The organism is Psychrobacter arcticus 273-4 (assembly GCF_000012305.1).
Lineage (GTDB): Bacteria > Pseudomonadota > Gammaproteobacteria > Pseudomonadales > Moraxellaceae > Psychrobacter > Psychrobacter arcticus.
The window spans coordinates 2018499-2076169 of record NC_007204.1 but is presented as its reverse complement, the minus strand read 5'-3'; the positions used below and the strand labels follow the sequence as shown (position 1 = coordinate 2076169).

The following is a 57671-nucleotide window of genomic DNA, read 5'->3' as shown; positions in this document are numbered from 1 at the left end:
TGCTGCGACCATGTCTGTTGCATGGAGTGTAGGCGTACGCTACCTACAAGGCAATTATCTAGAAGTGCCGAGTAACACCATCAAAGTCTCTAATGAGAGTTAAGCCTTACTTTATATTCATAAACACTATATAAGTACTATGCGTTTATTGTCTACATACGGCTATCGATGTCTATCAACCTTTGCATTATAGGATGGTTGATGTAGACTCATACACATCAATACCTCTCAATTAAAGATGACAACATGTCTATGGTCAATAAATATCAACTGGGCGCTATGCTTGCCGCCGCTTTGCTGCTAAGTGCTTGTGAGAAAACACCCCCTGATTATCGCGCTCCTGTCACGCTACCGCTTTATACTGAAGGCGATGCCGATAATGGTGCACTCATATATCAAGATGCTTGTGGTCAGTGCCATCAGTTAAACCCTGGTCTCAATAAAAAAGGCCCGCAGCTGATGAATATTTATGGCGCGCCGGCAGCTGAACTTGCAGATTATACTTATAGTGAAGGACTAAAAGCGTCAGGTTGGGTTTGGGATGCTCAAACGCTTGATACTTATATTACCGATGCTGAAAAAGCCATGCCAGACTCAAAAATGCTGTCAGATCCGATGCCAGATGCTGAAGAGCGTGCTGATGTGATTGCCTATTTGTCTACCCTTCGCGCAGCTGCCCCGATCGTTGAAGATGATAAATAACGCTTACCTGGTACCTCTTATTTGCCTTATAAATTAAGCCCATAATCGCCCATAACGCAGCCACTAATATGCCTCTCTCATCTAGACATCAGTCGATACCAGAAACGCGCACTCAAACGGTGCCTAGTGCTGCTGACTATAGCGATAACCAGCAAAAAATCGCTCAGTTAATGGCACAATTAAATCAAATCGTACTGGATAAATCGCAGGTAGTTAAGCTTGCGCTTAGCGGCATTTTAGCAGGCGGGCATTTATTACTACAAGACTTGCCGGGTATGGGTAAGACTACCTTGGCGCAAGGGCTAGCACAACTGTTAGGGTTAGGCTTTAGCCGTGTGCAGTTCACCAATGATATGCTGCCTGCTGATATATTGGGCATGAGTATCTACGATCAAAATAAGCTGCAATTTGAGTTTCGAGCAGGTCCTATCTTTACTCAGCTGCTGCTCGCTGATGAGATCAATCGCTCAAGTCCCAAAACCCAGAGCGCTTTACTTGAAGCGATGGAGGAGCGGCAGGTAACACAAGATGGGCAAACCTATCCCTTACCCGAGCCATTTTTTGTCATAGCAACTCAAAACCCTTTGCAGCAAGCGGGTGTTTACCCACTTCCTGAGTCTCAGCTAGATCGATTCTTATTATGCTTGTCGCTCGGTTATCCATCACCGGCAGCAGAACGGGCGTTGTTAAAAGGTCAAGATCGCCGCGAGCTGTTAAAAGGTTTGGATACGGTGCTTGATACAGAAGCTGTTTTATTGGCGCAGCAAGGGGTTAAGAAGGTGTATATCGCCGATGTGGTATTGGACTATCTTCAGCGTCTGGTCGCAAAGACGCGGGCAAGCCAAGAGTATCATGGTCTATCGCCGCGCGGTGTGTTGTCGCTACAGCGCGCCGCGCAGGCTTATGCCTATGTATCGGGACATATGGAGGTCACACCTGAAGATATTCAAGCGGTATTTGCTGCAGTCACCGACCATCGTCTTGGTCAGCGTTTTATGCCAGCCCATGTGACCGGCGGACAAGCTACCGCAACCATTTCTCAACGTATTTTGGCAGAAGTGGCGGTTATTGTTTAAATAGTTACTCAACATATCGTGATCAAAATTTTTCGCCGAATATCGATAATATTATCAATTTTATGGTAACGATAAGGTAGCCATGAGCCTTTTGCCAAAAGCCTTCACCTCAGCAGCCAATCGATGGTTCGCCGCGCGTGCACCTACCAGTGATAGCGCTGTACTCAATCTACGTAATGTCTATATATTTTTTAGCCGTGAAGGTATGCTGTTTGCTGTGCTGCTGGTCATCACCTTTATTGCTGGTATCAACTATGGTAATAACTTGGTACTGGGCTTGTGCTTTTATCTGATTAGCGTTTGGTTGATCAGCTTTCATGTGACCTTTGCTCATATTTCAGGCTTGAAGATACGTCTATTAGAAGTGACCATGGCAGAAGCAGGCGCGCCTACTTGGGTTACTTTACAACTACAGAGTGACAGTCGCCAACCTAGACGCCAGTTATTATTTAGCTTTGATCCAGTTGATAAAAAGACTGACAGGAAAACTGATAAGAAAACTGATAAGAAAACTGATAAGAAAATTAAGCATAATGCCGAGAGTCAGCATTCAGTGCTTGTTACACGGCTAAAAGGTGAACAGATTATTCGTTTACCTGTGCAAACGCACGTACGTGGACCGCTTAAATTACCAAGATTGACCATAACAACCGTTTACCCTTTGGGTATCATGCGGGCATGGTCTTATGTGTATTTTGCCCGTAAGGCTTGGGTCTATCCAAAACCTGAAGCATTCGATTGGCAAGCTCAGTATGCAATCGCAAGTCAAGAAAATTTACCTATAGGCGGGCAGTATCGGCAAGGTCAAGATGACTTTGAGCGGCTAGATAGCTATATCGAAGGAGAGTCATTGGCACGGGTGTCTTGGGGACATGTAGCGCGCGGTCAAGGTATGTTGACCAAGCACTTTGCCGATCCTGTCGGTCATGAGCAAACGTTGAATTATGCCGATATGCCAGCTGCGCACCATGAACAGAAGCTGGCACAACTGGCTCATGGGGCCCTCACGTTAGGACAATTGGGCGTGCCGTTTAATATGTGCTTACCAAATGAGGCATCGTCTGATGTTTCCTCTGCGACAATGATGGGCGAGGGTGACAGCTTTGCGCAAGCTTGCTTGCTAAGGTTGGCAAAAGCGCCATGAACAACTCTAAACGATCTACCTCAAATGACATTGAAAATGTATCAGTCGATTTTTATGCGAAAAACTCTATACAGTCAGCCAGTTTTGAGCAGTTGGCAATAGGTCAAAGCATCCGCTCTAATATTGAACGGGATAATGCTAAAAAATGGTATCGCAATCTCTTAGCACTACCAGCCTATTACTGGGTACTAATTGCCCAAGTCGTCATTATATTACCTCATGCGGCACACTTACCATTGTGGTTAATGGGCTTTGCCGTGGTCAGCATTATTGCGCAACTGCCACGTATCAAAGCACGATTTAAAAAACTAAACCATTTAAAACGTGTCTATCAAGGCATGCAAATGCTTGGCTTCTTATTAGGGCTGGCGGGTTTGTGGTTAACTTACAATACAGCATTTGGGCTTGATATGGGCGTGGCATTTTTAGTGCTATGCCTTATTAGTAAACTGTGGGAGTTGTATCAGCGCCGTGATGCTTACGTGGCCCTAAATTTATCGTTATTTGTGTTGGCAGCGTTGTTTTTGATGGACCAAGGTATTGTCACTACCTTGGAGGTAATCATCGGGGCAGTCATTGTATTATTGGCATTTATCGCGCTAAACGATGATGGTAATAGTCACGGTGATGGTCGTCTGCGTACCTTAGGTGTATTGGGCATTGGAGCATTGCCATTATTGGTGGTGCTGTTTTTATTCTTTCCGCGCTTGCCGCCGCTATGGTCAGTACAGTTGTCAGGTCAGCAAGCGACCACGGGCGTCTCTGATAGCATGTCACCGGGTGATTTCGCTAATTTGGGTCAGTCAACCGAACTGGCATTTCGCGTAGAGTTTACAGACGATAGACCCCCGCAGCAGGAGTTGTATTGGCGCGGCTTGGTATTTAGCGACTTTGATGGTGTTACTTGGCGTCCAAGCCCTCAGCAGCGAGTATGGCAGCCTACGTTGCCCATACCTACTTGGATTGAAAACGCATTTTCGACTGTCCCTGATGCGGTGAAAGCTACCCCCAATAACTATCAGATTATCTTGGAACCTACTCAGCAGAACTGGCTATTTGGACTCGATTATCCATTTACCCAGCAGCAAGATGTCAGTATCACATCGGACTTTACCTTATTAAAAGACCAGCCTGTCACGCAGCAGCTGCGCTACGATGTGGCACAGTTTGCGCAGATGCAGATTGATCCTATTCTCACTGATGAAGCGCGACGTCTGAATCTTGATCTGCCCAAAAATGGCAATCCACAAGCACGAGCATTGGCTAAGCAGTTATATGCTCAGTCAGGGTCAGATCCTGTACGCTATATGGCGGCTATTGAGCGCTGGATTCATCAGACAGAATTTCGTTATACGCTATCGCCGCCACGACTCAATGCCAACCGTATTGATGAGTTTTTATTTGAGACCAAAGCGGGATTCTGTGAGCATTATTCTTCAAGCTTTACCTTTATGATGCGAGCTGCTGGTATTCCTGCGCGAGTAGTGGCAGGCTATCAAGGTGGCGAGCCCAGCCGCAATGGTAATGTTTGGGAAGTGCGGCAGATGGACGCGCATGCTTGGACTGAAGTATGGCTTGAGGGGCAAGGCTGGGTGCGTGTAGATCCGACTGCGTTTGTAGCACCTGAGCGCGTCAATCAAGGCATGAATATGCTGACGCAGGCACAAGGAGCGACTATGTTTGGGGAGGGCGCTGGCGCACAAATCAGCTATCAGCAGTATCAAATGCTACAAACCTTGCGCCGTTTGTCTGACCAAGCCAGTTACTATTGGCAAAAAGACGTCGTTGGCTATGATCAAGACAAGCAAGCTGACTCTCTATTAAAGTGGTTTAATATCCGCTCAATGATGCAGCAAATAATCTGGTTGGCAGCGATCGCTGTCATTATTATGGCTGTTTTAGTGCTTATTATTTGGCAACACCGTCGCAAACGCTGGCACCCAGCAGATCTGCCGCTTATTCATTTATCAAAGCGTCTTAGCAAAAATAATAAAGCGCTGGCTCGTAATGAAAGCGAAGGGCAACTGGCTTGGCTTGGGCGCTTGGCAACGGCAGTTGATACAAATGATCGTATAAAACCTGAAACAAACACTGGGGCAAATACTCAAAGTAGTAGTCCTAGTCAGTTGGTAGACAGCTATGATTTAACAGCGGTTCAAATAAAAATCGAGCAGATTAAACAAGATTATCGCCAACTGCGTTATGGGCGTTTGAGCACAATAGATATGAGTGATAATGAGTGTCAGCAAGTGCTAAAGCAGCTGAAAAAAAATGCAAGGGAATTATTAAGCCTATACTGATTACCCTTTATACACGTACTAGAGTAAAAATGCTTAAAAGATGAATGATACTGTGTTCATCCACCTTTTTTATTGATATTTTGTGGAATTTTACTTGGCAACTGCCGCTCTACTGACACCATCAAGGGCTTTTGAAATATTATTAATGACGGTATCACAGCCTTTGATATTATGACGTGTCTTTAAGTATTCAGGATCGTTGTATGACAGCCAGACCTTTTTATCCGCGTCTTCACTAATAAGAATTTTTTGTGGTAAATCGATAGCGACGCTTTGCTCGCATTGCATCAAGGGCGTACCCGCTTTGGGATTGCCAAACATGATGACTTGCGTTGGTCTTAGCGCTAGACTGACGCCCTGTGCATTTTTCTGATGATCGACTCGGGCAAATACTTTCATACCTTTGCTTTCAATAATCGATGCCAGCTTATCAGCGGTATCATTGACCGAATGAGGGCTTTGCAAGGTGACTAGTCCCTTGTTAGTATTCATAGAAGACGTTGTATTTGCAGTCAAAGCGTTGTCATCAGAGGAGTTTAAAGTAGTGCCAACACTTGCGCAAGATGAGATAGCAAGAGCTAAAGCGGTAATAGAAACGATTTTTATCATAAGTTCACCTGTCAGTTATTAGTAAGTGTTGGCACTATCAAATACTTATTGTGCGGAATAAAAACCATCATTACAACAGGCTTTAAGGCATTTTACGCCAAATGCTCTGCCAGATAGTCTACCAATAGTCTGATTTTTGGTGATAAATGACGATTGTGCGGGTAGATGGCCCAAATCCCTTCTTCTTGCTCTCTATATTCATCCAATACTGTCATCAGACGTCCTGTTACGAGGTGTTTTTGCACATAGTAATCCGGCAGTTGTACGATACCAAGCCCCTTTAGCGCCGCATCGACTAAGCTATAACCACTGTTATAACGTATCTTGCCGCTCACGCGTATATTGCGCTCCGTATCTTCTTCTTTAAAATGCCAATAATCCAATGTACCCAGTAAGCAGCTGTATTGACTGAGTTCATCCAAGGTTTTTGGGCGGCCATATTTCTTAAAATAAGTGGGCGCTGCACAGACGAAATTGGTACGGTGGCTGAGTTTTTTTGCCATCATTGTAGAGTCGCTCAGCTTGCCGATACGTATTGCCAAGTCATAACCACCTTCAATCAAATCAATCTTTTGATTGCTCAAAAAAGCCGTCACTTCGATATCACTATATTGCACCATAAAATCATTCACCAGTGGCAATAGCTGCTGCTCTCCATAGGTCACAGGAGCTGTGAGATTGATTCGACCTTGCGGTTTGGACTGCAAATTACTGACCGCTTGCTCTGCGGCATCTAATCCATCAAGGATGCTGCGGCAATGCTGATAAAACACGCGGCCTTCTTCTGTCAATGATACTTTACGCGTGGTTCGGTATAGCAGCTTGGTATTGAGCCGTTCCTCCAATGCAGTGACCTGTCGGCTAACTTGTGCCGTCGAAATTGCAAGCTTTGCCGCCGCTTTAGTAAAACTCTCAAGTTCTGCTACGTAGACAAACTCACTGATACCATCCCACTTCATGATTATTACCACTGTGTAAAAGATATTTGTAAATATGCTATATTATCATTAGCAGGAAAGTATTATAAAATAATCATAATATTAAAATTCAACCTATTAAAAAGTGAGACTTTTATGTCAGATAAATTTATTAAATCCAAAGCCGCCATTGCATGGGGTCCAAATCAGCCATTATCGATTGAAGAAGTAGACGTGATGCTGCCACGTAAAGGCGAAGTATTGGTAAAAATCATTGCCAGTGGCGTCTGTCATACCGATGCATTTACCTTATCTGGTGAAGACCCAGAAGGCGTATTCCCAGCAATTTTAGGTCATGAAGGCGGCGGTATCGTTGAGCAAATCGGCGAAGGCGTGACCAGCGTCCAAGTTGGCGATCATGTCATTCCTTTATATACTGCAGAATGTGGCGAATGTAAATTCTGTACTTCAGGTAAAACCAACCTATGCTCAGCGGTGCGTGAGACTCAAGGTAAAGGTTTGATGCCAGATGGCACCACCCGTTTTTATAAAGACGGTCAGCCCATTTATCATTACATGGGTTGTTCAACTTTCTCTGAATATACCGTCTTACCAGAGATCTCTTTAGCCAAAGTCAGTAAAGAAGCGCCGTTAGAAAAAGTTTGCTTGCTTGGTTGTGGCGTGACCACCGGTATGGGCGCGGTCATGAATACGGCTAAGGTTGAAGAAGGCGCTACCGTTGCTGTTTTTGGTCTTGGTGGTATTGGCTTAGCGGCCGTTATCGGTGCAAAAATGGCAAAAGCCAGCCGTATTATCGGCGTTGATATCAATGAAGATAAATTTGAGTTGGCCAAAAAATTAGGCGCGACTGATTGCATCAATTCTAAAGACTATGACAAGCCTATCCAAGAGGTCATCGTTGAGATGACTGATGGCGGCGTAGACTATTCGTTTGAATGTATCGGTAACGTCGATGTCATGCGCTCAGCGCTTGAATGCTGCCATAAAGGCTGGGGCGAGTCGGTCATCATCGGTGTTGCTGGTGCAGGCAAAGAAATCTCAACCCGTCCATTCCAGCTAGTGACCGGTCGAGTCTGGAAAGGCTCAGCATTTGGCGGCGTCAAAGGCCGTACGGAACTGCCAGGTTACGTCGAACGTTATCTAGAGGGTGAGATTCCATTAAATGACTTTATTACTCATACGATGCCATTAGAAAACATCAATGAAGCGTTTGACTTGATGCATAAGGGTGAGAGTATTCGTACGGTTATTCATTTCGATATGTAATCCAGCATGATTGAGCTTTCGCTTTTGACATAAAAAATGCGGCATCTATAATGAACTGACCCCCATAAGTTGGACACAACTTATGGGGGTCAGTTCATTATAGTTTGTGCTTCTTTATCATGATTTAGAGACATAAATAGTTGGATTCTAATCCCACCAGTTTTTATACCAAAGAGCGTATAGCAGCGACATCAATTCCACTTCTACGCTTCCACTTCTGCGCTTACCATGCTATCTTTTGCGGTTATGCGATAAAGCACCGATGTAAATCAGCATGATTTCAATTTCTATCTTAAGGAACTTATATGAGTATCAGTCAGGCAATCGAAAAAATCGAAGCACGTTATGCCCATCAACCTGAGTTTATTCAGGCAGTAAAAGAAGTTGCAATTACGATTGCGCCACTATATGACTCTCATCCAGAATATGATACTTTTAAAGTCTTTGAGCGCCTTGTTGAGCCTGATCGTGTGATAGCGTTTCGTATCAATTGGGAAAACGATAAAGGTGAAGTGCAGGTAAATCGCGGCTGGCGTGTCCAGTTCAGTAATGCTTTAGGTCCTTATAAAGGTGGTATTAGATTTCACCCAACCGTCAACCAATCGGTTTTGAAATTCTTAGGTTTTGAGCAAATCTTTAAAAATGCTTTGACGGGCTTACCGATGGGCGGCGCTAAAGGTGGTTCTGACTTTGATCCAAAGGGCAAGTCAGACAATGAAATCCGTCGCTTTTGCTACGCCTTTATGCGTGAGCTGCATCCATATATCAACAAAGATACGGATGTACCAGCGGGTGATATCGGCGTTGGCGGACGCGAAATCAGCTATATGTTTGCCATGTATAAGAATCTAACTCGCGAATATGGCGGTGTATTGACTGGTAAAGGTGTGGGTTTTGGCGGTAGTTTGATGCGTACAGAAGCGACTGGCTATGGCGCAGTTTACTTCTTAGAAAATATGCTCACCGCTCAAAACGAACACATCGCCGGTAAAAGAGTACTGATTTCAGGTGCAGGTAACGTCTCTCTACATGCCGCTGAAAAAGTTCATATGCTGGGCGGCGTCGTCGTTACCGTATCTGACTCACAAGGTACCTTGTATGATGAAAAAGGTCTAAATCAAGAAAAGATCAACTGGCTAAAAGAGCAGAAAGCAAAAAGCCAACCATTAGCAGATTACGTTGCTGTCTATGGTGGTGAGTGGTTCGCTGGACAAAAGCCCTGGCATATCAAAGGCGATATCGCCATCCCATCAGCCACGCAAAACGAAGTGAATGAAGGCGACGCCAAGTTGATGGTTGAGAACGGCATTAAGTATGTGGTTGAAGGTGCTAATATGCCATTGACTGCAGAAGCAATTGATCATATCCGCTTGCACCGTGTGCACTATGCTCCAGGTAAAGCTGCGAATGCGGGCGGTGTGGCAGTATCTGGTCTTGAGATGTCGCAGAACTCAGTGCGTCAGTACAAGAGCTTTGAACAAATCGATGCACGTTTAAAATGTATTATGAAAAATATTCATGATAGCGCTGCTGAAGCCTCAGGAAAGTATCATCAAACTGATAAAGGCTACATTGACTATATGACTGGTGCCAATATCGTTGGCTTTGAGCGTGTTGCTGACGCCTTGGTTGCTTATGGTATCTTGAACTAAGAGTGATTTCGCCTTTAACGTTTTATAGACCGTACTAAAAAATATCGCTTGCAACTGTATAATATAGTCGAGATGACTAAAGTTAGTTGTATGTAGAAAATACGCGGCTCAAGTTGTTAACGTCATGAGTTTTGCTTCATAAACCAAAAAGCCCCAATCATTAATTGATTGGGGCTTTTTACTATCCAAAAAATCGTTGTAACGTTTAGCGCCATTTACCTTAAACCATAATATCTTGAATAGGATTAAGACCCATCTGATATAGTTGAAATACTTTAAAGTCGCTACAGTATTGCTGGTGTAAATTTTTTGCAGCCTCTGTCTGCGTAGGCACAGCAAGCAAGAAAAATTTGCACCAGCAGTACGTGTTGTATCGATATTACTTTTCACCGACTATAGCTTGCAAAAGGCTGACTTTTCATTCAACAGTCAGCTTTTTTATTACCCCATCAATTATCCATGGTTTTTATGGTTACACCTGCAGTAAAAAATTCGTCAATAAACGCTTAGCACCTTCGGTCGCAAATGACTCTGGGTGAAACTGCACGCCTTGAATGGGATAATCTTTGTGCTGCAGGCCCATAATCTCATCACCTGCTAGTGCCGACTGCGTCAAGCTTAGCTCAGCATGGTCATCATTGGCGACGATTGCGGTGACGGTTAAACAATCCGGTAGGGTATCTGCTTGTACCATCAATGAGTGATAGCGCATGATTTCTAGCTCTTGTGGCAAGCCTTGATAGACACCTGCACCATCATGGCGAATGGATGAAACCTTGCCATGCATTGGTACACTGGCACGTATCACATCACCGCCAAATATATAGGCGATGCCCTGCATGCCTAAGCAAACGCCCAATAGTGGTGTCGTTTTGCCCATGACTTTGATGACTTCGGCACAAATACCAAAGTAAGCAGGATCATCAGGTGCACCAGGACCCGGCGAGATGATAATTCGGTTAAGATTCATCGCTTGTACGTCTGCTAAGGTGATTTCATCATTTCGTTTAACGATGACATTTGCTGGTTTATCACTGTCCAGCGTCTGCAAAATCTCACCGATATACTGGTAAAGGTTAAAGGTAAATGAGTCGTAATTGTCGATAATTAAAACATTCATGGGTAGCCAACTCTTTGATAAAGTATAGGTGGTTATTGAGGCATAAAGCTGTCTAGCACCACTTTCATAGCAGAAAGCTTACGCTGAATTTCTAGATATTCATCAGCAGGATTGGAGTCGTAAACATTGCCGCCACAAGTCTGTGCATAGGCAGATTCGCCATTAATAAATAAGCTGCGAATAGGAATGGCAAAGATACAATCACCGTTAAAGTTAAATGACCCTAATGCACCGCCATAAGCACCACGACCATCTGGTTCAAGCTCATTAATAACTTTGATCGCTTCAACCTTTGGTGCGCCTGACAAGGTGCCAGCAGGGAAGTTGCTGGCAAGCGCGCTAAACATATCTTCATCAGGGTGCAAAATACCAACGATTTCAGAAGAGATATGCTGTACGTGTGAGAAGCGTTTTATATCCATTAAATTGCGCACCTTTACGGTACCAAATCGTGCAACGCGCCCAATATCATTGCGATGCAGATCGACCAGCATGTTGTGCTCGGCAATCTCTTTTGCATCATTCAGTAAGGCCCGGGCAAGCTGACGGTCTTCGGCGACATCGATGCCGCGCTTGGCTGTACCGGCGAGTGGATAGGTCTCCATCTCGCCTTGACGTAGGCGAAACAGCAATTCAGGTGAGGCACCAATGATGCACTGCTGGGTGAACTTCATAAAGTACATGTGCGGTGATGGATTGACCGCACGCAGCTTTTCATAAATCGGCATCTTGTCGCCTGCAATACGATATTTGGATTTAAAGCCAACCTCACACTGAAAGATACGCCCGGAGATGATGTCTTCTTTGACTTGCATGACGACTTTAGCATGCTCCTCTTTACTCATGCCATCACCCAAAAACTCAACGGTGGGTGGCTTGTGGCTTGAAATTGGTGCATCAAGTAAGGCTTTGATTTGCTCAATACGATTGTCTTGTTGAGCGGTTGGGTAATAAAAGTAGAAAATTTCACCAGTCATCTTATCGAACGTCAAGCCATCTAGATATACACCAAATTTAAAAGGCTCAAAATCATCGCTGGGCTTAGCATTGACACTTGGCTCAAAGAAATTGACACTGTCATAGCCCAAGTAGCCAACCAAACCGCCACTTTGCTCACGGGCAATGACGTGCTGCGGAGTAATGGTACGTAGCAGCTGATACGGGTTGTCGGTCTGATAGTGTTTGGTTCCAGCGGTTTTGTTATCGGTAATGGCAAGCGTCGTACGATCGATAGCAGTGACAGTCATGATAGGGTCAAAGCCAATAGCATGATGACGTGACATATGGCTGTCTTCACCCAAGGATTCGAGCAAATAACAGGTCTCAAAAACATGCTCAATACGTTTGAATAACGCGAAAAAATCAATATCTTGCGTGAGCTTTATCCGCTGTGGCTTGCTGGGAATATCAATAAGTGCAGGTTGATCATGTTGGGGTACAGGAGAAGTCATAATGAGTTCCAAAGTAATTCAAATAGGTATTGGCTAAAATAAATGCAAATAGCGTTGATTGATTTATTAAGCCTCTTGTCTGTGGGTTGCTAGCAGCGCACTGACATCGTGAATTTGCATGGCTTTGGCACCGCGAGAGACGGTCGCAATACCTACGCCTAACTGTTCAGAGATTTCACGTTGGGTGACGCCGCGCTCTAATAAATCAAAAATACGAATACGATTGGCAATTTCAAATTGCTCTTTATCTGTTAACAGTGCGCTTAGTAGCATGTCAATATCGACGCTGTCATCACAACTGGCTAAATGATTTGATAAACTGCGATAAGGGTCAGTACTCATAATATTCAATCTTCATAAAAAAGGATAGATTAACAGTCATCTTGTTTCAGTATTCTAGTACAGTAGTACATAAAAAACAAGTAAAGTGATTAATTTTTTAGCAATGTTTGATTGAAGGTCTGTTTTTATAACATTCAATTCGGTATAAAAATAAAAAATCAGCTAATCGCAATGAGCTGGCTCTGACATTAAAAAATTTTGAGGGATACAAATGTATCATTTGAGAGATATAAACTTATAAAGCGGAGACGTTATCGTTTGATTACATGACTCAGAGAAAAACTCAGAGAAAAACTCAGAGAAAAACTCAGGGGAAAACTCATGTGAAAGTAGTATCGGTTGAGTCGTAATTGATTTAATATTAACCATTCCGCTTAAACCTGACTATTTGGTCAATTAATTTATGCAAAATATTTTTATTTTTTATCATAAAAATCAGCGTATTCATTCACAGTTTATCTTAAAGTCACGCTAGAATATGGTTATTTATTGACATTAACGTCTAACGGCTCATCCTATGACTCAAAGTGCTAAAACAAATACCCCATCTGCCTCTGAGGGCGTGGTTCATCGCAATCAGCAAGATATTCGTGCTCAAAATCAAGCGGTGATTTTGACTGCCGCTGAAGAAGAGTTTGTGCTACAAAGCTATCGCGGTGCCACGATGCAGGGTATTGCTGATCGAGCAGGGCTACCAAAAGCCAATGTACATTACTACTTTAAGAATAAGAAAAATCTGTACGAAATGGTCTTGCGCACCATTATTCAAGAGTGGAATGATGGCTTGGTGACGATGACGGTAGATAGCGATCCCAAAACAGTTATCGAAAAATTTGTCCGCACCAAATTGCATCAAGCGTTTGCGCACCCAAACCGCCATAAGCTATTCGCGTTAGAGGTCATCGGCGGTGCCCCGCATTTACATGATTTTATGTCGACTGCGATGAAAGATTGGGCACTGGATAAAACACAAGTCATGAAAACATGGCACGAGCAAGGCAAAATCGCCATTGCTGACCCCTTACAGCTATTGATTTTGATTTGGGCAACCACGCAGCGCTATGCAGAGTTTGAAACAGAAATCGTCGGTTTGATGCAAAAGAGCGCGTATGATGAGACAGACGAGGCACGCGCCGCTGACTTCTTAATACCTTTTATACTACGGGGTTGCGGACTCGAGTAGTTGTAGATTCGAACAACAGCTATAGTTGAAATACTTTAAAGTCGCTGCAGTATTGCTGGTGTAAATTTTTTGCAGCCTCTGTCTGCGTAGGCACAGCAAGCAAGAAAAATTTGCACCAGTAGTACGTGTTGTATCGATATTACTTTTCACCGACTATATAACTCAATTGCTTGACGCATTAAGGCAATAGATCGATGTTGATAATGACACAGCCTGTGACGATAGGCTCATCAAGGATTTAAGTTTAGTGATGAACTGACTAAGGCTGAAACCCCGGATACCATTAGCGCCATACTGACAAGGTAGGGAATAGCTCACCTAGACCCACAGCACCGCCAATAATCAATGAGGGGGTCATAACAAACCCGTATATTTATCTAAATTTAACTTAAAAAATTAACGAACATCACTGAAATATTATAAATTTACTATTGGTAATAATTATCGTTTGTATTATTATCACCACCATTCTATGACGGTTAAATGCTAGAGTATTATGAGTTCAATGGATTTAGAGAGGCCACCACTTAAATCAATCTTGATAGCTATACTAGTAGTGGTAGGGCTTCACGTGCTCACGGCAGTGGCATTGGTGGCAATGAAACCGTCTGCGCCCAAAATCGCGCCGCCAAAACAGACGCCGCCTATAGAAATAGAGCTGGTGTCATTACCTGCTGCGTTACCGAAAGAAATAGTCAAGGTTGCTAAACCTGTTAAAAAAGAAGCCGCTAAGGTCGCGATAGAGAAAACAGCACCAGTGCCAAAGCAGCAGGCTATAGCAAAACCAAAACCGTTCGCAGAGATGTCAAAACAACAAGTGGTACAGGAAAAGAAACCTGTTATTGCACCGGTAGTTAAAAAAGAAAAGACAACCTCGATTACTCAAGAAAAGCCGCCACAAAAACAGATTCAGCAAGAAGAGCCACATCCCGCTATTGATAAGGCCATATCTGAGCAGCGCGCTAATAAGCCACAAGCCAACGATCAGCAAGCTGAACAACGTCGTATCGTAGCAGCGCAAGCGGAAAAAGCGGCGCAAGAAGCACAGATGCAACAGGCGCAGGCTAAAGAGGCGCAAAGAGTAGCAAATGCTAAAGCCGCTCGAGATGCCCAAGCTAAAGCGAGTGCCGAAGCGGCAAATGACGCGGCTCAAAAAGCAGTAAGAGCGGCTAAGCAAGTAGAAGGGGCCATCAAAGCAGCTACTGGAAGTAATGATCCTGTTAACTTTACCGCCAGCTCGGCAAATTGGGTATCAGCTCCGAACTTCAGTTTCCCTGAGCGTGTCGCACGACGAGCAAATTCGGGTGATACGCTCAACGTAGTGTTGGTGCTGAGAGTCAATAAACAAGGGGGTATTGATAGTGTGCGTATCGCTCAATCTTCTGGAATTGCAGCATTAGATAAAGAAGCACAGCGACAAGTCCGTTCTGGAAAATTCAAACCCTTTATGAAAAATGGCGCGCCCGTAGTCGGTAATGTCACGTTACCTGTTACTTATATCGTGCCATAAAGAAGCTGCTACACGCTGCAAGATATTCGCTTTAGCCTTTTATTAAGACTAAGATCGTCACATATAATAAATTGGCAAGTCATGCAATAACACAAGGAGTCTGACATGGACTTTACAAATTACTGGCAATATAGCGATGCGGTGACTAGAACCTTGTTCTTTTTACTGCTCGCTTTATCTATCGTTTCTTGGGTCACGGGCATCATCCGTGTACTACAAAGCCGAAAATTGGTGACTACTGTTGCCGATGATTTGAGCCAGCAGCTGCAGGCAAAGCGCTCAGATTTAAGCGTAGCAGATGCCGCGACGCGGCGCCTGATTACTGAGCAAACCTTACTAAAGCACATTGGTCGTTACCGTTTTTCCAGCGAGCGTGGTTTACCTATCCTGGGTACGACGGCGGCGATTGCGCCATTTATTGGTCTGTTTGGGACAGTATGGGGTATTTTTCATGCCCTGCATAATATTGGTATGAGCGGACAAGCGGGACTTGGGCAGGTAGCGGGACCGGTAGGTGAGGCACTTATCATGACCGGTTTAGGAATAGCCGTGGCGATTCCAGCGGTGGTGTTCTATAACCTTGCGGTACGTATTAATCGCAGCGTCATGTACCATGCCAATGATCGCGCCCATGACTTGCTGGCGCAATCTGCTGAGCTATCAGCTACACAACAACCATCAATTTGAGAATATTATGGCATTTCAATTGGGTGATGATGATAGTCAAAGCATGAATGAGATGAACCTCATTCCGCTGATTGATATCATGCTGGTATTGATGATTATCTTTTTGCTGACGGCTAGCGTACTGAATCCAGCGGTGCCATTAGATTTGCCAAAGACCAGTGCGACGTTAAATGAAATCCCGCCCGAGGCGATTCAAATCAGTATTGACAAAGACGCAGGCATATTTTGGGACAGCGACCCTATTACTATGGAGGAGCTAGCAGTACGTTTGCAGCAGCAAAGTGCCACTGGTAAAGACCCTTCTGTACAGCTACGTGCGGATAAAGACAGTAAATATGATACGGTCGCCCAAGTGTTGGCGGCGGCTAGTCAAGCGGGGTTAAGCAAAATAGCCTTTGTTAATGAATAATGGTTAATAAGATTATTCATAATAAACCTGCGCGCGTTTGAAATTATGGTTTATCATAGCACCTTTTTATATGCACGACTTTTTGTATCTTGTTATTGGATGAGTTGTTTTCTGTACTAAGTATTTGATATACCACTATAAATATCAGCCGCTTTGTAGGTGAGCCGTTTGCTTGTCTCATGATAATATAGAATCTACCAAACGGTAATTTATGTACATGCTATCTATTTTGCTTGGTTTTTGAGGGCTTACATGCATTATAAATACAGTTATCAATGTCAGTCATATATATAAATAAACGCTGTTATGAGCGAATTCATTAGCTAAAAGGTCAGATTGTCATGGGTATGTGGATTGTTATTATCATTGTACTATTCGTATTAGGGAGTATGATGGCGCTCAAGCCGAGCGGTATCGATCAGCGTTTAGATAAGCTGCGTATGACCGCGCGTCGATTGCAGCTCAATCCAAAGCTAGTAGCTTGTCCTGACTGGATAAAGGGCAAAGACAACGAGTATGGTCGCGGGATGATGGGTCAGTATGGCTTAATATTAGAAGATACGCATCTGCCTTATACACGCTATCAAATGATCGATGGACAATGGCGACCAGATAATAATTTTGTTGATACGACTAAAGATGAGCTCACGCTCACTGTGCCAAGTGCTATTCGTGCTAATCAAAGCAATACGCATACGATTGTTAAGAAGACCAATATCAGTTTGGACAAGATACCACTGGATTTGCCAGTCAGTATTGAGCCCTATGTAAAGGGTTTATTGACTAAAGCTAATAGCATTGTGATTTATTGGGAAGATATCGCTTATGTACGCCCTGCGACCAATCCTGCGTATGAGCAAAAATTGATTGAGAGCGATTTATTAGCGCTCAAAGAAAAGCTTGAGCAATGGGTGCTACAGATGCAAAAGAGCCTATAAAAATTGCTAAAAGGTAGCAAATTGTTTTTTCGTCTCCATAAGCGAAGGATATGCAAGTGCTTTTGACATACGGTCAATCATTTTCAGTTGACAGTTTAAGCCTTAGCAGTGTAACGTCTTTATAACTGAATCCTTTCGTTATGGTTATCGTTTTTTTATAACCGATTTTACTAGCAGCCATTACTACAATAATTTGCCAAGCTATTATAACCAAACCCTATAAATGGCATGCTGCTAGACAATTCTTATTTTAATTTACTTATTATGGTGTCGTCACATATGACAAAACCCACAACCAAAAAAAGCGCAGCGCCCGCTGCAGACAAACCCAAAGGCAGCCCAAAAGGTAAGTCTTTAGTGATTGTTGAATCACCTGCCAAGGCAAAAACCATCAATAAATACTTGGGTGATGATTTTATCGTGCGCTCAAGTATCGGTCATGTCCGAGATTTGCCCGTTGGTGCGAGCAAAAGCGCAAAGAAACCAGCAACGACCAAAAAAGATGACATCCTGACCAAAGAAGAAAAAACTCAGCAAGCATTGGTACGGCGCATGGGTATTGACCCTGAGCATGATTGGGCGGCAGTCTATGAAGTGTTGCCAAACAAGACCAAGGTCATTAAAGAGCTGAAAGCCTTAGCCAAAGACGCTGATAAAATCTATCTCGCGACGGATATGGATAGAGAGGGAGAAGCCATTGCTTGGCATCTCAAAGAAGTGATTGGCGGCGCAGACAGTAAATATGAGCGCGTGGTCTTTAACGAGATTACCAAATCTGCTATTCAAAATGCTTTTAAGCAGCCTTCTAAACTTGATATTGACCGCGTCAATGCGCAACAAGCGCGGCGCTTTTTAGACCGTGTGGTTGGTTTTATGGTATCGCCATTACTGTGGCAAAAGGTCGCGCGCGGTTTATCTGCGGGTCGCGTACAGTCAGTTGCTATGCGCTTGGTCGTTGAGCGTGAACACGAAATCCGCGCCTTTATTCCAGAAGAGTATTGGCAGATTCATGCCGATACCCATATTGTTGATAATAAAGATAAAAAAGCCACAGACGCTGAGCAAATTGGTATTCGTTTAGAAGCTACCAAGCAAGGCGGCAAAACGCTAAAGCTCGTTAATAAAGAGCAGACCGATAAAGTATTAGATGTTCTTAAAGCAAATGACTTTATCGTTAAAGAACGTGAAGAAAAGCCAACGCAGTCACGTCCAAGCGCGCCTTTTATTACCTCGACTTTGCAACAAGCTGCCAGTACAAGATTAGGATTTTCGGTTAAGAAAACCATGATTTTAGCGCAGCGCTTATATGAAGCCGGTCATATCACTTATATGCGTACCGATTCAACCTTTTTATCAGGCGATGCGCTGGCTGCTGTACGTGGTTATATTGAAGACAGCTATGGCGCAAAATATGTGCCAGAAAAGCCAACCTTCTATGGTAATAAGCAAGGCGCACAAGAGGCGCATGAAGCGATTCGTCCGTCTAACGTCAATATGAAATCAACGCAGCTTAAAGCTGTTGAGCGTGATGCGATACGTTTGTATGAGCTAATTTGGCGTCAGTTTGTGGCCTGTCAGATGCTACCAGCAAAATATTTATCAGTAAATTTATTCGTTGCTGCTGATGATGTCGAGCTAAAAGCGCGCGGTCGCACCTTGGTATTTGATGGTTATACCAAAGTCATGCCACCTGCCAAGACCGACGACAATTTATTACCTGATGTCAAAAAAGGGGATAAGTTAACGGTAGATAAACTTGATCCAAGCCAGCATTTTACCAAGCCGCCACCGCGCTATACTGAGGCAAGCTTGGTTAAAGAGCTTGAGAAAAAAGGCATTGGTCGTCCATCGACATATGCTTCTATCATCTCGACCATTCAAGATCGTGGTTATGTGAAGCTCGAGAATAAGCGTTTATTTGCCGAAAAAATGGGTGATATTGTCACTGACAGACTGACGGCAAGTTTTCCGGATTTGATGGATTATACTTTTACCGCAGCGTTAGAAGATAAACTGGACCATGTTGCTGAAGGTGATACAAACTGGAAGGATGTACTTGATAATTTCTACGGGGATTTCAAGACTACCCTTGATCGCGCTAAAGAAAAAGACGGCATGCGCCCGAATGATCCGACCGATGTACCAGACGTGCATTGCGATCTTTGTGATCGTCCGATGCAACTGCGTACCGGTTCTACCGGTGTATTCTTAGGTTGTACCGGTTATAACTTACCGCCGAAAGAACGCTGTAAAGGCACTAAGAACTTAATGCCAGTCGAAGCTTTTGCCAATCTTGATGATGCAGAAGGTGATGATGAAGCGGCAGAAGTCCGAGATTTGATGGAGAAAAAGCGTTGCCCGAAATGTAGCACGGCAATGAATGGTTATATTGTAGATGGCGGTCTTAAGCTACATGTTTGTGGTAATAATCCTGATTGTGATGGTTATGTCTTAGAAGAAGGCAAGTTTGAAGTTCCTGGTTCTGACTCTCCAACCATTGACTGCAATAAGTGCGATGGACAAATGGAGCTTAAGACGGGACGCTTTGGTCCTTACTTCGCTTGCCAGCAATGTGACAATACCCGTAAAGTGCTCAAAACGGGTGAAGCAGCACCGCCGCGCATGGATCCTATTCATCTGCCAGAGCTAAAATCAGTGAAGCATGAGGATTACTTTATCTTGCGTGAAGGGGCTGCCGGGATGTTCTTAGCAGCATCTAAGTTTCCTAAAGTACGGGAAACGCGTCCACCAAAGCTTGCTGAGCTAAGAGAGATTAAAGATAAAATGGAAGATAAATTCCAGTATCTGTTTGAAGGACCAGATGAAGATCCTGATGGTAATCCTACGATTCTGCGTTGGTCACGTAAGAAAAAAGAGCAGTATATTGGCTCTGAGAAAAATGGTAAAGCCACACGCTGGGGCGTGTACTGGCGCAAAGGTGAGTGGGTAGAGGAGTGAGTCTCTTTTACCTGTAAGCCATAAGTATAGTCGGTGAAAAGTAATATCGATACAACACGTACTACTGGTGCAAATTTTTCTTGCTTGCTGTGCCTACGCAGACAGAGGCTGCAAAAAATTTACACCAGCAATACGGTAGCGACTTTAAAGTATTTCAACGATAGTTTTAAGCCATAAAAAAACCTCTTAGATATGAACTGACCCCCATAAATTGTGTCCAACTTATGGGGGTCAGTTCATTGCTGTAAGCGGCTTTTTTAATATTGACTATCAAGCGGTTACGCTTAGTTGTGTAGAGCTTTACCTTTGGTTTTATCAACCGTCACTTTTGCAGGTTTAAGCGGTATTGGCATGCTGACCAATGCTACTTTTAATATCTCATCAATCGTTGCGACTGGCTGAATGGTCAAGCCTTCTTTGACATTATCAGGGATATCAGCCAAGTCACGCTCGTTGGTATCCGGAATCAACACATGCTTGATACCGCCACGATGCGCCGCTAGCAGCTTTTCTTTAAGACCGCCGATACGCAGGATTTTACCGCGTAAAGTAATCTCACCTGTCATGGCAATATCTGGACGAATGGCGATACCAGTTAAGGCAGATACCAGCGCTGTCGTGAGCGCGCCACCAGCAGATGGACCATCTTTTGGTGTGGCACCTTCTGGCATATGCACGTGGACGTCAGTAGTTTTAAACGTCTCGTAGTCAATCCCTAGGCTGTCACCGCGCGCACGTACCACACTCATGGCAGCACGAATAGACTCTTTCATCACATCGCCCAAAGAGCCGGTAAAGATAAGCTCACCTTTGCCTTTCATGGCGACTGCTTCGATAGTGAGTAGCTCGCCACCGACTTGAGTCCAAGCAAGACCGGTAATACGACCAATCTCAGGCTCTTCTTCCGCCAGACCGTAGTCATATTGATGCACGCCTAGATAGTCATCGATGTTTTTGTCGTCGACCACTACCAGTTGACGTTCTGCTTTTTTCGGAGTGCGTGCACCATGCGTTTCAACCGAACCGCGAACCACTTTGCGGCAGATTTTATTGACTTCACGCTCAAGGTTACGCACACCTGCTTCACGAGTATAGCTACGGACGATGCTATGCAACGCTGCCTCAACAATCTCAATCTCGCCTTCTTTAAGACCGTTATTCTTAATCGCTTTTGGCACGAGGTACTTTTGCGCGATATTCACTTTTTCTGCTTCGGTATAACCCGGTAAGCGAATCACTTCCATACGGTCAAGCAGTGCTGCTGGAATATCCATACTGTTAGCGGTACAGATAAACATCACTTGCGATAAGTCTAAGTCCATATCTAGATAATGGTCGTTAAAGGTATCGTTTTGTGATGGATCTAATACTTCAAGCAATGCTGATGCTGGATCACCGCGGAAGTCATGTGCCATCTTATCGATTTCATCCAATAAGAATAGTGGGTTTTTGACTTCTACTTTTGCCAGTGATTGTACGATTTTACCTGGCATTGCACCGATATAAGTACGGCGATGACCACGAATCTCAGCTTCATCACGTACGCCGCCAAGCGCCATACGCACAAACTTACGACCAGTTGCTCGCGCAATCGACTCACCCAATGAGGTTTTACCAACACCAGGAGGACCGACTAAGCAAAGAATAGGCCCGCGAAGCTTCTTCACCCGTGATTGCACGGCGAGGTACTCTAGGATGCGATCTTTTACATCTTGCAAGCCATAATGGTCCTCATCTAAGACGGTTTTTGCTTTATCTAAATTGATTGAAACTTTAGTCGTCGCATTCCACGGCGTATCCAAAATCCACTCAATATAGTTACGCACTACCGAGGACTCAGAGGACGCTGGCGGCATCATTTTCAGCTTTTTAAGTTCTTGATCTGCTTTTTTACGTACATCTTCTGGCAAGTCTGCATCTTCTAGACGCTGTTCTAACTCAACCACGTCATCTTCACCATCGAATGCGCCGTCATTCATATCCGACAGCTCATTTTTAATGGCTTTCATCTTCTCGTTTAAGAAGTATTCACGCTGGTTATCTTCCATTTGCTGACGGACAGCTTCTTGGATATCTTGCTCGATGTTTTGCTCGGCACTTTGCTTGACCAAATACTCGGTCAAAGTATTGATATGGGTTTTGATATCATTTTTTTCTAAAAATGACTGTTTAATATCAAGATCCATCGAGACACGGGTTGAGATGAAGTAGACCAACTCAAGCAAATCATCAATACGCTTTGCAACGCGTGTTAGCTCACGCGCATTACGCAGACGTGCATCCGCATAGCTTTCAAACAGCGAGGTCAAAGCTTGTATGGTGTTTTTCTGCTGGCTCTCATCCATGCTGACATCAAGGTCTGCCCGCTCAAAGCTTGCCATCAATAAGTCATCATGACTCTCTATCGAATCAACGCGCGCGCGGTATTGACCTTCAATCAATACTTTGATGCAATTCTCATCGCTATCATGCGGCATGGTGCTGACGATGCGGCAAACCGTGCCGTATTGATATAAGTTGTCGTGATCGATATCTTCAGTGAGCGAGTCTTTTTGAGCGACCACCAGTACTTTATTGCCGTATTCTGCTTGCGCTAACTCAACGGCTTTGACGGACGGTTCACGACCGACAAATAAAGCAATTTGCATATGCGGGTAAACGACAACATCACGCAGAGCTAGTAATGGCAAATAATCTTCAACAGCATTGTCTTTACTATCACTGTCTTTACTATTACTGTCTTTATCAGTAGCGTCTTCTTGAGCATTATCAGATGACATATCCAACTCATTTTCTACCGAATGGTCAGACGAGGTTTTTAGCTCGTTTTCTTGCTCGTTGTCATCAGCAACGGTAGATGAAACGTCGACATCGATGTCGATATTGTCTTTATTAATTTTATGTTCACTCATATATTCTTCCTCGTTCACCAGACTTGTAAAGTCAAGTTAGTGGTTCATGTTTAGATAAATGGTGCTGCTATATAAAATTGCAAGGCTTACTCAGTAGCAGTAGCGGGAATATTGCGGGTTTATTTGCCTTTTCTCTTCTAGATGTGAGGTTTTGCGCGTGGGTTTTAGTCGGGGCGGTTCAGTCCGCAGTGACACAGGCGATCTTGAGATATCCACCCCAAGAGACCGTGATAGCAGCTTTGAACCCACCTTATCAGCAGGCATTTAATCTAAACGGCAGTTACACAGAATCTGGGATGCTCTCATCAAAATCTGTAATCTCACTATTTACACTACTTAAAAACGCATTACTTTGCGCCAGTAGCGTATTTAAGCGCGCCTCATTGATCACTCTTGCCAGCTCATCAGCGCTAAAAGCTTGCTCTTGACTATAATATAGCAGCTCATAATCCATTTTCTCTAGCTCTTGCAAATGCTGCTCAACACTCTCTGCACTAGAATTAGTATCCAGAGGTTCCTTATTATTACTCATCAAAACCACCTCAAACCACTTGGTGTAATCAAACCATCTAACGGCACATCCCACGGTTGACGATCTAGTTGCTCAACCACTTGAAAATCATAACACCAGCCAATTTTCAATGGTTTTTTTGCCCCAGCCTGATAGCTTTTGCCAAGGGTCGTATCATAAAATCCGCTACCCATGCCCATGCGATTGCCGTTTTTATCAACCGCTGTTAATGGACAGATAATGACATCTAATTCTGCTGCCCACAATAATCTGCGATGATGGTTTTGCTTCATCCCTAAGCTATGAATACGTGTCGGTATATTTAACAGTTTTGCATGATAAATAGGTACAAAGCGCAGACGTTTATCATGCTGTCCTAATGAGCCGACCACTGGCAAATATGGCAGATAGCCTAAGCGTTGACACCAGTCCAATAGTGGCTGAGTGGGCAGCTCACCAAAGCCATCATAATATAAGCCAATGCGTGCACGCGGTGGCAGACGCTGCTGTAATTTGGTTAGATGTAGGCTGGCTGAATGCGCCAGTTGCCTACGCGTGCTTTCACTTAACTGGCGACGCTGGCGAGTGAAATGGCGTCTGGGCGGATTGATAATAGTGTTATCTGTTTGGACGTTATTGGTAGCGCGACTACTCACGACAGATAACTGAGGTAGTGAATTAGTGGATTTTTGTTGACTAGTAATCTTAGACATCAGTTACCCTCACGGACGTGGAGAAATTTGTGATAAGTCATGCTATCATAACGCCACTTTGTATCGTATTTTTCTTTGTGTGCAGCAGCTGTTGCACTTTTTATGACAAACCATTCATTACCAAACCATCAAAGAGGGTAGTTATGTCAACACAGAATCAGGCAACTCGTACTGAAAAAGACACTATGGGCAACGTAGAAGTCCCAGCCGATGCTTATTGGGGCGCCCAAACCCAGCGTAGCCGCGAAAACTTCAAAATCGGTGGCGAGACCTTGCCGCGCCCGATGATTGAAGCGATGGCACTGGTCAAAAAAGCCGCTGCGATTACCAATGCGAGCCTTGAGCGTATCGATACAGACAAGCGCGACCTGATCGTCCAAGCTGCTGATGAAGTCATCAATGGTGGTTTAACCGATCAGTTCCCATTGGTTGTTTGGCAGACAGGTTCTGGCACCCAGTCAAACATGAATATGAATGAAGTGCTTGCCAATCGTGCCAATGAAATCGCTGGTAATGAGCGTGGCAGCTATACGCCGATTCACCCAAATGACCATGTCAACCATGCTCAATCTACCAATGACAGCTTCCCAACCGCGATTCGTGTTGCTGCTGCTCGTGAAATCAATGGTTTATTGATTCCAGCGGTAAAAGCACTACGCGATACCTTGGATGCTAAAGCCAAAGAATTCGATAGCATTGTTAAAATCGGTCGTACGCATTTACAAGACGCCACGCCTTTGACCTTAGGTCAAGAGTTCAGCGGCTATGTTAGCCAACTTGACCATTCACTGGTACGTATTGATAATGCGCTACAAGGCTTGTATGAATTGCCACTAGGCGGTACGGCGGTAGGTACGGGTCTAAATGCCCATCCTGATTATGCGGTAAAATCAGCTGAGCAATTGGCGACATTGTCTGGTCTACCATTTGTGACGTCACCGAATAAATTTGAAGCATTAGCCGCTCGTGATGCTGAAGTATTTGCTTCTGGCGCATTAAAAACGCTAGCAGCAAGCTTAAACAAAATCGCTAACGACGTACGTTGGTTGGCATCAGGTCCTCGTTGTGGTTTGGGTGAGTTGACGATTCCTGAAAATGAGCCAGGCTCTTCTATCATGCCGGGCAAAGTAAACCCAACTCAGTCAGAAGCGATGACCATGGTTGTGGCGCAAGTTATGGGTAACGATGTGACTATCAGCATGGCAGGCGCGTCAGGTAACTTTGAGCTAAACGTCTACAAGCCAGTAATCGCTTTCAACCTATTGCAATCTATCAAACTGCTTGGTGATGCGTGCAATAGCTTTAACGAAAACTGTGCCGTTGGTATCCAGCCAGTAAAAGACAAAATCGATGACTTTTTACATAACTCATTAATGCTAGTCACCGCACTTAACCGTCACGTCGGTTATGAAAATGCGGCAAAAATCGCTAAGACTGCTTATAAAGAAAACAAAACCTTGAAGCAAGTTGCCGTTGAATTAGAGCTGTTAACCGAAGCTCAGTTCGATGAGTGGGTTATTCCTGCTGATATGGTAAACCCTAAGTAAGCAGTAGACCAAATAATGACCTGCTACCTACGGTGTCAGACTCGCTTAATGTACGATGAGTACCATTTGCACTCGTCTTTCTTGTAGCAGTGTCATATTTGTTCCACTTAGAAGTTAGTAAACAAAAAGACCTTGTCATCCTTTATAAATGGATGTGGCAAGGTCTTTTTTTATGCTAAGTATTTAAAACGCTTTAGAACTTATAAAGCAAACCAAGCGTCGTCGTTGCATCAGTACGCGAGTCAACCATTGGACTGTCATATTGCTCATTTGGTAGATAGCTTAAGCTCTGATTGGCAAAGCCTGCCCAGCGCTTATTAAAGTCATAGTTGGCACTAACATTGATGTAGGGATTCAAGCTTGAGTTGGCAGTATAAGCAGCAACACCCGTTCTAGTTGATTCTGTATCGCTCACGCCGTAGTAGTATTGATTGTAGTCGTTATCATGATATTCAAAGCCAACGCTTGGATAGACGGTGAGTTTGTTCTTACTGATTTTACCAAGGTAGCTTAAGCGGGCAATATTACCGCCACTACGGTCTAAAATATCAGTCGCATATTGGGCACGAAAGCCACCAACCGGTGTCAGACGCGTATAGCTTAAGCCTGCAGCAGCAGAGGCTTTACGCTCATCAAGTTCGCTTAGTGCGCCAGTGGCGTCATCAGGCTCAAATGAATTGCCAGCAAGCTGAGTATAGGCAGCTAGCTGATTGCTACCATCATTGATAAGGTATACGCCCGCTTGGGTACCGCGCGCATAGACTCTATTGTTGTCATAAAACACCCCTGGCAATACTTTTATCTCGGTGCTTTCTTCCAAATCGTATGCTGAATTGACCGCCATGACGTTGACACCAACGCTTAACTCGGCGTCTGGAACAGTCGGTAAGTTTTTATTGAAGAGTGCGGCATTGGATAGGCTAGCTGCGCCAAGCATGGCAGTAGCCGTCAACGTGCTAAGCAAAGCACGTGTAAAAGTCGGTGATAACGCTGATGATGTAGACATGATTTGCTCTCATAAGTGGGTGAAACAGAGGGATGAAAATAGTAAAACGCGCAAGCTTCTCATTACGTTAGCGTCAGTTAAAAATAAAAGAGGTATAGACTAAATAGTGCTTTGCTCGATGGCATTTAGTACTTCTATTAATTGCTGATGAATATCTTGCCACCACCACATAAAGCCAATACTAATACATAACATCACAATCCACGGCAGCAACTGCCAAATAAGCGCAGGTTTAATGGCTGTGCTTTTCTCATTCAGGGTTTCGTTAAGAGTAGGGCGAATAGGGTTGATGGGGTTAATAGGATTAATAGTTACGTTTGAGTTTACACCACTATTATTATCCACATGACTCTCATTATGCAAACTGTCATGATTTAAGTGAGTGCTATTTAAGTGAGTCTTATTATCAAAATCAGTGCCGTGACCAGTATGATGCTGCTGACTTGTAAACCCAATATCGCTATTTACGGGAGTATCGCTATTTACGGGAGTATCGCTATTCACTGGCGTATTAATATAAGTGCTGTGATATTCGTTTTGCTGCTCACTTTGATAATGGGGTAAATAGTCAATTTGATTAATGGCAGTATTCTGAATGACAGCTGCCATGCTCTGACGATGGGCAATAGCAAACGCCAGTGCAATGATAAGACCCGTAATTGCACCGCCAATGTGACCCGCATTATCGATACCCGGCACCGCAAAACCATAGACCAAGTTGATGCCCATAATAAATATTAGGCTTTTTAAATTGAGCACCATACCATTAACCGATATCTTAAACAGCGCAGCGATTAATAACGCCGCGCCAATGCCCATAATACCGCCCGATGCGCCTGCAGATAATCCGGCTTGTCCCGTCCCATCCACAATACCTTGCCAAGTGACGTAATTGTTCAGTAAGTTGCCGCCGATTGCCGCGAGTAAAAACAGCGTGAGAAACTTAAGCGAGCCAAACATCGGCTCGGCGATTTGCCCAAAGAAATACATGGCAAAACCATTAAACAATAAGTGCATTAAGCCAATATGTAAAAAGGCACTGCTGACCAATCGCCACGGTTCGTTATCCATGGTAAAAGGCAGGGCATTAGCTCCCCATTTTATCAATGCCTCAGTCGATGGATTATTGGCATCGACACCAGTCAGCACTTGTACGATATACAGTCCGATAAAGCTGATTAATAGTAAAGTAGTGACCGGTGCGGTTTTAAACAGCTGCTGGATAGTCATAAAATGAGATATCAATCAAAGGGTATAGGTAGAGTATAAAGGGTATGGATAGTATAAAGAAAGCGACCAACCAGTCTAAGCAGCTATCCTGTCTACACTTACCAGCGCATCGGCGCTACGTAAGGCAAGGCAGTTTTAAGATGCTCGTAGGTACCTTTGACTAAGATATCATCGCGCACTTCATTGATATCGGTATGACCACAAAACGCCATGCTGATATCACATTCGTTATAAATCAGCTCAAGCGCTCGGCGGACACCATCTTCGCCATACGCGCCAAGACCATATAAAAAGGCGCGACCAATCATCGTGCCATTGGCTCCTAATGCCATCGCTTTAAGTACATCCTGACCGGAGCGAATACCACTATCGAGCCAAATCTCAATCTGACTGTCCTCAGCACGCACGGCTTGTACGATATCGGCTAGGGATGAAATGGAGGAGGGCGCACCATCTAATTGGCGTCCACCATGATTGGAGACCACTAGCGCATCGGCACCGCTACGAGCTGCCAGTACGGCGTCTTCTGGCTCCATAATCCCTTTGATAATTAACTTGCCACCCCACATGTCTTTAATTCTGGCGACATCGTCCCAGCTCAGCGCAGGATCGAACTGCTCAGCTGTCCATGCTGATAGCGATGAGATATCCTCAACGTTCTTAGCGTGACCGACGATATTACCAAAGGTGCGCCGCTTGGTACCGAGCATATTCATACACCATTCCGGCTTGGTCATCAGGTTTAAGATGTTGGCAAGCGTCGGTTTTGGTGGCGCAGATAGACCGTTTTTAATGTCTTTATGACGTTGACCGAGTACTTGTAAGTCGGCGGTCAAGATAAGCGCTGAACAATTAGCTTCTTTTGCGCGGCGAATCAAATTGGCTATAAAGTCCATATCGCGCATCATATATAGCTGAAACCAAAAGGGCTGGCTGGTATGTTCTGCTACATCTTCGATAGAGCAAATACTCATAGTCGATAGTGAAAACGGTACGCCAAACTTTTCTGCTGCCTGTGCCGCGAGGATTTCTCCGTCTGCCCACATCATGCCAGTAAAGCCTGTTGGCGCAATAGCAACCGGCATTTTTACTGGCGTACCCAGCATTTCGGTGGCAAGCGAGCGTCCTTCCATATTGACCAATACCCGCTGACGCAGTTTGATACGGTCAAAGTCAGTTTCATTATTACGATAGGTGGTCTCGGTCCATGAGCCTGAGTCAACATAATCATAAAACATGCGAGGTATTTTTCGTTGTGCCACGCGCCGTAAGTCTTCAATCTCAGTAATTTTGCTCAAATTTTTCATGAGGTCTTCCTTGGTACTTATTTGGTAAGCGTTTATTAATTATGATGTTGTTGTCATTCATGTTCTGTCGTTAATTATTGAATGACACTATCTTAACCGTGAAATAAAACTGACGCTATTACAATTAATATAATAGCGTCAGTTCGAGTGCTGATTGTGGATTCACAGGGTTCAACTGGATTCCCAGTATAGCTAGCTCATGTTAAGCAACGGCTTTTTTACTCGTCATTGCCATGATGCCAAAAAATGCTATTGGCCAAATGACAGCCAAGATCCACCACATCATTTGACCGAAAATAATACCCATACCGATCAATCCTGCCTGAATAACATAGTATGTCATTGCTACTAAGGTTTTACGAATAACATAGCCTTCTTTATCCATCAGGCCAACCACCGCGCAAGCAGCAACAACGTTATGTACCGCAATCATATTACCAGCTGCGCCGCCTACCGCTTGCAGTGCTACTACTTGTGCAGCAAGGTTGGCATCTAAGCCAATTTGACTAGCGGTTGACCACTGAAAGTAAGCGAACATCATATTACTGACGGTATTTGAGCCTGCAATGAACGCACCCAGCGCGCCAATCCACGGAGACACGAGTGGCCATGCATTTTGAAATGCACCAGAGGCACTCTCAGCCAGTAATATGGGCATAGCGGGTAGCGAATTTACTACTTCAGCAGCTGACCCGGAGTTGATGAATACTTGTACCATAGGTACCGAAAGCAGCAGGGCTGGTGCGGCGGCTAACATGGTTGTTGCAGAACTACTCCAACTACGTTTTACGGCTTGTCCGTTCATTTTGAACAACCAGATAGAGATTAAGGCAACAATAATTAGAATGATACCTGGAGAATAGGCAAGTTGTAGTTTACTAGAAATAGTCGTACCAAAAAGATTGGTAAATTGTATAGTGGTCAAATCTCCAGTCAAGAATGCCTTCAGCGGTGCAATGACTCGAGTGATGATTAATAGGGCAATAACGATGAGATAAGGAGAAAATGCATGAACCAAAGAAAATCTTGGAGCAATGGCATCATCAAACTTTTCTTCAGGTAACGAGCCGAGCCAGTCTTTATCCCATTTAGCGCGTGGCGCAAAATCGAAAGTGTCTTTAGGCATCAAAAAGCCGCGCTTTGCTAAAGGAAGCACAATCATAAGACCAATAAAACCGCCAACCAATGATGGGAACTCAGGACCTAGGTATCTAGCCACTAAATAATAAGGAACGGTAAAGCAGAGACCAGCAAAAATTGCAAAAGGCCATATTTTGAGCCCTTCAACGAAGGAGCGATTTTTACCAAAGAACCGAGTCAAAAATCCACACAAAAGTAACGGAATTAAAAAGCCTACCAGCGCATGTATCAGACCGACGTTACCCACAATTTGTAATAGATAGTTTTCAGTTGAGAGTGGCGCAATCGCTTGCGTTATATCTGGCTTATCATTGATACCACTCCAAACGCCAACTAACATTGGTGTACCAACGGCACCAAATGATACGGGCGTCGACTGAATAATTAACATAGCCATAACCGATGCCATCGCTGGGAAACCTAAAGCCAACAACAACGGTGCGCCGATAGCAGATGGCGTACCAAATCCTGATGAGCCTTCTATCAGCGAGCCGAATAACCACGCCACAATGATAACTTGAACGCGTCTATCGGGTGAGATATCCATAAAGCCTTTACGGATAGCGACAATAGCACCTCCTTCCTTTAAAGTATTCAGCAATAAAATAGCGGCAAATACAATAAACAAAAGCGAGAGTGCGACGATGAGACCGTTTACACTAGCGGCTGCTACTTGGGCGCCACTGGCTTGCCAAACGAACAATGCTAATAGCGCGGTTACTAAATATGCAACGCCCATAGAAGTCTTGGCAGGAAGCCGCAAAACTACAAGCAAAATGAGGACTACTAGAATAGGCGCTAAGGCCAAAAAAGTGTACATAAAAAACCTTCCTTGGTATATGTAATTGAAGTCATTTTTGAAATATCATTGAAGGATACTTCTCTTTATTGATATTAAGCCAAAAGAAGCCCGTAGTTTTTTAGTACTGAGGGCGTTATCCAAATGGCGGTAAAGAACTTATTTTAAAAATTAGGTGAGGCCTTGTATTCTTAGTCACTGTAACAAAGAGTTGATTATGATTGTCTTTTACAATCAAATCAACTCATTATAGTTGGGTTTGTTATGGGTCTAACAATTCGATCCAGTGCTTGACCGGGACAGACGCATGGCTTCCTAAATGCAGTTGGCATCCGATGTTGGCCGTCACAATCTGATCTGGGTTCTCGATGGTAAGGTCGGTGATCTTATTGGTGAGTAGTTGCTGGCTCAGCTTAGGTTGAAGGAGCGAGTAGGTGCCAGCAGAGCCGCAGCATAAATGTCCGTTTTGGGTTTTAGAGAGCTCAATCCCAGCGCGTTGCAAAATCTGCTCAACATGACCGCCTAACTGCTGAGCGTGCTGTAGCGAGCATGGGCAGTGGACAGCGGTCTTGCGATTCGTCTGTTTCACTACCAATTTCTCCAAGTCCTCTTTGATTAAAATCTCACTCAGGTCTCGGGTCAGCGCACTGATACGTTCGGCTTTAGCCGCATAAGCATCGTCATGTTTGAGTTTTTCGCCGTACTCTTTGACCATCGAGCCGCAGCCTGAGGCACTGATGACAATGGATTCAGCCCCAGCTTCAATATATGGCCACCACGCATCGATATTGCGCCGCATGAACGCAAGCCCTTCTTCATGGGCTGGTATGTGATAGCTCACAGCGCCGCAACATCCGGCATCTGGCGCAGCGATCAAGCTGATGCCTAGCTTATCAAGTACTCGGGCAGCGGCACTGTTGGTGTTGGGGGTGGCAGAAGGTTGGGCGCAGCCCTCTAGCACCAGCATTTGACGCGAGTGTTGCTGCGAGGGTCGCGGGCGGGCGATTTGCTTAACAGGGACTTGGACTTTTAAGTCGCGGGGCAAAAAGGAGCGAAACAGTTGTCCAAGTCGTAAAAGAAACCTAAATCGGTTCGGATAGGGCAACACCTTCCTGATAAGCCAGCGTTTGAATCTTTGATCGGCAGGTCGCGATAACTGTTTTTCCATAATATCGCGGCCAATTTCAGCCAAGCGGCCATATTTTACCCCAGAGGGGCAAGTAGTCTCGCAGCTACGACAAGTCAAGCAGCGGTCTAAATGAAGTTGTGATTTTTCGCTAACATCACCTGTCTCAAGCATTTGTTTTAGTAAATAAATACGACCGCGAGGGCCGTCACGCTCATCGCCAAGCTCTTGATATGTAGGACACGTAGCATTACAAAATCCACAGTGAACGCAAGTGCGCAAAATATCGTCGGCTTCTTGAATATCTGGGTGATCCAGATATTTTACATTAATTTGAGTTCGCATTATGTCTTCCTTGTCATCGAGACAATTTACATCCAGCTGTATAAACGATTGGGATTGAAAACCCCATTCGGATCAAAGGCATGTTTGAGGCGCTGGTGGAGCTTTTGGAGTGCCTCAGACTGAGTATGAAAGACCTCCTGACTCCTATCACCACCGCGATAAAGGCTGACCTGACCGCCTGCGGTCTCAGCGAGCGCTTCTAACTTGTCCGCGGTAAAGTCGCCACGAAGCCAGCGCTGCGCACCTCCCCAATCAAACAGCCAATCTTCATCTGGTAGCACATGCGCCGCGCTACTTTTTACAGAAAACCGCCACAATGAGGACGCGTCTAAAAAATAATCCAATTGCTGCTCACGAAGCGTTGACCAAAAGGCATCTGTATCCTCTAAAGCCGCGCCTTGCCATTGGTTGACGGTACTGTCTACAGCACTTCGTGCGCCTGCCAACCGCAAATACAAATGATTGTCAAACCAACAAGCCCCCGTTAAGGGTTTGGATTGTCCTGAGAGACGGTTCATGGTCTCAATTGCCTTCGCAGCGTCCATCTCCTGCTTGATAGTGACAGTGGCGGCAGGCTTAGGCATGACTTTTAGACTGACTTCAGTAATGATACCCAAAGTGCCCATAGCGCCTGCTTGCATCCGTGAGACATCATAACCGGCGACGTTTTTCATCACCTGACCGCCGAAGCGCAGTTCTTCTGCGTGGCCATTAATCAGGCGAATTCCTAAAACATGGTCTCTTATTGAGCCGCTCCAAGGTCTTGCTGGGCCTGATAAATGGCAGGCCAATGTGCCGCCCAAGGTTGCTTGCCCGTTAAATGTCGGTGGCTCAAATGCTAAGCACTGATTGTGTTCTGCCAAGGCGCTGTTAATCTCACTAATTGGGGTTCCAGCACGGGCGGTCAGCACCAATTCGATCGGCTCATAACTGATGATGCCTTTGTGCTCGCTAAGACTGATGGGGTCGCCTATTGGCTCACGTCCCATAAACTGCTTGCTGCCCCCGCCCATGATTTGTAGTGATGTGCCATCATGGCTGGCTTGTCTTACCCGCGCAATCAGCTCTTGACTGATGTCTGTCATGCCAGATCTCCTTGCTGTGGTTGAGAGTCATGTTTGTGTTGCGGTCTGTCAAGGGTACGGTACTCTTGACAGCGCTTGAGCACTGGAATGCCCTTACCCGGATTTAGCGTGCCAATTGGGTCAAAGGCGTGCTTGATTGCATGAAACTGTGTCAGCTCTTGATCGTTAAACTGAATCGTCATTTGGCGGATTTTTTCGACACCAACCCCATGCTCACCAGTTATGCAGCCGCCGACTTTGACGCAAAGCTCTAAAATACGGCTGCCAAACTCTTCAGTGCGCTCAAGCTCTCCTGGCACATTGGCATCGAATAAGATAAGCGGGTGCAAATTGCCGTCCCCAGCATGAAACACGTTGGCGACGCGCAGACCGTATTGCTCTGAGAGTTTTTGCATTTCTGTTAGGACGTGGGCAAGTTGGCTACGCGGAATGGTGCCATCCATGCAGTAGTAGTCAGGAGATATTCGTCCGACAGCGGGGAATGCCGATTTTCGACCTTTCCACAATAAAGCGCGCTCCGCCTCACTTTGTGAGACACGCGTTGTGGTTGCGCCAAGCTCGATAAACAGCTGCTCAACCTCTGCAATCTGTTCTTGAACTTCCGCCTCGCTACCATCTAACTCACACAGCAGCAAAGCTTGGGCATCAGTTGGATAGCCTGCATGAGCAAACGCTTCGGCGGCTATGATAGCTGGGCTGTCCATCATCTCAAGTCCGGCTGGAATAATACCTTTGGCAATCACGCCGCCGACTGCATCCCCTGCGGTCTGAACGTTATCAAAACCGGCCATAATGACCTGAGCCTTTTCAGGGCTAGGTAGCAGCTTGACCGTCACTTCAGTAATCACCCCAAGTAGACCCTCAGAGCCGGTAATCAGAGCCATCAAATCAAAGCCATTGCTATCAAGACCTTCACTACCAATAGTAATGAGCTCTCCTTCGACTGTGACCATCTCAATTTTTAATAAGTTATGAGTGGTCAGACCATATTTGAGACAATGGACGCCGCCCGAGTTTTCGGCGACGTTGCCACCGATGGAGCAGGCAATCTGTGAGGAGGGGTCTGGGCCATAGTACAAGCCATAGGGACTTGCCGCCTCACTAATAGCAAGGTTGCGGACACCTGGCTGCAAACGCGCGCTACGGGCAAGCGGATCAATATCAAGGATATGCTTAAATCGGGACAACACCAATAAGACGCCATCAGGGTTGGGCATCGCGCCTGCACACAAACCAGTACCGGCACCGCGCGCCACCACAGGGATTTGATAGCGATAACAGATACGCATCACCTCGCAAACCTGCTCAACGGTTTTTGGGAGCACCGTAATGAGCGGCATATCGCAATACACCGATAAGCCATCACACTCAAAAGGCTTTTGGGTCTCCTCATCATTGATCACATATTGAGGCTCAATAAAATCGCGAAACAGCTCTACTAGAGCGGCTTTATCAGGTCTTAAGCTCTGATTCATGGTGGCTTTCCTTTGCTCACTAAATTGTCGATACTCACTAAATTGTCGATATTCACTAAATTGTCGATACTCGCTGCATTATTACATAAGCAACCTTAAGTTGCTAATAAAAAAAAGGAAAGGTTGGCTATCAATATATTGGCTAAAACTGAATAAAATAATAGGTAATGTTTTAAATTAGTAGGAATGAAGCTTGTTTCACAGCTGTGTTAAATAAGCGCGCAGGCGCTGGCAGGGTTACAATAAACGCTGTAAATCCATGATCGAAAACGGATAATTTAAGCGCTTTGTCGGTGTCAAGATGACTGGAATAGTCGTCGCAAACTCCATCATCAGTGGCTCATCAAAGTCGGCAATATCGACATGCTCATAGGTAATGCGTTGCACCGCTTGCAGCTGTGTCATCAGCTGTTCAGCCATGTCGCATAAATGACAGCCTGAGGTGCCGAGCAGCCACCATTTAGCCGTATTTTCAGGAGACCCAAGCTCAGGCTTTTCTTCAATCATACGTGCGCGTAATGTTCCTATATTATTATTCTCGTACATAGCTACTCTCTTATGTTAATCCTTAATGCAAAGCGCATAAATACAATATTCATATTCTTAGACGGCAAAAAAGCAGTTATTCTGCTGTCGTTTTTACTGAATCTTTTTACGTGTACTCTGTGACATGATAAAGAAGTGGGGTAAATAATGACAGCGATTGTGAGATTAGGTAAGATGAGCTGCTATTTATGGTTCCTTTCTTTAGAGTCACCATGATTGGCGGCGTGCTTCTTACTTTCTCTTCTTATCTTTTCAATCACTTGGACAACTCGCATGACAAGTTTTGGCAAATTTATCAAACGACTATTATTGGCATTGATGGTGTTGGTCGTCGCATTCCATGTGTTGGTCGCAGGGCTGCTATTAATTTGGAAAACGCAGCCGATCAATAACAGCATGTTTATGCTTACCCATCGCATTACGGGCGGTGATGTTAGCCAAACTTGGGTTGAATATGACGCCATTGCCAAATCTGCTAAGCAAGCGGCGATTGTCAGTGAAGATTCAACGTTTAGTCAGCATAACGGTTTTGATATGAAAGGTATTGAGGCGGCAAGGAAAAAGAATGAAGCGAATGGCAAGATGTCGGCGGGCGGCTCAACTATTACCCAACAATTGGCTAAAAACCTATTTTTAACTTCGCACCGATCTTATACCCGTAAAGCTGAAGAGGCTATTCTCACCATAATGATTGAAACCTTGTGGGATAAGCAGCGAATTTTGACCGCGTATTTGAATGTGGCAGAGTTTGGCAATGGTATTTATGGTGTCGAGGCAGCCGCGCAGCATTACTTTGATAAAACGGCAAATAACCTAAATCGTGATGAATCAGCGTTACTGATCGCCATGCTAACCAACCCAAAGTATTATCAAGATAATCAAGGTGACAAGCGCCTGCGCAAAAAACAACGTGTTATCAAAAAACGTATGAAAAATGCGATATTGCCACAATCTGCTTAGTTGTAGCGACATTTAATGATGATATATTCAATACAAGACAGCCTAAACACGAGACAGCCTTGTTTATAAAATAACAATAATAAAAAGTATGGTATAAAAGTAATGACAGCATAAGATTGATATAAAAATAATGGCAGGTTGATAACAGTAAAGGAGTAGTAACGTGTCAGAGATGGATAATAAGTGCAGTAGTAGTGATAAGGCAGCTGATGTTATTGAGGAATATCTTGATGCGAATCATGATGTCAATAGAGAGAGTGACACAGACAACGCAGACAGTGTCATTAATACCGGTAATCCTCCTACCGATGACAGCCTTCACGATCTGCGTAGCACCCAAGTCTTAGCCGAGGTTGATTGGCAACGCTCGGAAGATGGCAATTATTCACCCAGCAGCTATATCAATCGCGACTTGTCTTTATTGCAATTTCATCTGCGGGTCTTGGCACAAGCGGCAGATCCCCGCCATCCTTTGCTTGAGCGTTTATTCTTTTTAATGATTTTTTCCTCCAATATCGATGAGTTTTTTGAGATTCGCATGGCAGGTATCATGCAAAAGCTCAGTCTGGGTGATGTATCCACTAGCGTTCACGGTATGCGCCCAAGTGAAATTCTTAATGAAATATCAGCCGTGACCCATGATGCCATCGCTGAGCAATACCGTATTTTAAATGAAGATATCTTGCCAGCATTGGCGCTTGAAGACATCCGTTATCTAAAGCGCGATGAACTTAATACCGAGCAATCAGCATGGATGAAGCGCTATTTTACTGAGCAGGTATCGCCAGTATTGACGCCCATTAGCATTGATCCTGCACACCCATTCCCGCGCTTGGTCAATAAAAGCTTGAACTTTATTGCGACGTTAGAGGGCAAAGATGCCTTTGGTCGCGATATCAATTTGGCTATCGTACCCGCGCCGCGTAGCTTGCCACGCGTTATTCGTCTGCCTGATGAGTTGACTGGTGGCAAAGAGCATCATGTCATGCTATCGGCAGTGATTCATGAGCATATCGGTGAGCTATTCCCCGGTATGAATGTCACCGGTTGCCATCAGTTTAGGTTGACGCGTAATGCTGATTTGGACTTGGCAGATGACGTCGATGACATTGCTAAAGCATTAGAGGGTGAGCTTGAAAACCGCCGCTTTGGTGATAAGGTACGACTTGAAGTGACCACCAAATGTCCGACCCCAATCAGTGATTATTTGCTCAATGAGTTTGAGCTGCATGACAATCAATTATACCGCGTCAATGGACCCGTCAATTTAACGCGGCTGCTCTTCGATTTTAATATTCCAGCATTGCGTTATCAGCCTTTCACCCATGTGGTGCCTAAACCGTTTCGCCGTGAAGTCGACAAGCTTGATAAAGCGACCAGTATGTTTGCTGCTATGCGTAAAGGTGATGTGTTGGTGCATCATCCGTTCCATGCGTTTTCACCGATTATCAATTTGCTGTGGCAAGCTGCCATTGATCCAAAGGTATTGGCGATTAAACAAACGCTCTATCGTTCAGGTACCAATTCAGAAATCGTCAAGGCCCTAGCGGCAGCAGCGCGCAATGGCAAAGAGGTGACGGCGGTCATTGAGTTACGCGCGCGTTTTGATGAGGCGTCTAATATTGCCGTTGCCAATTATCTGCAAGAAGCGGGTGCAGTGGTTGTCTACGGTATTGTCGGCTACAAAACCCACGCCAAGCTCATACTCATCGTGCGCCGCGAGGACGATAAAATTCGGCGTTATGTGCATTTAGGCACGGGCAACTATCATGCGGCAAATGCCAAAGCCTATACCGATTATGGCTTGTTCAGCGCTGACCCCGATATCTCAGAAGACGTCCACAAGATATTCCAAGAGCTGACGGGCATGGGCAAACCCGCTAACCTCAAAAAGCTGTTACATGCACCGTTTACCTTGCACGATAAATTGATGAGCTTTATCGATGATGAAATTGCTCATGCAAAGGCGGGCAAGCGCGCTCATATTATTGTCAAAGTAAACGCCTTAACCGAACGTCGTTTGATTGATAAACTATATGATGCCTCACAAGCAGGGGTCAAAATCGAGCTGATTTTGCGCTCCATATGCTGTCTGCGCCCACAAGTAAAAGGTCTGTCCGAAAATATCACCGTACGTTCTGTTGTCGGTCGATTTTTGGAGCATACTCGCATTTATTACTTCTATAATGATGGTGATGAGCGTCTGTACTGTGGCAGCGCCGATTGGATGGATCGTAATTTATTCCACCGTGTAGAGGTGGCGTTTCCGATTGAAGATGAAAAGCTGTTCAAGCAGATCTATCAAGATGGATTGTTAAACTACCTCCAAGACAATACCCAAGCATGGACACTCAGCGGTGATGGCCGCTGGCAGCAAAATCAGCCAGCAATAGGTGAGACGCCGCATATTGCCCAAGAGTATTTATTAAAGGTGATTAATCGCGTGGGTGAGCCTGTATAACGGTCTTGTTTAATAGCGGTTATCAGGTCGATTAACGCCAGCACAATCGTTAATAAATAGCTATACCAAGCATAGGGACTATTCTGTGCTTGGTTTTTTTGTGTCTATTCATTTTAATCTATGGTTACAAACTGTCTGGTAAGCTCACACTTATTCACATATTGATACGGCAGCACACTGGTAGGGCTCTGAAATTTGTACTTATAATTGAATTAATAAGTACAAAAATTCAGCTTTATAACAGTATCTCAATAAGAAAACAGGATTTCATCATGAGTCATATCAATAACGATAGTTCGGACATCAAAAAAGCCGCTGAGCAAGCAGACAGTATTCAAACTAATAACATGCACCCAAATAATGAAGAGCCTGTATTAATCAACGATCCAGCGCAGCTGTATCCAGATAATCCATCGGACAGTTATGAAGGTCGTAAACACGATCCTGAAATCGATGGACCGCAGCAGGAGTCACAAGAGACGGATGAGATATATGCTGACCCACGCAAAGAAGAAAATCTGCCTCCAGGTGGCAAAAATGTCGGCGATCTAAATGCTTATGATTTGTCGCAAAAAGGCAATGAATAGTTTTATTTATAGTCGTGAGATATTTTATCTCACATAGTTTGACATATCATATAGATAGTCATTGTCAGGCATTTAATGCTGAGCAAAATAACAAGAAAGGTAAATCAAAAATATAAGGATATTATGATGGAAACAAAAGATCCCGCATTAACCAAAATGCCTATCAACAATCATGATGGTCATATCGACAATACACATGCACGTACTGTTGACAACATCGCAGCTCACGATAGTACAGAAAAAAGCACAGCGACATCTCAAGAGACCGTCATTGGTACCAGATATGCGAGCGATGATGTCGAGCATGGTAACCATAGACATGAAGACATTCATCATGATAGCTATAATGTAATGTCAACGGATGACAGCATTGAAAATCATACCACTATCAATAAAGGTACTGATACTTTTCAAGAGGGCGTTGTAGGGTCAGAACATGTTAATGCTGGCGATAATCCTGCCCGTCAGCCAGACCGCCGCGATCAAGAGGGCAATGCTTTTGATGATGGTATCAATGAACATACCACTATTGATAAAGAGGCTAAAAGCGAAGGCATAAACGATTTAAATCGTTATGCAAATATTGATAATGCTCAAACCCGTGTATTAAATCCTGACGAAAAGGATTTTTAAGGCATTTAGAACATTCAGATAGCTTATAAAAGGTGCTGCCAGTAATCATTTAATACGTTGCTAGCATCACCTTTTTTTATTTACTGACCATAGCTCTACTCAGTTAGAGAGCAACAGGATCACCGCTATGAAAGCGCAGTTCAGTATCTGGAGTCGATATCAGCTCTGCCTCTACTTCTTTAAAGAACGTGACACGCTCATCGATACTGTCATCAGACAATGACTGCGCCAATGCCAAATAATCCTCAAAATGGCGGCTTTCTGACTTCAATAGATAGCGATAGTATTTGGCCAAACGCTCATCATTGATAACCTCAGCAAGTGCGGCAAAACGTTCACAAGAACGTGCCTCGATAAACGCGCCAATGATAAGCACATCTATCATCGCAGCGGGCTCATAAGTGCGCTTGTGTTTGAGCATTCCTTTGGCATAGCGCCCAGCACTCAGATATTTCCATGCTTGCCCACGCTCATGCATAATGCCGAGCACTTGCTCGTAGTGCAGCATTTCTTCTCGTATCAATTGCGCCAATTTACGCTGTAAGTCATAGGAGAACTCATAGCGAAAGATGAGGTTCATCGCTGTACCGGCTGCCTTTTTTTCACAATTGGCATGGTCTTGAATAATCAGCGCTAAGTTATCAATGGCAGCATTCACCCAAGCTTGCGAAGTTCGCGCGCCCAAAAAATTATAAATAAGCGATAAATCTACCTTTAACGGCGGGCTCAGCTGGGTAATGTCGACACTGTCTTCATGGCTGCTACTTTCGTTACTATTGCCGTCTAATGCCGTGTTTATGACAACATTATCCTTTGTAGCAGTATCAGATTTAGAGGGGGAGTGATGCGTTATTGTAGATACCGATGAGTCTTGAGCATTTATAATCATAGTTTGATTGGGCTTTATCAACGAGTGGATGGATAAAATAATAAAAAAAGTAAGTATTCAGTATATGGGCGCTAAATGTATTTAAATTATCTAAATGACTTTGATGTGATAGATAACCGTTACCCATAAATTAATACCGTAATGATTACTTACCGTTTATACTGATGATTAAGTTCATGGCATATAAAAGTAAGCTAATCACTGCTAACCCATGTGGCTTATAGACTATCATTTATCTACAGCACAAGCATTTATTTACTAAATGGGGTTTCCTTGTTTATTTCCTTATTTGATAGTAGGATAACATTTTGCTTTTAGCGTATTTTGTCTTACTATTGATTGTCAGCTGATAGCAGGTAGTCAATAGTATATCAACTATCAATCGCGTCTCAAAATCTAAGCTTTATAGCCCATTTTTGTTTAAAACCTATCTAGATAATATCTGATAATAAAACGTTAAACACCGCTCAAATAATGACAGCCGATGTAATGCAGCAGTAAATTTACTTGGTTTGTCGCTTATGGTCGAACATTTATTACTTTGCAACTCTGCTTTATGCGCCCTTTTGCATGATTGTGTACATGGATGAGGTATGTTTTAGCAGCCCAGTATCAACAAATCTAACAAACAGATAAGGATAACAGTATGAGCCAGTCTTCTAATGCCAATCGCGTTCAAAAAGGCATTCTTGCCATTGATCAGCAGCTGTTCGATTTTATCGAAAATGAAGTGCTGCCGAAAGTCGGTATTGATTCAGACGGTTATTGGTCAGGTTTTGAAAAGGTCATTAAAGAGTTTACGCCACGTAATAAAGCGCTGCTTGCAACCCGCGATAATATTCAAGCGAAAATTGACCAATGGCACCTGCAACACCCTGCCAAAAATGGCGATATTGATTATCCAGTGTATAAGGCATTTTTACAAGAAATTGGTTATCTCTTACCAGAAGGCGAAGCGTTCAGCGTCAGCACAGAAAACGTCGATGATGAGATTGCACTCATTGCAGGACCGCAGTTGGTAGTGCCAGTACGTAATGCTCGTTATGCTTTGAATGCCAATAATGCGCGTTGGGGCAGCTTATATGATGCTTTATATGGCACCAATGTTATCAGTGATGAAAATGGTCAAGAAGCGAAAGGCGGTTATAACCCAACACGCGGCGCTGCGGTCGTCGCTTATGCCAAAAATTTCTTAGATGAAAACTTTACGCTAGCATCAGGATCATATAGCGATGTAACTGGTTTTAAAGTGGTCGATGGCAAGCTTGAAATTGCTCAAGGTGATAGCAGCACGCAGCTGAAAAATGCCGCACAGTTTGCAGGTTTCGTTGGCGATGCCAGCAGTCCTAGCGCTGTATTAGTAAAGAACAACAACTTGCATGCTGAGATTCAAATTGATAGCAATCATCCCATTGGTAAAGATGATCCTGCCAATATCAAGGACGTCTTATTAGAATCAGCGCTGACCGCGATTCAAGATTGTGAAGACTCAATTGCTGCTGTCGATGCCGAAGAAAAGGTTGAGGCTTATCGCAACTGGTTTGGCTTAATGAACGGCGATTTGCAAGAAACCTTTGAGAAAGGCGGTAAAACCCGCACCCGTAAACAAAATCCTGATCGCAAATATACCACGCCAGAGGGTGATACGCTGACCTTGCCAGGTCGCGCGCTCTTATTGCTGCGTAACGTCGGTCATCTCATGCAAAATCCATCGATTTTGGTAGATTTGGGCAATGGGCAAGAAGAAGTTTTCGAAGGTTTGATGGATGCTTTGATTACGCCTTTATTATCATTAAATGATTTGAACGGTAAAACTGAGCTATCAAACTCGCGTAAAGGCTCGATGTATATCGTCAAACCAAAAATGCATGGTCCAGACGAAGTGAAAATGGCGAATGACTTATTTAACGCCTCAGAAGATTTATTGGGCTTAGAGCGTCATACTATAAAGATTGGCATCATGGATGAAGAGCGTCGTATGACGGTCAACTTAAAAGAAGCCATCCGCCAAGCAAAAGAGCGGGTTATTTTCATCAATACTGGCTTTTTAGATCGTACCGGTGATGAGATGCACACCAGTATGAATGCAGGTCCATTTGTCCGCAAAGACGATATGAAGTCGCAAACGTGGCTACTAGCCTATGAGCAGCGGAACGTCGATATCGGTCTGGAAGTAGGTCTACAAGGTCACGCTCAGATTGGTAAAGGCATGTGGGCAAAACCTGACGAGATGCAAGAGATGATGGACACCAAGATTGCCCATCCAAAGTCAGGTGCCAATACTGCGTGGGTACCGTCACCAACGGGAGCGACCTTGCACAGCATGCACTATCATCAAGTCAATGTCGCTGAGGTTCAAGACAGCCTAAAGTCACGTACGCGCGCAAGCGTAGATGATATCTTGACCATTCCATTGGCAAAAAACACCAATTGGACTGAGAAAGAAAAGCAGCAAGAGATTGATAATAATGCTCAAGGCATCTTAGGCTATGTCGTACGCTGGGTGAACCAAGGCGTTGGTTGTTCCAAAGTCCCTGATATCAATGATGTGGGCTTGATGGAAGACCGTGCGACGTTGCGTATCTCAAGTCAGCATATCGCCAATTGGTTACATCATAATGTGGTCAGCGAGCAGCAAGTGATGGACGCTATGAAACGTATGGCAAAAATCGTCGATGAGCAAAACGCTGATGATGCTGATTATCAACCGATGGCGACTGACTTTGACAATTCCTATGCTTTCAAAGCCGCCTGCGATTTGGTGTTTAAAGGTCGCGAGCAGCCAAGTGGCTATACTGAGCCGTTATTGCATCAAGCGCGTCTGGACCTAAAAGCCAGCATCGGCTGCTAACAGCTAAAACAGTGCGTCATCGGTAATAAACGAGTGGTTATAGGGATTAATGGCAGTCACGGCGTTATTGACCAATCAATCATGCCGTGATTAGCCAGTGTTACTGACACTTATTACCGATTATTATTGTTTATGTTGACAAAAGTCACCCTTATTCGTTTCAGACGAGTAGGGGTATTTTTTATTTCTATTTTCTTCAAGGTAAAACCTTATGTAGAGGGTGGGTTTCAAAGATTTTACTAACTAAAGCATCAAAAAAATGTTGCAAATTATGTCAAAGTTGTTATGCTTGTACTCGAAGTATGAGTTTGGTAACGGATGTTACGCAACAGAGCGATAAAGACCAACGTTTACATGGCAGTTACGTTTTTTAACCGCAGTTATGTAAGTCATGGTTTTTTTCATCTTACGGTAATAGAACTTCGCCACACTTGTTTCTGACTAATCTCGGTAGCCAGTTACACATTATATCTTTGAGGATTTGTGACGATACCATTTTGGGCACCGGCTAATAATAGCTCGCTCATTACTAAAATTGTAAAGTGGAGATACCCCCATGAAAAAACTACTTTTAGCTACAGCAATCGCTGCCCTATCTGTATCTGCAGCCAACGCAGCCCCAACTGTTTATGGTAAAGCTTTTGTTGCTATGAACTACGTCAATGCTGAGGCTGACGCTGAGTATAACTATTCAGATATCAACGGTAATGTTGTTTATAGTTACAGCGAAAACGTTGACGAAAATACAGTAGATATCAACTCTCATGCTTCACGTTTAGGCTTTAAAGGCTCTGAAGCCATGACTGCTAATACTGATGTTATCTATCAATTAGAGTATGGCATTGATGTTTCTGGTAACAACAGAACTATCTCAAGCCGTGATATCTTCCTTGGTGTAAACAATAAGCAATTCGGTGAGTTCCGTGCTGGTAGAAACCAATCAACGCTAGCTCGTATCGACAACGTTGTAGTGAACCAAGGTTACTTTGATAACTTAGGTAACAACGATATGGAAAACGACGTTGTTAAAGGCTTAAACATGGCTGACAGTGGTCGTATCAACAGTTCAGTCATTTGGACTGCCCCTAAGTATCAAGGTCTACCATTACAGTTCTCTGCAATGTATAGCGCTGAAGATCAAGAGGAAGGTAAAGATGATGGCTTTGGTGCTGCATTAATGTTTGATCAAGGCACTGGCTTCACTGCTGGTGTTGCTTATGACAAAGATCAAAACATCGAAGGTGATATCGTTCGTGGTACGGCGACTGTCGATCTAGCTAAATACATGGCAGCTCCAGTAACACTAGGTGCGCTATATCAAGTAGCTGATTACGACTTTGCTGGCTCTAAAAAAGAGAAAGGCTTAGTTGTTAGCGCTGAAATGCCTTTAACTAACTTTGCTCGTCCAGCGTCTATCTATACTCAGTACAATAAAACTGATAACTTAGGCGGTTGGGACAATGTTAATTCAGATCAAATCGTTGTTGGTGGTAAATATATGTATAAAGACAACATCATTGCTCATGCCTATGCTGGTATGAATAATGCTGATGCTGATGGATCTATGTCTTCTTCTGAGCCTGGTTTTTTAGCCACATATCGCGCTGATGCTGAAGTATTCGTTATCGGTACTGGTCTAGAATACAAATTCTAATCTAAGCATTAGAATCTGATTATAAAAAACTCATCCTTCGGGGTGGGTTTTTTTGTTAAGGCGTTTTTAATGAGCGAGTGGGTTATAATATAGTTGAAATACTTTAAAGTCGCTACAGTACTACTGGTGTAAATTTTTTGCAGCCTCTGTCTGCGTAGGCACAGCAAGCAAGAAAAATTTGCAGCAGTAGTACCTGTTGTATCGATATTACTTTTCACCGACTATAGCTAAGCGCTTATAATAGACAGATGCTAAAAATGAAGAGTTTCAAATAGTTTGTGCTTTTGCCCTATATTTTATGGCGTATTTTTAGTAAAATCCTTCTTTACCAATTACCGACAGAGTACTATGACCAAGTTTATATTTGTGACCGGTGGGGTAGTGTCCTCACTAGGAAAAGGTATCACCGCCGCTTCTCTTGCTGCCGTCTTAGAAGCACGGGGCGTAAACGTGACCATGACCAAGATGGATCCATATATCAACGTCGATCCAGGCACGATGAGCCCGTTCCAGCATGGTGAAGTATTCGTCACCGAAGATGGCGCCGAGACGGATTTGGACTTGGGCTACTATGAGCGTTTTTTACGCCATTCAAAAATGAGCAAAAGCAACAACTTCACCAGTGGTCGCATCTATCAAAACGTCTTGAATAAAGAGCGCCGTGGCGAGTATCTTGGTGGTACGGTACAGGTGATTCCGCATATCACTGATGAAATTAAGAGTAAAATCCTTGCCAGTGGCGAAGGTTATGATGTCGCTATCATCGAGATTGGCGGTACAGTGGGTGACATCGAGTCGCTACCCTTTATGGAAGCAGTACGTCAAATGCAAGTAGAGCTTGGTCGCCATCGCGCCATGCTGATGCATCTAACATTGGTGCCTTATATTGCCAGTGCGGGCGAAACCAAAACCAAGCCGACCCAGCATTCAGTCAAAGAGCTGCGTTCTATCGGTCTGCAGCCTGACATCTTGATTTGCCGCTCTGATCATCATATCTCACCAGACAACCGTCGCAAGATTGCACTATTTACCAACGTTGAAGAGCGTGCGGTCATTATGTGTGAAGATGCGCAAAGTATTTACCAGATTCCGCGCACCTTGCATGAGCAAGATCTTGATGATTTGATCTGTGAGCGTTTTGGTCTTGATTTACCAGAAGCAGATTTGAGCGATTGGGACAAAGTCGTTGAAGCGCAGCTGAATCCTGAATCGACGGTGACAGTAGCCATGGTTGGTAAATATGTTGAATTGCCAGATGCCTATAAATCGATCAATGAAGCCTTGTTACATGCCGGCATTACTCATAAAGTTGATGTTAAAATTGACTATATCGATGCTGAACGTTTAGAAGACGATGACAGCTTATTGGCGCAGCTACATAATGCCGATGCTATCTTGGTGCCAGGTGGCTTTGGTGAGCGCGGCACGATGGGTAAAATCAAAGCCATTACCTATGCTCGCGAAAACAAGGTGCCGTACTTAGGTATCTGCTTGGGTATGCAGCTGGCAGTGATTGAATACGCGCGTAACGTGCTACATATCGATGCCAACTCTTCTGAGTTTGATCGCAAGACAGCCGAGCCTATCATTGGCTTGATTACTGAATGGTTAGATGAGCGCGGTGAATTGCAGATTCGTAGTGATGATTCAGACCTTGGTGGTACCATGCGTCTAGGCGCGCAGCAAGCTGAGTTGGTTGCTGGTAGTAAACTTGCACAAATCTACGGTGCAACCAATATCACTGAGCGTCATCGCCATCGCTATGAGATGAATAACCGCTATATCGAGCCATTAGAGCAGGCAGGTATGACAATATCAGGTTATTCTGCTAAGCAGCATTTGGTTGAGTCGGTTGAACTTGCCGATCATCCATGGTTTGTTGCGGTACAGTTCCATCCTGAATTTACCAGCTCGCCACGCGGTGGTCATCCATTGTTTAATAGCTTTGTTAAAGCGGCGAAGAATTATAGTGAAGCGAAATAATCGTTAATTTATAATCGCTTTTGACACAAAAAGACTGATCTTCGGATTGGTCTTTTTTTGTGGCTGATTTTATGGTTATAGTCGGTGAAAAGTAATATCGATACAACACGTACTACTGGTGCAAATTTTTCTTGCTTGCTGTGCCTACGCAGACAGAGGCTGCAAAAAATTTACACCAGCAATACGGTAGCGACTTTAAAGTATTTCAACTATATATGTTTCTAAAACATGTTATTTTTAAGCGGTGAGCATGACAGTTTTTCTTATGGTTGGTAGCCAATTACGCTTATAGGCTTTTTTTAATGAGACTATCGGTTACAATATGAGATAACAATAAACAGGATACCCACTTAATGGAAAATCTACTAACCGCACAGTCGCATATTCAGCTTAATACGCCCAATAATAAAAGCATCAATATCGGTAACGATCAGCCATTTGTATTGTTTGGTGGTATGAATGTCTTAGAGTCCAAAGAGATGGCATTTGAGATTGCCGAGCAGTATGTCGATATATGCCAGCGTTTGGGTATTGGCTATGTATTTAAAGCCAGCTTTGACAAAGCCAATCGCTCAAGCCTGACCTCGTATCGTGGTCCCGGACTAGAAAAAGGTATCGATTGGCTCGGGCAAATCAAAGAAAAATTCCAAGTACCCATTATCACGGATGTCCACGAACCTTATCAAGCGGCACCGGTTGCTGAAGTGGCGGATATTATTCAGCTGCCTGCGTTTTTATCGCGTCAGACGGATTTAGTCCATGCAATGGCAAAGACCGATGCAATCATTAATATCAAAAAAGCCCAATTTTTAGCACCGCATGAGATGCGCCATATCGTCAATAAATGTCTTGAGGGCGGTAACGATAAGCTTATTCTTTGTGAGCGTGGTAGTGCCTTTGGTTATAATAATTTGGTGGTCGATATGCTGGGTTTTGATACCATGAAGCAGATGGAAATCCCGGTGTTCTTTGATGTGACCCATAGCTTGCAGCAGCCGGGCGCGCGTAGCGATAGCGCGGGCGGACGCCGTGAGCAAATTACAACGCTTGCACGTGCGGGTATGGCAACCGGATTGGCAGGTCTGTTTTTAGAGGCGCATCCCAATCCAGAAACGGCAAAATGTGATGGTCCCTGTGCATTGCGTATGAGCCAGTTAGAGCCGTTCTTACGTCAGCTTAAGCAGCTTGATGACTTGGTAAAAGGCTTTGAGACCTTGGATACTCATTAATATCATAGGGAATGTGAGGGCAAGACAATGGCGATTGAAGTGGCACAAGTAAGTATCGAAAACATCAATGATGCGGAAGGTTTAGAGAGTGTAATGACCGCTTTGAAGAATATCACAGGCGTTACGGCAATTGAGTTGGATACCGACCGTCATACGGCGTTGGTGCGTTATGATGCTACAAGAACCAGTATCCATGCCTTTACTGCCGCGATTAGTATGGTCGATTATGTCACTCAGCCATTTCCTATCGATGCTCCTCAGAATCCACGCCATCATGATTAGGTCTGGTTGATAAAAGTATAACCAAACTGACTTGTGGTCAACACCAATAGCTCTTATGCTGGTCTTGAGTATTTTCATAAAGACTTATACTGTTAAGCTATATAACTATAGTCGGTGAAAAGTAATATCGATACAACACGTACTGCTGGTGCAAATTTTTCTTGCTTGCTGTGCCTACGCAGACAGAGGCTGCAAAAAATTTACACCAGTAGTACTGTAGCGACTTTAAAGTATTTCAACTATATATAAACAATTTATTCATAGATAAAAATAAGGAGCCTAACATGGCGAACCAAACGCGTATTATTAAAATTGATGGCATGACTTGTGGCGGCTGTGTGGCAAGTGTCCATAACGCCACCGCAGATATCGATGGTTTAGACGATATCAGTATCGAGCTTGCTGATAACCAAGCAACCGTCACTTTTGATGATAGCAAAACCAGTGTAGAGACGATTGCTGCTGCTATTGATGACGCAGGCTTTGATGCCACCGTTGCCAACGCTTAATTTTATTCTTCGTTATAAACGAACCAGCTATCATGGCTGGTTTTTTAATGGTTAGAAACTATGAATATCAGAGTAGAGCGATAAGCTCTCTTATTTCTGTAACACCTCTGCTTAAGCTGACTAGCACCAATGTAACTAAAACCAATGTAACTAAAACAGTTGAATTGGTGCTAGTGATGAGCATTTAATATATAGGTTGATACAGTAAAACGATTGCTATTTAAATGCTCTGAGAGGTAGTCTGATATTGACCTTTAGAGTGCGCTGCTTGCTTGATGTAGATTTTTAGTCCTCCACTGACATACTTTTATAGCTCATACAAATTTATAAACGCCATAACGAGTTTTATTTATGAATGATTCTACCCGTACCGATACCGATAATTCTTATAATGTTGAGACTGATATTCAGTCAAATACGCCGCTTGCGCCTGAGCGTGCACATTTGCAACTGGCGATTGATGGCATGACGTGTCAGGCCTGTGCATCACGAATTGAAAAGGTGCTGAATAAAAAGCCATCAATCTATGAGGTCAGTGTGAACTTTGCTGGCGAGACCGCCAATGTGGATTATGATCCGACACAGACGACGGCAGAGCAGGTGACGGAATGGGTCAATAAAACGGGTTTTGTCGCCAATTTGCAGGCGGCTGATAGCTTGTTCGCTCAGAAAGATGAGGATACAAGCACTCAGTATCCATGGCGATTGATTGGCTTATGGGTTTGTTTGGTACCATTTTTAGTTGGTATGGCAGGCATGCTTGTTGGGCAGGGTATGGCGTGGATGCCACCGATTTGGATACAGTTTATCCTAGCGACGATTGTACAGTTTGGATTTGCATTGCCATTTTATAAAAGTGCATGGGCGTCTATTAAAGGCGGTCTTGCCAATATGGATGTATTGGTCGTCATTGGCACATTGACTATTTGGGCATATTCGACTTATCTATGGTTGACCTATGGTGATGGAACTTTAAACAGTCTGTTGCAAAGTGGGCATACTGGCGGTCATGGTGTGAGTGGCAGCCCTGCAGTATATTTTGAAGCAGGCGTGATGGTCATTGCGTTTGTGCGCACCGGTAAATATCTTGAAGAGCGCACCAAAAAGCACAGTCTGAACAGTATTGATTTACTATTATCGCTGACACCAGACGAAGTGGAACAGCAACAGCCAAATGGCGATTTTCATAATGTTGCTCTACAAGAGGTGCAGGTGGGTGATATCTTGCGTGCTAAGCAAGGTAGCCGTGTTGCAACCGATGGGACGGTCATCGATGGTGCTGGCTGGTGTGTCGAGAGTCATTTAACCGGTGAATCAGTACCGCTTAAAAAAGAAGCTGGCGATGAATTATTAGCGGGTGCGTTGGTTGAAAACGGTAGCTTGTTATATCGCGTTAATGCCAAGGGTAGCGATACTAAACTTGGTGATATGGTGCAAGCACTGAGCGATGCCCAAGGCTCAAAAGCCAATCTGGCACGCCTTGCTGATAGAGTCACTGCGGTCTTTGTGCCCGTCGTGGTAGTGATTGCACTGGTTACCTTTGGCGTGACGTGGTGGCTGACCGGTATGCTCGATACCGCCTTGATGCATGCGGTATCCGTCTTGGTCATTGCTTGTCCCTGTGCGCTTGGTTTGGCGACGCCCGCGGCAATTATGGCGGGTATGGGCGTTGCAGCGCGTCACGGCGTCTGGTTTAAAGATGCGCAAAGCCTTGAGGCAGCGGGCAATATCGACACTGTGGTGCTTGATAAGACGGGCACCTTAACCATCGGTAAACCGACCATCGTCGATGAAGTCATGGTCGATAAATCAATCATGGTTGATGAGGTATTGCAGATTGCCGCGAGTGTTGAAGCGCATGCCAGTCATCCGCTTGCAACCGCTTTGGTCAATGCAGCGACAGCGCGTGGTTTATCTTTATTTGACGTGTCTGATATTAGCGTGGTAAAAGGCGCAGGTATTCAAGCAACCATAGAAGGGCTTGGGCTGATAAAGGTCGGTACTGCAGAGTTTGCCAATCTTGTATTGCCAGAACTGATGCCAAAAGTATGGCAAATTGCCAGTACCGTTGCCATTAGTATTAACGATGAAGCATTAGGTGCTTTCGCCTTAGCGGATGATCTGAAATCAGATACGCCGCAAGCGATTACTGCACTACAAGATGCGGGTATTAACGTCATTTTGATGAGCGGTGACAAACAATCTGTCGTCGATCATGTGGCCGGACAGCTTGGTATCGAGCAAGCGTACGGCAAGATGAGTCCGCGAGCCAAAGCGAGCCAAATTGCTTTATTGCAAACGGCTGGTCATAAAGTCGCTATGGCAGGAGATGGGGTTAATGATGCACCAGCGATGGCAACTGCCGATGCCAGCTTTGCCATGTTTGAAGGCACGGATGTCGCCCAGCATAGTGCCTCTGCACGCTTGATGGGTGAGTCCCTCATGCATATCGATGCGGCGCAAAAAATTGCGCAGGCAACGGTGCGCAATATCAAACAAAATCTATTTTTTGCCTTTATCTATAATTGCCTTGGTATTCCGCTAGCAGCTTTTGGCTTTTTGAATCCTATGATTGCGGCTGCCGCCATGGCGCTTAGCTCTATTTCGGTATTGATGAATGCACTGCGTTTAACCCGTTTTAAGACCAAGGTTGAGCTGAATAATACGGTATCTGCTTCTAATACGGATAAGAACCGCTCAGTGCAAGGATAAAGGTGAATTGATTGCGGTATAGCATTTGTTTTGGACAGTCGATAATAGCTAATATTGCTATTTATGTGTGATTTTATGCTTGCAAGTTTGGGTAAGATAAAGGAAGTTTGGTAAAATATATGCTATGATGTCAAGCACTATAGTCAGTGATTAGGGTGATAAATAACCCCCTAATTGCGCTGAAAATTAGACGATTGTATCAATATACCAATCTGTTTTGGGCGCAGGTGCTATACGATATTCTACTCTATCTTTTTTGTATTCTAGTTGCCGTTATTTATCTCATAAACTTGGCATGACCAAAGGAATTAACAGACATTATGTACGCTGAAGAAACCAACAACGTCACCGCAATTAAAGACATTCGCGCTCGTGAGATTTTAGACTCGCGTGGTAACCCAACGATTGAAGCTGATGTTATTTTAGCTGATGGTACTATTGGCCGTGCTGCTGCCCCAAGTGGTGCATCAACCGGTTCACGTGAGGCGCTTGAGCTACGTGATGGCGATAAAAGTCGCTATATGGGTAAAGGCGTCAAAAAAGCAGTTGCTAACGTCAACAGCCAAATCCGTAGTGCTTTGATGGACAAAAATGTTACTGCCCAGCAAGCTATTGATGATGCAATGATTGCGTTAGACGGTACAGATAACAAAGACAACTTGGGTGCCAACGCCATATTGGCAGTTTCACTTGCAGTTGCTAAAGCGGCTGCCAAATCACAGAGTCTGCCATTACATCAATATATCGCTGATCTGCGCAACCAGACGTCGCTTACGATGCCTGTACCAATGATGAATATTATTAATGGTGGTGAGCACGCAGACAATACCGTTGATATTCAAGAGTTTATGATTGAGCCAGTTGGTTTCAGTAGCTTCTCAGAAGCGCTGCGTGCTGGTACAGAGATTTTCCATAGCTTAAAATCTGTTCTAAAATCGCAAGGTCTAAATACCGCTGTGGGTGATGAAGGCGGTTTTGCGCCAAACCTGCGTAGCAATGAAGAAGCCATTACGGTTATCATGCAAGCGATTGAGCAAGTCGGCTACACGGCTGGTAAAGACATTCACCTAGCCTTAGATTGCGCTGCTACTGAATTCTATAAAGATGGCAAATACATCTTGGCAGGCGAAGGTAATAAATCCTTTGATAGCCAAGGATTTTCAGACTATTTAGTGGGTCTGGCGCGTCAATATCCTATTATCTCTATCGAAGATGGTCTTGATGAGTCGGATTGGGATGGCTGGAAGTACTTAACTGAACAAATCGGTGATAAAGTCCAACTGGTCGGTGACGATTTGTTTGTGACCAATCCTGCTATCTTGCAAGAAGGGATTGATAAACACATTGCCAATGCGATTTTGATTAAATTTAACCAAATCGGCACCTTGTCAGAAACGCTAGATGCGATTTATCTGGCGAAGAAAAACGGCTACGCAACGATTATCTCTCATCGTTCAGGTGAAACAGAAGACAGCACTATTGCTGATTTAGCGGTTGGTACCGCTGCGGGTCAAATAAAAACTGGCTCATTATGCCGCTCAGATCGCGTTGCAAAGTATAACCAATTGCTTCGTATTGAGCAGCAAGTACGCGCAAGCTATCGTGGTCGAGAAGAGTTTATCGGTCTGCGTGGTTAATCAGCCAAAGTTGTCGCTTATGCTGGGCGGTATATAAATATATCGCTCAGCAAGTTTATATTCTCTCTATATCGTTTGGCGTCATTACATTATGAAATACTTTAGCCAATTTATACTACTTGCTTTAGCCGTTGCCGTGCTGTCAGGACTGCAATATCAGTATTGGCTGGGTGAAAATGGTCGCGTTGAGCACAATAAGCTTCTGACTCAGGTTGAAGAGCAGCAGCGCTTAAATGACAATCAATTTTCAGCAAATAACTTACTGCATATTGATGTCAAGGATCTAAAAACCGGTCTTGAAGCGGTAGAAGAGCATGCCCGTTTGGATTTGGGTTTGATTAAGCTAAATGAGACTTTTGTACAAGTATCAACCGCGCCAACCACTTATAGCCGTTATTGACTTTGACTCACAGTCGGTATTGATGCTAAAGGCATTGCAATGAGCTATTATTGATAATAATAGCTTTTTTATTTTTATATCTCTTAATACCCATCTCTCTTATCATATTTTCATGGAATTAAACCATGAGTACGGCATTATGAATACCACCCCTAATATCCATGCCATGATTGTTGCTGCTGGTCGCGGTAGTCGCTTTGGGGCGTCTATTCCCAAGCAATATACTTTACTGCAAGGTCAGACCTTATTACAGCACAGTGTGGCGCGTCTGGCTGAAAGTGCCTATATTTATCAATGCTTATTGGTCGTGGCTGCAGATGATAGCACTGCCCAGACACTCAGCTTTGCGCTTCCTATCTATTATGCTGTCGGCGGTGCTGAGCGTTGGCAATCGGTTCAGGCAGGGGTAGAGGCAATGATTAATGCAGGTGCAGATGAGGCAGATTTAGTCGTGATTCATGATGCCGCGCGCCCTGCAGTGCCAACTCATGATATTGATGCCGTCATTCAAGCGGCGATGCTAGAGCCTTATGGTGCTATTTTAGCGACACCGGTCGCTGATACCCTAAAGCAGTCTTATATAGCGGCTAATATACTATCAATGCCTGTACATGAGGCTGTATTACCTCATCAGCATACTCAGCCAGAGCTTACTATTAATGAAAGCGATCGCGACGCACTTCATGCTTATGCTCAAAAAACAATTGATCGCAGTCATATGTGGCAGGCACAAACTCCGCAAGTCTTCAGGCTCGGACCATTGCAACAAGTCCTGAACTATGTTGCTGAGCATAATCTTGCTATTACCGATGAAGCCAGTGCTTTTGAGCATTTAGAACTGCCGATTCGATTGGTAATGGGCAGTCGCCAAAACATCAAGCTGACTTATCCTGATGATAGTATATTACTGACAGCCATCCTCATGGCTCAATTCTCCTCTATAGTTGAAATACTTTAAAGTCGCTGCCGTATTGCTGGTGTAAATTTTTTGCAGCCTCTGTCTGCGTAGGCACAGCAAGCAAGAAAAATTTGCACCAGTAGTACGTGTTGTATCGATATTACTTTTCACCGACTATAGCTCATAAGCTTCTTATAACACTCTACTTTCTGTATTTTTTAATGCTTAAATTAACACACCAAGTGCAAGAAGTTACCGGCGATACCGATTCTCAGTAGAAAATGCAGCACATAAAAAAAGCCCACTCATAATATATTATGAGTGGGCTTTTTGGTGGACTACTTATTAGTCTTATCTAATGCTTAGTAGCATATTTGCTAACAAGTGACGCCAAATAGTGGCGTCCCCAGGGGGATTCGAACCCCCGTTACCGCCGTGAAAGGGCGGTGTCCTAGGCCTCTAGACGATGGGGACTAGTACAACGCTTCAGCTGCTTTCACCTTTATGCTGAAGTGGTGCGTATTTTAATGGGGTCTATGCTTGCTGTCAAGCCTTTTCCTACGTCTTTTTAAAATTAAATATCTTTTGTTAAGCGCGCGACGTGGATGCAAGTTATTACGCTTTATAAGGTTAAAGTTAGCAGACCTTACAAATAGCACTGTTATGGGTGGCGAGCAACACAGACTCTGTAATAAAGAATTTATTTGTTATTGTCAGCCGCAGTCTCAGGCTCGCTGTGCATAGCATTAGCGAGCATAGGATAATTATTTAAGATATAACAAAATAGCTCAGCAGTCTTTTGCGTGTCATATAATGCGGAATGAGCGTCATTACCATCAAAATCAAGCCCTGCTGCTTTGCAAGCTCGTGCCAGTACCGTTTGACCAAAGGCAAGCGCTGATAAAGTAACGGTATCAAAGACTGAAAAGTTATGGAAAGGATTGTGGCTTTTATTATTGGTACGTAATACCGCGGCATTCAAAAATGCCAAATCAAAGTGGGCATTATGTCCTATTAATACACATTGACGGCAATCTTCGTTACGGCGCACTTCTTTTAAGCCCTTAAAAATACGACGTAGCGCCGTTTTTTCGTCTTCAGCAATGGCTTTACGTAGCGGATTGTTGGGGTCAATGCCGGTAAAGGCGAGGGCGCTTGGCTCAAGATTTGCCCCTTCAAAAGGTTCGATATGGGCATTCAATGCCTCACCTGGATAAAAGACACCCTGCTCATTCATTAGTACAGGAATACAGGCAATCTCTAACAAGGCATCAGTTTGCGCGTTAAAGCCTGCCGTTTCGACATCGACCACCACCGGTAGGAATTTTCGAAAGCGCTCTTTTAGTTTCATTGATGCTAGCGTTTCTGTGGTCGTGGCTAAATCAACTTTGGGTAAAGCAACATCATTTTGAATGGTCATATCGGGTTAAATCGCTTTTATCAGTCAGGCTATTATTTTGAATAAAAAAACAAACATCCTATGATCCTTATACCCCTTTTTAAAGGAAAGGTGGCATTACTATCATAGGATAAAATAAAGGTAGCTCTATTCTATAAAAAATAAAGAGAGCGTCAATTAGGATGGATTAAAGTGATTTTTTAATCGACCAAGGTAAGGTCTCACCTGCCATGAGTGGTGTTAGAGAGCTGCCATCAAAGTAAGGGTAAGATGCCGGGATTTGCATCGGCGTATTGATAATCGTAATAGTGCTCTCGTTAACGGGCAAACCGTAGAATTGGGCACCAAAACGGCTAGTAAACCCTTCTAATCTATCAATTTTACCAACGCTATCAAACGCTGTGGCATATAACGGTAGCGCTGTAGCAGCGCTATAGCAGCCCGCACAGCCACAAGCGGCTTCTTTTTTATCGGTTGCATGGGGGGCGGAGTCTGTGCCCAAAAAGAATTTTGGGTTGCCGCTGGTGGCGACATCTAATAATACTTTTTGATGGCTTTCA

At 44.2% G+C, this 57671-nt stretch carries 47 protein-coding genes and 1 tRNA gene (2 of these 48 cut by a window edge); 28 read left to right on the top strand and 20 right to left on the bottom strand.

The window, feature by feature from the left end:
* The 5 genes from PSYC_RS08700 to PSYC_RS08680 form a co-directional block, all read left to right on the top strand.
* Nucleotides 1-103: the end of an EAL domain-containing protein gene (locus tag PSYC_RS08700; protein ID WP_011280942.1), read on the top strand. It extends 1991 nt beyond the left edge of the window; 103 of the gene's 2094 nt are visible here — the last part of the coding sequence; its start codon lies beyond the left edge, outside the window; its stop codon occupies nt 101-103.
* Nucleotides 104-246: 143 nt separating this feature from the next.
* Entirely contained in the window at nt 247-702 is a 456-nt protein-coding gene (locus PSYC_RS08695; protein ID WP_011280941.1) for a c-type cytochrome, read from the top strand.
* Nucleotides 703-770: 68 nt separating this feature from the next.
* Nucleotides 771-1778, top strand: coding sequence for an AAA family ATPase (locus tag PSYC_RS08690; protein WP_011280940.1), 1008 nt, complete (start codon nt 771-773; stop codon nt 1776-1778).
* A gap of 82 nt (nt 1779-1860) precedes the next feature.
* Nucleotides 1861-2922: a hypothetical protein gene (locus tag PSYC_RS08685; RefSeq protein ID WP_011280939.1), complete on the top strand. Its 1062-nt coding sequence runs from the start codon at nt 1861-1863 to the stop codon at nt 2920-2922.
* Entirely contained in the window at nt 2919-5222 is a 2304-nt protein-coding gene (locus PSYC_RS08680; protein WP_011280938.1) for a transglutaminaseTgpA domain-containing protein, read from the top strand. The genes PSYC_RS08685 and PSYC_RS08680 overlap by 4 nt, the downstream gene beginning before the upstream one ends.
* 90 nt (nt 5223-5312) lie before the next feature.
* Here the strand turns inward: PSYC_RS08680 and PSYC_RS08675 are convergent, their stop codons facing one another.
* Both PSYC_RS08675 and PSYC_RS08670 read right to left on the bottom strand, forming a co-directional pair.
* Nucleotides 5313-5831: a DUF302 domain-containing protein gene (locus PSYC_RS08675; RefSeq protein ID WP_011280937.1), complete on the bottom strand. Its 519-nt coding sequence runs from the start codon at nt 5829-5831 to the stop codon at nt 5313-5315.
* Between the two features lie 92 nt (nt 5832-5923).
* On the bottom strand, nt 5924-6790 hold the full coding sequence (locus tag PSYC_RS08670) for a LysR family transcriptional regulator (protein ID WP_011280936.1): 867 nt from the start codon (nt 6788-6790) through the stop codon (nt 5924-5926).
* Between the two features lie 114 nt (nt 6791-6904).
* On the opposite strand from PSYC_RS08670, the gene PSYC_RS08665 reads away from it, so the two are divergent.
* Both PSYC_RS08665 and gdhA read left to right on the top strand, forming a co-directional pair.
* Entirely contained in the window at nt 6905-8035 is a 1131-nt protein-coding gene (locus PSYC_RS08665; protein ID WP_011280935.1) for an S-(hydroxymethyl)glutathione dehydrogenase/class III alcohol dehydrogenase, read from the top strand.
* Nucleotides 8036-8340: 305 nt separating this feature from the next.
* On the top strand, nt 8341-9687 hold the full coding sequence (gene gdhA, locus PSYC_RS08660) for an NADP-specific glutamate dehydrogenase (protein WP_011280934.1): 1347 nt from the start codon (nt 8341-8343) through the stop codon (nt 9685-9687).
* Nucleotides 9688-10159: 472 nt separating this feature from the next.
* On the opposite strand, the gene PSYC_RS08655 is transcribed toward gdhA, so the two are convergent.
* From PSYC_RS08655 to PSYC_RS08645, 3 genes are all read right to left on the bottom strand, one after another.
* Complete coding sequence (locus PSYC_RS08655; RefSeq protein WP_011280932.1) at nt 10160-10807, bottom strand: anthranilate synthase component II; 648 nt, start codon at nt 10805-10807, stop codon at nt 10160-10162.
* 32 nt (nt 10808-10839) lie between these two features.
* The gene (locus tag PSYC_RS08650) at nt 10840-12258 is read right to left on the bottom strand and encodes an anthranilate synthase component I family protein (RefSeq protein ID WP_011280931.1); all 1419 of its coding nucleotides are present in this window, start codon (nt 12256-12258) and stop codon (nt 10840-10842) included.
* A gap of 66 nt (nt 12259-12324) precedes the next feature.
* Nucleotides 12325-12600, bottom strand: a complete 276-nt coding sequence (locus PSYC_RS08645; protein ID WP_011280930.1) for a Trp family transcriptional regulator — start codon at nt 12598-12600, stop codon at nt 12325-12327.
* Between the two features lie 517 nt (nt 12601-13117).
* Here PSYC_RS08645 and PSYC_RS08640 point away from each other — a divergent pair.
* The 6 genes from PSYC_RS08640 (at nt 13118) to topA (ending at nt 20285) form a co-directional block, all read left to right on the top strand.
* On the top strand, nt 13118-13783 hold the full coding sequence (locus PSYC_RS08640; protein ID WP_011280929.1) for a TetR/AcrR family transcriptional regulator: 666 nt from the start codon (nt 13118-13120) through the stop codon (nt 13781-13783).
* Between the two features lie 571 nt (nt 13784-14354).
* Entirely contained in the window at nt 14355-15293 is a 939-nt protein-coding gene (locus PSYC_RS08635; protein WP_227500324.1) for an energy transducer TonB, read from the top strand.
* A gap of 105 nt (nt 15294-15398) precedes the next feature.
* The gene (locus tag PSYC_RS08630) at nt 15399-15980 is read left to right on the top strand and encodes a MotA/TolQ/ExbB proton channel family protein (protein ID WP_011280927.1); all 582 of its coding nucleotides are present in this window, start codon (nt 15399-15401) and stop codon (nt 15978-15980) included.
* 7 nt (nt 15981-15987) lie between these two features.
* Entirely contained in the window at nt 15988-16389 is a 402-nt protein-coding gene (locus PSYC_RS08625) for an ExbD/TolR family protein (protein ID WP_011280926.1), read from the top strand.
* 341 nt (nt 16390-16730) lie between these two features.
* Nucleotides 16731-17327, top strand: coding sequence for a hypothetical protein (locus PSYC_RS08620; RefSeq protein ID WP_011280925.1), 597 nt, complete (start codon nt 16731-16733; stop codon nt 17325-17327).
* A 279-nt stretch (nt 17328-17606) separates the two neighbouring features.
* Entirely contained in the window at nt 17607-20285 is a 2679-nt protein-coding gene (gene topA / locus PSYC_RS08615; protein ID WP_011280924.1) for a type I DNA topoisomerase, read from the top strand.
* A 284-nt stretch (nt 20286-20569) separates the two neighbouring features.
* Here the strand turns inward: topA and lon are convergent, their stop codons facing one another.
* The 3 genes from lon to PSYC_RS08600 all read right to left on the bottom strand — a co-directional run bounded on the left by lon (nt 20570) and on the right by PSYC_RS08600 (nt 24421).
* Nucleotides 20570-23065 (bottom strand): endopeptidase La, encoded by a 2496-nt coding sequence (gene lon / locus PSYC_RS08610; RefSeq protein ID WP_049750952.1) that lies wholly within the window; start codon nt 23063-23065, stop codon nt 20570-20572.
* A 412-nt stretch (nt 23066-23477) separates the two neighbouring features.
* Nucleotides 23478-23729, bottom strand: coding sequence for a hypothetical protein (locus PSYC_RS08605; RefSeq protein WP_041757752.1), 252 nt, complete (start codon nt 23727-23729; stop codon nt 23478-23480).
* On the bottom strand, nt 23729-24421 hold the full coding sequence (locus PSYC_RS08600) for a 5-formyltetrahydrofolate cyclo-ligase (protein ID WP_011280922.1): 693 nt from the start codon (nt 24419-24421) through the stop codon (nt 23729-23731). Before PSYC_RS08600 ends, PSYC_RS08605 begins: the two co-directional genes overlap by 1 nt.
* A gap of 143 nt (nt 24422-24564) precedes the next feature.
* Between PSYC_RS08600 and fumC the strand changes: the two genes are divergently transcribed.
* The gene (gene fumC / locus PSYC_RS08595) at nt 24565-25968 is read left to right on the top strand and encodes a class II fumarate hydratase (RefSeq protein ID WP_011280921.1); all 1404 of its coding nucleotides are present in this window, start codon (nt 24565-24567) and stop codon (nt 25966-25968) included.
* 193 nt (nt 25969-26161) lie between these two features.
* Here fumC and PSYC_RS08590 read toward each other — a convergent pair whose 3' ends face one another.
* From PSYC_RS08590 to PSYC_RS08555, 8 genes are all read right to left on the bottom strand, one after another.
* On the bottom strand, nt 26162-26974 hold the full coding sequence (locus tag PSYC_RS08590) for a MipA/OmpV family protein (protein WP_011280920.1): 813 nt from the start codon (nt 26972-26974) through the stop codon (nt 26162-26164).
* 99 nt (nt 26975-27073) lie between these two features.
* The gene (locus PSYC_RS08585) at nt 27074-28204 is read right to left on the bottom strand and encodes a rhomboid family intramembrane serine protease (protein ID WP_011280919.1); all 1131 of its coding nucleotides are present in this window, start codon (nt 28202-28204) and stop codon (nt 27074-27076) included.
* 98 nt (nt 28205-28302) lie between these two features.
* Entirely contained in the window at nt 28303-29511 is a 1209-nt protein-coding gene (locus PSYC_RS08580) for an alpha-hydroxy acid oxidase (protein WP_011280918.1), read from the bottom strand.
* A gap of 202 nt (nt 29512-29713) precedes the next feature.
* Nucleotides 29714-31471, bottom strand: a complete 1758-nt coding sequence (locus PSYC_RS08575; RefSeq protein ID WP_011280917.1) for an L-lactate permease — start codon at nt 31469-31471, stop codon at nt 29714-29716.
* Nucleotides 31472-31712: 241 nt separating this feature from the next.
* Nucleotides 31713-32921: a glycolate oxidase subunit GlcF gene (glcF, locus tag PSYC_RS08570; RefSeq protein WP_011280916.1), complete on the bottom strand. Its 1209-nt coding sequence runs from the start codon at nt 32919-32921 to the stop codon at nt 31713-31715.
* Between the two features lie 26 nt (nt 32922-32947).
* Nucleotides 32948-34006 carry a glycolate oxidase subunit GlcE gene (gene glcE / locus PSYC_RS08565; protein ID WP_011280915.1) on the bottom strand — a complete coding sequence of 353 codons (1059 nt, stop codon included), beginning with the start codon at nt 34004-34006 and terminating at the stop codon, nt 32948-32950.
* Complete coding sequence (locus PSYC_RS08560) at nt 34003-35481, bottom strand: FAD-linked oxidase C-terminal domain-containing protein (protein WP_011280914.1); 1479 nt, start codon at nt 35479-35481, stop codon at nt 34003-34005. The genes glcE and PSYC_RS08560 overlap by 4 nt, the downstream gene beginning before the upstream one ends.
* 237 nt (nt 35482-35718) lie before the next feature.
* The gene (locus tag PSYC_RS08555) at nt 35719-36027 is read right to left on the bottom strand and encodes a glutaredoxin family protein (protein WP_011280913.1); all 309 of its coding nucleotides are present in this window, start codon (nt 36025-36027) and stop codon (nt 35719-35721) included.
* 273 nt (nt 36028-36300) lie between these two features.
* Between PSYC_RS08555 and mtgA the strand changes: the two genes are divergently transcribed.
* The 4 genes from mtgA (at nt 36301) to PSYC_RS08535 (ending at nt 40668) form a co-directional block, all read left to right on the top strand.
* Nucleotides 36301-36987 carry a monofunctional biosynthetic peptidoglycan transglycosylase gene (gene mtgA / locus PSYC_RS08550; protein WP_011280912.1) on the top strand — a complete coding sequence of 229 codons (687 nt, stop codon included), beginning with the start codon at nt 36301-36303 and terminating at the stop codon, nt 36985-36987.
* Between the two features lie 172 nt (nt 36988-37159).
* Nucleotides 37160-39448 (top strand): polyphosphate kinase 1, encoded by a 2289-nt coding sequence (ppk1, locus tag PSYC_RS08545; protein ID WP_148201663.1) that lies wholly within the window; start codon nt 37160-37162, stop codon nt 39446-39448.
* 272 nt (nt 39449-39720) lie between these two features.
* Nucleotides 39721-40035, top strand: coding sequence for a hypothetical protein (locus tag PSYC_RS08540; RefSeq protein WP_011280910.1), 315 nt, complete (start codon nt 39721-39723; stop codon nt 40033-40035).
* 123 nt (nt 40036-40158) lie between these two features.
* Entirely contained in the window at nt 40159-40668 is a 510-nt protein-coding gene (locus PSYC_RS08535; protein WP_011280909.1) for a hypothetical protein, read from the top strand.
* A gap of 103 nt (nt 40669-40771) precedes the next feature.
* Here the strand turns inward: PSYC_RS08535 and PSYC_RS08530 are convergent, their stop codons facing one another.
* Nucleotides 40772-41557, bottom strand: a complete 786-nt coding sequence (locus PSYC_RS08530) for a tRNA-(ms[2]io[6]A)-hydroxylase (protein WP_011280908.1) — start codon at nt 41555-41557, stop codon at nt 40772-40774.
* A gap of 646 nt (nt 41558-42203) precedes the next feature.
* Here PSYC_RS08530 and PSYC_RS08525 point away from each other — a divergent pair.
* From PSYC_RS08525 to PSYC_RS08480, 10 genes are all read left to right on the top strand, one after another.
* Nucleotides 42204-44408 carry a malate synthase G gene (locus PSYC_RS08525; RefSeq protein ID WP_011280907.1) on the top strand — a complete coding sequence of 735 codons (2205 nt, stop codon included), beginning with the start codon at nt 42204-42206 and terminating at the stop codon, nt 44406-44408.
* A 556-nt stretch (nt 44409-44964) separates the two neighbouring features.
* Nucleotides 44965-46062: a porin gene (locus PSYC_RS08520; protein WP_011280906.1), complete on the top strand. Its 1098-nt coding sequence runs from the start codon at nt 44965-44967 to the stop codon at nt 46060-46062.
* A gap of 348 nt (nt 46063-46410) precedes the next feature.
* Nucleotides 46411-48045, top strand: coding sequence for a CTP synthase (locus PSYC_RS08515; protein ID WP_011280905.1), 1635 nt, complete (start codon nt 46411-46413; stop codon nt 48043-48045).
* Nucleotides 48046-48398: 353 nt separating this feature from the next.
* Entirely contained in the window at nt 48399-49274 is an 876-nt protein-coding gene (gene kdsA / locus PSYC_RS08510) for a 3-deoxy-8-phosphooctulonate synthase (RefSeq protein ID WP_011280904.1), read from the top strand.
* Nucleotides 49275-49301: 27 nt separating this feature from the next.
* A complete protein-coding gene (locus tag PSYC_RS08505; RefSeq protein ID WP_011280903.1) occupies nt 49302-49556 on the top strand; it encodes a heavy-metal-associated domain-containing protein in 255 nt (84 codons plus the stop codon).
* A gap of 284 nt (nt 49557-49840) precedes the next feature.
* Complete coding sequence (locus PSYC_RS08500) at nt 49841-50065, top strand: heavy-metal-associated domain-containing protein (protein WP_011280902.1); 225 nt, start codon at nt 49841-49843, stop codon at nt 50063-50065.
* 351 nt (nt 50066-50416) lie between these two features.
* Complete coding sequence (locus PSYC_RS08495) at nt 50417-52777, top strand: heavy metal translocating P-type ATPase (protein WP_011280901.1); 2361 nt, start codon at nt 50417-50419, stop codon at nt 52775-52777.
* Between the two features lie 320 nt (nt 52778-53097).
* Complete coding sequence (eno, locus tag PSYC_RS08490; RefSeq protein ID WP_011280900.1) at nt 53098-54414, top strand: phosphopyruvate hydratase; 1317 nt, start codon at nt 53098-53100, stop codon at nt 54412-54414.
* Between the two features lie 91 nt (nt 54415-54505).
* Nucleotides 54506-54814: an FtsB family cell division protein gene (locus PSYC_RS08485; protein ID WP_011280899.1), complete on the top strand. Its 309-nt coding sequence runs from the start codon at nt 54506-54508 to the stop codon at nt 54812-54814.
* Between the two features lie 112 nt (nt 54815-54926).
* A complete protein-coding gene (locus PSYC_RS08480) occupies nt 54927-55772 on the top strand; it encodes an IspD/TarI family cytidylyltransferase (RefSeq protein ID WP_011280898.1) in 846 nt (281 codons plus the stop codon).
* A gap of 338 nt (nt 55773-56110) precedes the next feature.
* On the opposite strand, the gene PSYC_RS08475 is transcribed toward PSYC_RS08480, so the two are convergent.
* The 3 genes from PSYC_RS08475 to pyrC form a co-directional block, all read right to left on the bottom strand.
* Nucleotides 56111-56186, bottom strand: a tRNA-Glu gene (locus PSYC_RS08475).
* A gap of 226 nt (nt 56187-56412) precedes the next feature.
* A complete protein-coding gene (rnt, locus tag PSYC_RS08470; protein ID WP_406621540.1) occupies nt 56413-57063 on the bottom strand; it encodes a ribonuclease T in 651 nt (216 codons plus the stop codon).
* Nucleotides 57064-57298: 235 nt separating this feature from the next.
* Nucleotides 57299-57671, bottom strand: partial view of a dihydroorotase gene (gene pyrC / locus PSYC_RS08465; protein ID WP_011280896.1) — the final stretch only. The gene runs 704 nt beyond the window's last position; the window shows 373 of its 1077 coding nt (coding positions 705-1077); its start codon lies beyond the right edge, outside the window — the gene reads right to left on this strand; its stop codon occupies nt 57299-57301.

What these genes read in the sequence shown, in the direction of transcription:
- topA (WP_011280924.1), top strand. Translation starts at nt 17,607, where the DNA reads ATGACAAAACCCACAACCAAAAAAAGCGCAGCGCCCGCTGCAGACAAA.
- PSYC_RS08670 (WP_011280936.1), bottom strand. Translation starts at nt 6,790, where the DNA reads ATGAAGTGGGATGGTATCAGTGAGTTTGTCTACGTAGCAGAACTTGAG.
- PSYC_RS08645 (WP_011280930.1), bottom strand. Translation starts at nt 12,600, where the DNA reads ATGAGTACTGACCCTTATCGCAGTTTATCAAATCATTTAGCCAGTTGT.
- PSYC_RS08620 (WP_011280925.1), top strand. Translation starts at nt 16,731, where the DNA reads ATGGGTATGTGGATTGTTATTATCATTGTACTATTCGTATTAGGGAGT.
- PSYC_RS08505 (WP_011280903.1), top strand. Translation starts at nt 49,302, where the DNA reads ATGGCGATTGAAGTGGCACAAGTAAGTATCGAAAACATCAATGATGCG.
- PSYC_RS08695 (WP_011280941.1), top strand. Translation starts at nt 247, where the DNA reads ATGTCTATGGTCAATAAATATCAACTGGGCGCTATGCTTGCCGCCGCT.
- PSYC_RS08575 (WP_011280917.1), bottom strand. Translation starts at nt 31,471, where the DNA reads ATGTACACTTTTTTGGCCTTAGCGCCTATTCTAGTAGTCCTCATTTTG.
- PSYC_RS08655 (WP_011280932.1), bottom strand. Translation starts at nt 10,807, where the DNA reads ATGAATGTTTTAATTATCGACAATTACGACTCATTTACCTTTAACCTT.
- PSYC_RS08530 (WP_011280908.1), bottom strand. Translation starts at nt 41,557, where the DNA reads ATGATTATAAATGCTCAAGACTCATCGGTATCTACAATAACGCATCAC.
- rnt (WP_406621540.1), bottom strand. Translation starts at nt 57,063, where the DNA reads ATGAAACTAAAAGAGCGCTTTCGAAAATTCCTACCGGTGGTGGTCGAT.
- PSYC_RS08665 (WP_011280935.1), top strand. Translation starts at nt 6,905, where the DNA reads ATGTCAGATAAATTTATTAAATCCAAAGCCGCCATTGCATGGGGTCCA.
- PSYC_RS08485 (WP_011280899.1), top strand. Translation starts at nt 54,506, where the DNA reads ATGAAATACTTTAGCCAATTTATACTACTTGCTTTAGCCGTTGCCGTG.
- PSYC_RS08500 (WP_011280902.1), top strand. Translation starts at nt 49,841, where the DNA reads ATGGCGAACCAAACGCGTATTATTAAAATTGATGGCATGACTTGTGGC.
- PSYC_RS08600 (WP_011280922.1), bottom strand. Translation starts at nt 24,421, where the DNA reads ATGTCTAAGATTACTAGTCAACAAAAATCCACTAATTCACTACCTCAG.
- PSYC_RS08685 (WP_011280939.1), top strand. Translation starts at nt 1,861, where the DNA reads ATGAGCCTTTTGCCAAAAGCCTTCACCTCAGCAGCCAATCGATGGTTC.
- PSYC_RS08540 (WP_011280910.1), top strand. Translation starts at nt 39,721, where the DNA reads ATGAGTCATATCAATAACGATAGTTCGGACATCAAAAAAGCCGCTGAG.
- PSYC_RS08480 (WP_011280898.1), top strand. Translation starts at nt 54,927, where the DNA reads ATGGAATTAAACCATGAGTACGGCATTATGAATACCACCCCTAATATC.
- PSYC_RS08580 (WP_011280918.1), bottom strand. Translation starts at nt 29,511, where the DNA reads ATGAAAAATTTGAGCAAAATTACTGAGATTGAAGACTTACGGCGCGTG.
- PSYC_RS08590 (WP_011280920.1), bottom strand. Translation starts at nt 26,974, where the DNA reads ATGTCTACATCATCAGCGTTATCACCGACTTTTACACGTGCTTTGCTT.
- PSYC_RS08630 (WP_011280927.1), top strand. Translation starts at nt 15,399, where the DNA reads ATGGACTTTACAAATTACTGGCAATATAGCGATGCGGTGACTAGAACC.
- PSYC_RS08585 (WP_011280919.1), bottom strand. Translation starts at nt 28,204, where the DNA reads ATGACTATCCAGCAGCTGTTTAAAACCGCACCGGTCACTACTTTACTA.
- PSYC_RS08525 (WP_011280907.1), top strand. Translation starts at nt 42,204, where the DNA reads ATGAGCCAGTCTTCTAATGCCAATCGCGTTCAAAAAGGCATTCTTGCC.
- PSYC_RS08680 (WP_011280938.1), top strand. Translation starts at nt 2,919, where the DNA reads ATGAACAACTCTAAACGATCTACCTCAAATGACATTGAAAATGTATCA.
- PSYC_RS08495 (WP_011280901.1), top strand. Translation starts at nt 50,417, where the DNA reads ATGAATGATTCTACCCGTACCGATACCGATAATTCTTATAATGTTGAG.
- glcF (WP_011280916.1), bottom strand. Translation starts at nt 32,921, where the DNA reads ATGCGAACTCAAATTAATGTAAAATATCTGGATCACCCAGATATTCAA.
- PSYC_RS08560 (WP_011280914.1), bottom strand. Translation starts at nt 35,481, where the DNA reads ATGAATCAGAGCTTAAGACCTGATAAAGCCGCTCTAGTAGAGCTGTTT.
- PSYC_RS08675 (WP_011280937.1), bottom strand. Translation starts at nt 5,831, where the DNA reads ATGATAAAAATCGTTTCTATTACCGCTTTAGCTCTTGCTATCTCATCT.
- eno (WP_011280900.1), top strand. Translation starts at nt 53,098, where the DNA reads ATGTACGCTGAAGAAACCAACAACGTCACCGCAATTAAAGACATTCGC.
- ppk1 (WP_148201663.1), top strand. Translation starts at nt 37,160, where the DNA reads ATGGATAATAAGTGCAGTAGTAGTGATAAGGCAGCTGATGTTATTGAG.
- gdhA (WP_011280934.1), top strand. Translation starts at nt 8,341, where the DNA reads ATGAGTATCAGTCAGGCAATCGAAAAAATCGAAGCACGTTATGCCCAT.
- PSYC_RS08555 (WP_011280913.1), bottom strand. Translation starts at nt 36,027, where the DNA reads ATGTACGAGAATAATAATATAGGAACATTACGCGCACGTATGATTGAA.
- PSYC_RS08515 (WP_011280905.1), top strand. Translation starts at nt 46,411, where the DNA reads ATGACCAAGTTTATATTTGTGACCGGTGGGGTAGTGTCCTCACTAGGA.
- kdsA (WP_011280904.1), top strand. Translation starts at nt 48,399, where the DNA reads ATGGAAAATCTACTAACCGCACAGTCGCATATTCAGCTTAATACGCCC.
- PSYC_RS08640 (WP_011280929.1), top strand. Translation starts at nt 13,118, where the DNA reads ATGACTCAAAGTGCTAAAACAAATACCCCATCTGCCTCTGAGGGCGTG.
- PSYC_RS08690 (WP_011280940.1), top strand. Translation starts at nt 771, where the DNA reads ATGCCTCTCTCATCTAGACATCAGTCGATACCAGAAACGCGCACTCAA.
- PSYC_RS08625 (WP_011280926.1), top strand. Translation starts at nt 15,988, where the DNA reads ATGGCATTTCAATTGGGTGATGATGATAGTCAAAGCATGAATGAGATG.
- PSYC_RS08535 (WP_011280909.1), top strand. Translation starts at nt 40,159, where the DNA reads ATGATGGAAACAAAAGATCCCGCATTAACCAAAATGCCTATCAACAAT.
- fumC (WP_011280921.1), top strand. Translation starts at nt 24,565, where the DNA reads ATGTCAACACAGAATCAGGCAACTCGTACTGAAAAAGACACTATGGGC.
- PSYC_RS08520 (WP_011280906.1), top strand. Translation starts at nt 44,965, where the DNA reads ATGAAAAAACTACTTTTAGCTACAGCAATCGCTGCCCTATCTGTATCT.
- PSYC_RS08650 (WP_011280931.1), bottom strand. Translation starts at nt 12,258, where the DNA reads ATGACTTCTCCTGTACCCCAACATGATCAACCTGCACTTATTGATATT.
- mtgA (WP_011280912.1), top strand. Translation starts at nt 36,301, where the DNA reads ATGACAAGTTTTGGCAAATTTATCAAACGACTATTATTGGCATTGATG.
- PSYC_RS08605 (WP_041757752.1), bottom strand. Translation starts at nt 23,729, where the DNA reads ATGAGTAATAATAAGGAACCTCTGGATACTAATTCTAGTGCAGAGAGT.
- glcE (WP_011280915.1), bottom strand. Translation starts at nt 34,006, where the DNA reads ATGACAGACATCAGTCAAGAGCTGATTGCGCGGGTAAGACAAGCCAGC.
- lon (WP_049750952.1), bottom strand. Translation starts at nt 23,065, where the DNA reads ATGTCATCTGATAATGCTCAAGAAGACGCTACTGATAAAGACAGTAAT.